This is a genomic window from Proteus sp. fly-1067, from assembly GCF_040139345.1.
GTDB classification, from domain to species: Bacteria; Pseudomonadota; Gammaproteobacteria; order Enterobacterales; family Enterobacteriaceae; genus Proteus; species Proteus vulgaris_B.
Map to the genome: position 1 here is coordinate 1 of NZ_JBEEUL010000012.1, position 57,671 is coordinate 57,671.

Annotated in this window: 47 protein-coding genes (1 of these 47 running past the window's edge); 38 read left to right on the forward strand and 9 right to left on the reverse strand. The window is 35.8% G+C overall.

The genetic code is table 11. From position 1 onward, the window contains the following. The first annotated feature begins 289 nt into the window (after window positions 1-289). From ABN217_RS14940 to ABN217_RS14955, 4 genes are all read left to right on the forward strand, one after another. The gene (locus ABN217_RS14940; protein WP_072070197.1) at window positions 290-1,075 is read left to right on the forward strand and encodes an endonuclease/exonuclease/phosphatase family protein; all 786 of its coding nucleotides are present in this window, start codon (window positions 290-292) and stop codon (window positions 1,073-1,075) included. A gap of 183 nt (window positions 1,076-1,258) precedes the next feature. Continuing rightward, entirely contained in the window at window positions 1,259-2,452 is a 1,194-nt protein-coding gene (locus tag ABN217_RS14945; protein WP_072070196.1) for an NAD(P)/FAD-dependent oxidoreductase, read from the forward strand. Window positions 2,453-2,463: 11 nt separating this feature from the next. Beyond that, on the forward strand, window positions 2,464-2,862 hold the full coding sequence (locus ABN217_RS14950) for a hypothetical protein (RefSeq protein ID WP_197269924.1): 399 nt from the start codon (window positions 2,464-2,466) through the stop codon (window positions 2,860-2,862). A gap of 19 nt (window positions 2,863-2,881) precedes the next feature. Next, window positions 2,882-4,063 carry a methionine gamma-lyase gene (locus ABN217_RS14955; protein WP_349459566.1) on the forward strand — a complete coding sequence of 394 codons (1,182 nt, stop codon included), beginning with the start codon at window positions 2,882-2,884 and terminating at the stop codon, window positions 4,061-4,063. Between the two features lie 94 nt (window positions 4,064-4,157). On the opposite strand, the gene ABN217_RS14960 is transcribed toward ABN217_RS14955, so the two are convergent. Continuing rightward, entirely contained in the window at window positions 4,158-5,525 is a 1,368-nt protein-coding gene (locus ABN217_RS14960) for an L-histidine transporter HutT (RefSeq protein ID WP_115350833.1), read from the reverse strand. Window positions 5,526-5,691: 166 nt separating this feature from the next. Here ABN217_RS14960 and queE point away from each other — a divergent pair, with 166 nt between their 5' ends. Next, on the forward strand, window positions 5,692-6,363 hold the full coding sequence (gene queE / locus ABN217_RS14965; RefSeq protein WP_072070192.1) for a 7-carboxy-7-deazaguanine synthase QueE: 672 nt from the start codon (window positions 5,692-5,694) through the stop codon (window positions 6,361-6,363). Between the two features lie 77 nt (window positions 6,364-6,440). Here queE and queD read toward each other — a convergent pair whose 3' ends face one another. Beyond that, on the reverse strand, window positions 6,441-6,806 hold the full coding sequence (queD, locus tag ABN217_RS14970) for a 6-carboxytetrahydropterin synthase QueD (protein ID WP_196553847.1): 366 nt from the start codon (window positions 6,804-6,806) through the stop codon (window positions 6,441-6,443). Window positions 6,807-7,104: 298 nt separating this feature from the next. Between queD and cysJ the strand changes: the two genes are divergently transcribed. The 17 genes from cysJ (at window position 7,105) to ABN217_RS15055 (ending at window position 25,822) form a co-directional block, all read left to right on the forward strand. Beyond that, window positions 7,105-8,916 (forward strand): NADPH-dependent assimilatory sulfite reductase flavoprotein subunit, encoded by a 1,812-nt coding sequence (gene cysJ, locus ABN217_RS14975; protein WP_349459567.1) that lies wholly within the window; start codon window positions 7,105-7,107, stop codon window positions 8,914-8,916. After that, window positions 8,917-10,647 (forward strand): assimilatory sulfite reductase (NADPH) hemoprotein subunit, encoded by a 1,731-nt coding sequence (gene cysI, locus ABN217_RS14980; protein WP_349459568.1) that lies wholly within the window; start codon window positions 8,917-8,919, stop codon window positions 10,645-10,647. It begins immediately after the preceding gene. Further along, on the forward strand, window positions 10,644-11,375 hold the full coding sequence (locus tag ABN217_RS14985; RefSeq protein ID WP_196553850.1) for a phosphoadenylyl-sulfate reductase: 732 nt from the start codon (window positions 10,644-10,646) through the stop codon (window positions 11,373-11,375). Before cysI ends, ABN217_RS14985 begins: the two co-directional genes overlap by 4 nt. A 205-nt stretch (window positions 11,376-11,580) precedes the next feature. Further along, complete coding sequence (gene cysG, locus ABN217_RS14990; RefSeq protein ID WP_349439744.1) at window positions 11,581-13,005, forward strand: siroheme synthase CysG; 1,425 nt, start codon at window positions 11,581-11,583, stop codon at window positions 13,003-13,005. Window positions 13,006-13,016: 11 nt separating this feature from the next. Then, the gene (cysD, locus tag ABN217_RS14995) at window positions 13,017-13,925 is read left to right on the forward strand and encodes a sulfate adenylyltransferase subunit CysD (protein ID WP_109409747.1); all 909 of its coding nucleotides are present in this window, start codon (window positions 13,017-13,019) and stop codon (window positions 13,923-13,925) included. Window positions 13,926-13,936: 11 nt separating this feature from the next. Further along, window positions 13,937-15,388, forward strand: coding sequence for a sulfate adenylyltransferase subunit CysN (cysN, locus tag ABN217_RS15000; RefSeq protein WP_349459569.1), 1,452 nt, complete (start codon window positions 13,937-13,939; stop codon window positions 15,386-15,388). A gap of 2 nt (window positions 15,389-15,390) precedes the next feature. Beyond that, entirely contained in the window at window positions 15,391-15,996 is a 606-nt protein-coding gene (cysC, locus tag ABN217_RS15005; protein ID WP_349459570.1) for an adenylyl-sulfate kinase, read from the forward strand. 332 nt (window positions 15,997-16,328) lie between these two features. Further along, window positions 16,329-16,619 carry a cell division protein FtsB gene (gene ftsB, locus ABN217_RS15010; RefSeq protein ID WP_072070183.1) on the forward strand — a complete coding sequence of 97 codons (291 nt, stop codon included), beginning with the start codon at window positions 16,329-16,331 and terminating at the stop codon, window positions 16,617-16,619. A gap of 39 nt (window positions 16,620-16,658) precedes the next feature. Then, window positions 16,659-17,408 (forward strand): 2-C-methyl-D-erythritol 4-phosphate cytidylyltransferase, encoded by a 750-nt coding sequence (gene ispD, locus ABN217_RS15015; RefSeq protein WP_197269931.1) that lies wholly within the window; start codon window positions 16,659-16,661, stop codon window positions 17,406-17,408. A gap of 1 nt (window position 17,409) precedes the next feature. Next, window positions 17,410-17,895 (forward strand): 2-C-methyl-D-erythritol 2,4-cyclodiphosphate synthase, encoded by a 486-nt coding sequence (gene ispF, locus ABN217_RS15020; protein ID WP_196553856.1) that lies wholly within the window; start codon window positions 17,410-17,412, stop codon window positions 17,893-17,895. Then, entirely contained in the window at window positions 17,892-18,944 is a 1,053-nt protein-coding gene (gene truD, locus ABN217_RS15025) for a tRNA pseudouridine(13) synthase TruD (protein WP_340893665.1), read from the forward strand. Before ispF ends, truD begins: the two co-directional genes overlap by 4 nt. Continuing rightward, complete coding sequence (surE, locus tag ABN217_RS15030) at window positions 18,922-19,686, forward strand: 5'/3'-nucleotidase SurE (protein ID WP_072070179.1); 765 nt, start codon at window positions 18,922-18,924, stop codon at window positions 19,684-19,686. Before truD ends, surE begins: the two co-directional genes overlap by 23 nt. Then, on the forward strand, window positions 19,680-20,306 hold the full coding sequence (locus ABN217_RS15035) for a protein-L-isoaspartate(D-aspartate) O-methyltransferase (RefSeq protein ID WP_072070178.1): 627 nt from the start codon (window positions 19,680-19,682) through the stop codon (window positions 20,304-20,306). The genes surE and ABN217_RS15035 overlap by 7 nt, the downstream gene beginning before the upstream one ends. Window positions 20,307-20,459: 153 nt before the next feature. Continuing rightward, entirely contained in the window at window positions 20,460-21,578 is a 1,119-nt protein-coding gene (nlpD, locus tag ABN217_RS15040; protein ID WP_349459571.1) for a murein hydrolase activator NlpD, read from the forward strand. A 685-nt stretch (window positions 21,579-22,263) separates the two neighbouring features. Beyond that, window positions 22,264-23,247, forward strand: a complete 984-nt coding sequence (gene rpoS, locus ABN217_RS15045) for an RNA polymerase sigma factor RpoS (protein WP_023582671.1) — start codon at window positions 22,264-22,266, stop codon at window positions 23,245-23,247. A 164-nt stretch (window positions 23,248-23,411) separates the two neighbouring features. Further along, window positions 23,412-24,671: a hypothetical protein gene (locus tag ABN217_RS15050; protein ID WP_196553859.1), complete on the forward strand. Its 1,260-nt coding sequence runs from the start codon at window positions 23,412-23,414 to the stop codon at window positions 24,669-24,671. Next, window positions 24,668-25,822 (forward strand): hypothetical protein, encoded by a 1,155-nt coding sequence (locus ABN217_RS15055; protein ID WP_349459572.1) that lies wholly within the window; start codon window positions 24,668-24,670, stop codon window positions 25,820-25,822. The genes ABN217_RS15050 and ABN217_RS15055 overlap by 4 nt, the downstream gene beginning before the upstream one ends. A gap of 202 nt (window positions 25,823-26,024) precedes the next feature. Here the strand turns inward: ABN217_RS15055 and mutS are convergent, their stop codons facing one another. After that, the gene (mutS, locus tag ABN217_RS15060; protein WP_072070173.1) at window positions 26,025-28,589 is read right to left on the reverse strand and encodes a DNA mismatch repair protein MutS; all 2,565 of its coding nucleotides are present in this window, start codon (window positions 28,587-28,589) and stop codon (window positions 26,025-26,027) included. Between the two features lie 811 nt (window positions 28,590-29,400). On the opposite strand from mutS, the gene ABN217_RS15065 reads away from it, so the two are divergent. The 5 genes from ABN217_RS15065 to ABN217_RS15085 all read left to right on the forward strand — a co-directional run bounded on the left by ABN217_RS15065 (window position 29,401) and on the right by ABN217_RS15085 (window position 41,000). Beyond that, window positions 29,401-30,531 (forward strand): YiiG family protein, encoded by a 1,131-nt coding sequence (locus ABN217_RS15065; protein ID WP_349459574.1) that lies wholly within the window; start codon window positions 29,401-29,403, stop codon window positions 30,529-30,531. Window positions 30,532-30,845: 314 nt separating this feature from the next. Then, on the forward strand, window positions 30,846-36,791 hold the full coding sequence (locus ABN217_RS15070) for an alpha-2-macroglobulin family protein (RefSeq protein ID WP_349459575.1): 5,946 nt from the start codon (window positions 30,846-30,848) through the stop codon (window positions 36,789-36,791). A gap of 42 nt (window positions 36,792-36,833) precedes the next feature. Next, a complete protein-coding gene (pbpC, locus tag ABN217_RS15075; protein ID WP_349459576.1) occupies window positions 36,834-39,212 on the forward strand; it encodes a penicillin-binding protein 1C in 2,379 nt (792 codons plus the stop codon). A 169-nt stretch (window positions 39,213-39,381) separates the two neighbouring features. Beyond that, window positions 39,382-39,729: a hypothetical protein gene (locus tag ABN217_RS15080; protein ID WP_072070169.1), complete on the forward strand. Its 348-nt coding sequence runs from the start codon at window positions 39,382-39,384 to the stop codon at window positions 39,727-39,729. Window positions 39,730-39,782: 53 nt separating this feature from the next. Continuing rightward, window positions 39,783-41,000 (forward strand): PDDEXK-like family protein, encoded by a 1,218-nt coding sequence (locus ABN217_RS15085; RefSeq protein ID WP_196553865.1) that lies wholly within the window; start codon window positions 39,783-39,785, stop codon window positions 40,998-41,000. Between the two features lie 39 nt (window positions 41,001-41,039). Here the strand turns inward: ABN217_RS15085 and ABN217_RS15090 are convergent, their stop codons facing one another. The 4 genes from ABN217_RS15090 to ABN217_RS15105 form a co-directional block, all read right to left on the reverse strand. Further along, window positions 41,040-41,969, reverse strand: a complete 930-nt coding sequence (locus tag ABN217_RS15090; RefSeq protein ID WP_349459577.1) for a Dyp-type peroxidase — start codon at window positions 41,967-41,969, stop codon at window positions 41,040-41,042. 177 nt (window positions 41,970-42,146) lie between these two features. After that, the gene (locus ABN217_RS15095; RefSeq protein WP_072070201.1) at window positions 42,147-42,728 is read right to left on the reverse strand and encodes a YebB family permuted papain-like enzyme; all 582 of its coding nucleotides are present in this window, start codon (window positions 42,726-42,728) and stop codon (window positions 42,147-42,149) included. Window positions 42,729-42,924: 196 nt separating this feature from the next. Further along, window positions 42,925-43,749, reverse strand: a complete 825-nt coding sequence (locus ABN217_RS15100; protein WP_349459578.1) for a VanW family protein — start codon at window positions 43,747-43,749, stop codon at window positions 42,925-42,927. A gap of 122 nt (window positions 43,750-43,871) precedes the next feature. Then, window positions 43,872-44,786: a LysR family transcriptional regulator gene (locus ABN217_RS15105; RefSeq protein WP_349459579.1), complete on the reverse strand. Its 915-nt coding sequence runs from the start codon at window positions 44,784-44,786 to the stop codon at window positions 43,872-43,874. Between the two features lie 109 nt (window positions 44,787-44,895). Between ABN217_RS15105 and ABN217_RS15110 the strand changes: the two genes are divergently transcribed. The 10 genes from ABN217_RS15110 to ABN217_RS15155 all read left to right on the forward strand — a co-directional run bounded on the left by ABN217_RS15110 (window position 44,896) and on the right by ABN217_RS15155 (window position 54,143). After that, a complete protein-coding gene (locus tag ABN217_RS15110; RefSeq protein ID WP_196553868.1) occupies window positions 44,896-46,389 on the forward strand; it encodes a DASS family sodium-coupled anion symporter in 1,494 nt (497 codons plus the stop codon). A gap of 22 nt (window positions 46,390-46,411) precedes the next feature. Further along, window positions 46,412-47,017: a histidine phosphatase family protein gene (locus ABN217_RS15115; protein WP_196553869.1), complete on the forward strand. Its 606-nt coding sequence runs from the start codon at window positions 46,412-46,414 to the stop codon at window positions 47,015-47,017. 606 nt (window positions 47,018-47,623) lie between these two features. Continuing rightward, on the forward strand, window positions 47,624-48,148 hold the full coding sequence (locus ABN217_RS15120) for a fimbrial protein (protein WP_072070161.1): 525 nt from the start codon (window positions 47,624-47,626) through the stop codon (window positions 48,146-48,148). A 67-nt stretch (window positions 48,149-48,215) separates the two neighbouring features. Beyond that, window positions 48,216-48,884, forward strand: a complete 669-nt coding sequence (locus ABN217_RS15125) for a fimbrial biogenesis chaperone (protein WP_196553870.1) — start codon at window positions 48,216-48,218, stop codon at window positions 48,882-48,884. 24 nt (window positions 48,885-48,908) lie between these two features. Next, a complete protein-coding gene (locus ABN217_RS15130; RefSeq protein WP_196553871.1) occupies window positions 48,909-51,419 on the forward strand; it encodes a fimbria/pilus outer membrane usher protein in 2,511 nt (836 codons plus the stop codon). 89 nt (window positions 51,420-51,508) lie between these two features. Further along, window positions 51,509-52,024 carry a fimbrial protein gene (locus ABN217_RS15135; RefSeq protein WP_072070158.1) on the forward strand — a complete coding sequence of 172 codons (516 nt, stop codon included), beginning with the start codon at window positions 51,509-51,511 and terminating at the stop codon, window positions 52,022-52,024. An 11-nt stretch (window positions 52,025-52,035) separates the two neighbouring features. After that, window positions 52,036-52,527, forward strand: a complete 492-nt coding sequence (locus ABN217_RS15140; RefSeq protein WP_072070157.1) for a fimbrial protein — start codon at window positions 52,036-52,038, stop codon at window positions 52,525-52,527. 25 nt (window positions 52,528-52,552) lie between these two features. Then, window positions 52,553-52,846, forward strand: a complete 294-nt coding sequence (locus ABN217_RS15145; RefSeq protein ID WP_115350812.1) for a helix-turn-helix domain-containing protein — start codon at window positions 52,553-52,555, stop codon at window positions 52,844-52,846. Next, window positions 52,827-53,801 carry a fimbrial protein gene (locus ABN217_RS15150; RefSeq protein ID WP_349459580.1) on the forward strand — a complete coding sequence of 325 codons (975 nt, stop codon included), beginning with the start codon at window positions 52,827-52,829 and terminating at the stop codon, window positions 53,799-53,801. Before ABN217_RS15145 ends, ABN217_RS15150 begins: the two co-directional genes overlap by 20 nt. Window positions 53,802-53,846: 45 nt before the next feature. Further along, complete coding sequence (locus tag ABN217_RS15155; RefSeq protein ID WP_196553873.1) at window positions 53,847-54,143, forward strand: helix-turn-helix domain-containing protein; 297 nt, start codon at window positions 53,847-53,849, stop codon at window positions 54,141-54,143. 119 nt (window positions 54,144-54,262) lie between these two features. Here ABN217_RS15155 and ABN217_RS15160 read toward each other — a convergent pair whose 3' ends face one another. Then, the gene (locus tag ABN217_RS15160) at window positions 54,263-55,735 is read right to left on the reverse strand and encodes an anion permease (RefSeq protein ID WP_196553874.1); all 1,473 of its coding nucleotides are present in this window, start codon (window positions 55,733-55,735) and stop codon (window positions 54,263-54,265) included. A 513-nt stretch (window positions 55,736-56,248) separates the two neighbouring features. Here ABN217_RS15160 and ABN217_RS15165 point away from each other — a divergent pair. Further along, entirely contained in the window at window positions 56,249-57,154 is a 906-nt protein-coding gene (locus ABN217_RS15165) for a LysR substrate-binding domain-containing protein (protein WP_349459581.1), read from the forward strand. 74 nt (window positions 57,155-57,228) lie between these two features. Here ABN217_RS15165 and ABN217_RS15170 read toward each other — a convergent pair whose 3' ends face one another. Next, window positions 57,229-57,671: the 3' portion of a pirin family protein gene (locus ABN217_RS15170; RefSeq protein ID WP_196553876.1), read on the reverse strand. Its footprint extends 430 nt past the window's final position; 443 of the gene's 873 nt are visible here — the last part of the coding sequence; its start codon lies off the right edge, out of view — the gene reads right to left on this strand; the stop codon is at window positions 57,229-57,231.

Genomic DNA, 57,671 nt, shown 5'->3' on the forward strand with positions numbered 1-57,671 from the left:
GGTAGTTCAGTTGGTTAGAATACCTGCCTGTCACGCAGGGGGTCGCGGGTTCGAGTCCCGTCCGTTCCGCCAACATTAAGAAACCTAAGTCTAACGACTTAGGTTTTTTTTTGCTTAAAATTTAAGAATAAATAGATATTAAATTTCTAAAATTAAGTAAAAATAACTAATTTATATAAAAATAATTACTTTTGTTGATTATGACGTCCTTTTAAAAGATGAGGGTAGCGCTAGGCTTTGGTATACTTAAGTCATAGCAAGAAATCTTGCTGCTTATCTGAGGTTGTGAATGGCGAAGAAACCGACTTATTCAGTACGTTTTGTGGCAGGTCAACCTGTAGAAAGGATTGAACCAAGCCCGCCTTTAAGTGAAAGAAAAGATACATTACCTATTGGAATGCCTCTTTATACAGAAGGCACACTAAAAATTGCGGTTTGGAATATCTATAAACAGCAACGACCCAATTGGCGTAATATGTTAGAGATTTTATCAACCGATACGCATTTACTTTTATTGCAAGAGGCTCAAACTACTCCTGAGCTTGTTCGTTTTGCAGGAACCCATCATTTAATTGCAGATCAAGTTCCCGCCTTAGCTTTTCAGCAACATCCTGCGGGTGTAATGACTTTATCAAGTTCTCATCCTATCTATTGTTGTCCTCTAAGAGAAAAAGAACCTTTTCTACGCTTATCAAAATCAGCATTAATTACGGTATATCCGTTGATTACGGGTGATCATTTAATGGTGATTAATGTACATGCAATTAATTTTAGTTTTGGTGTTGATGTGTATCAGCGTCAATTAAGTAATTTATCTGTTCATATCATGCACCATAAAGGCCCCATTATTCTTGCGGGTGATTTTAATGCATGGAGTCGTCCTAGAGTGAATGTATTAAAGCGTTTTGCTAGAAGGTTAAGACTTAAAGAGGTTATTTTTGATAATGATTGGCGTACTAAAGCATTTGGTAAACCGTTAGATTATATTTTCTATCGTGGATTATCGCTAAATAATGCAGAAGTGCTGATCACTGATGCTTCAGACCATCATCCTTTAATTGCAACATTTTATTAGTGAGTGATAATAACTATACTTAATATTAAATTTAAATATTTGAATTTGGTATGATTATATCTAGTATCAATTAGAATAATTATTTTAATGATAGTTTATCTATCTATTTAATCTATTTGTTATATCAATACCTTTTACTATACTTTTTTTGTCTATCTAATATCACTAGATATAGGAAATAAAATGCCAACAAAAAATATAGTTATTATTGGTGGTGGTACCGGCGGAACTATTCTTGCTAATATCCTGGCTAAAAAATTAAATGAAGAAATCTTTTCAAATAAAATCAAAATAACACTTATTTCAGATAATCCTCATCATTATTACAAGCCTGCATTTATGTATATTGCATTTAATCTTTTTTTAAAAGAAGAGTTAATGCGATCAGAAAGAAGTTTATTAAGGCCTGAAATTGAATTTGTTATAGATAAAGCTGAGCACTTTGACTTTAACAATAAAATTATCTATTGCGAGTCTAAGAAAAAATATAATTATGATTTCTTAGTTTTAGCAACGGGTTGTGTTCCTAGCCCTCATAGAATTGAAGGTTTAAAAGAAGCAGGAAGTCATTTTTATCAATATGAAGCAGCAAGAGCGCTTGCTGATAAACTTGCGACAATTGAAAAAGGGCGTGTATTTATTACAGTGAGTTTCCCTGAAACGCCGAATGTGCCTCATCAATGTGGTATTGCTCCTATGGAAACAACCTTGATGCTTGATGAACTATTACGTCAACGTCGAGTAAGAAGCAATATTGAAATTGTCTATACTTATCCTACAGTTGCTCAACTTTTAAGAAACTGTTTGTTTATGCAACAAGAGGTTTGTGAAGTCCTTCCTGCGGTATTTTCAGAGCGAGATATTAAAGCTAAACGTGGATTTACATTAAGCCATGTTGATCCAGATAAAAAGATAGCTTACTCAAAAGAAGGGGAAGCAGAGCCGTTTGATATTTTGATGAGCACTCCGCCAATTACTGCGGTTGAAGCTATTCGTAACACGGGGTTAAGTGAGCATAATAATGGTGAAGGTTGGTTACCGACAGATCCTGAAACATTGCAAGTTTATGGATTAAACCAAGTTTATGTTATTGGTGATACCGTTGATTTACCAATCAGTAAAGCCGGTGGCAGTTGCCATAACCAAGCAGGTGTGATTGCTAATAATATCTGTGGTGAACTTCGCTATGGCTATCCTGCCGCCATTTACGATGGTCGAGTACAAGCCGTTGCACAAATGGGGCTATCAGCAGGAATGCCATTACAATATGACTATAAGCACGACGTAATACCGACACCGCCAACAAAATTAGGGGGATTATTGCGTAATAGTTATAACAGAGGCTTATATTGGGCAACAGTTAGAGGATTATTATAGGGGATACAATAATGAGTGAAAATAATTTAAGCCCAGAAGATATTCAACTGTTAACGGATGAAGATAAATTACACCTTCAACATTTATTAGAAAAAGCAAGACCATTATTAGCATTAAAGCGGTTTGATAATATCGTCGATTTATTATCTTTAATATCAGATTCAATAGATATTATGGATAATGCGACAGTTGAAAAATTGTCAGTTGCATTCGAGGAAACATTAATTCCAGTATGGGAGTTAAGTACTGCTTATAATATGGCAAAGAAAGAATCTATTTATCAAGATAAAAAATATACTTTAGGATCAACTTTTTCGTTATTAAAAAACCCTGATACGCTTAAAGGAATTTCTATTATTCTAAGAACAGTTCAAATTATCGGGGAAAATAATCAACGAATAGAAAATTAATTAGTAATTAGGAGATATAATGATGCAAGATAATAAACATTTTAATACTCAAGCAATACATTATGGCTATTCTCCGTTAGATTCTCAGGGGGCATTAGTGCCTCCTGTTTTTCAAACGTCTACTTTTGTTTTTCCGACGGCTCAATATGGAGCTGATTGTTTTGCAGGACGGCGAAAAGGACATTTCTATTCACGGATTTCTAATCCCACATTAAATTTATTAGAAAAACGTTTAGCACAATTAGAAGGTGGCGAAGGTGCAGTTGTTTTTTCTTCAGGAATGGGTGCAATTACGTCAACTTGCTGGTCGTTACTTCAACCTGGTGATGAATTGATTGCTGATATGACGCTTTATGGATGCACTTTTACTTTTTTTAATCATGGGCTTGCTAAGTTTGGTGTTAAAATAAAGCACGTTGATTTAACTAATCTTGAAAAATTGAAAGAAGCGATTACTGAAAAAACAAAATTAATTTTTTTTGAAACGCCTGCTAACCCTAATATGCGCGTCAGTGATATAGAAAAAATATCAGAAATAGCTCATCAGCATAATATTTCAGTGATAGTGGATAACACTTACTGTTCACCTTATTTACAACAACCTTTAAAACTTGGTGCAGATATTATTGTACATTCAATGACCAAATATTTATCAGGCCATGGTGATGTAACTGCGGGCGCGATTATTACTACACATGAATTAGCCGATAAAATACGTGTTGAGGGTTTAAAGGATATGACAGGGGCTTGTTTATCTCCTCACGATGCCTCGTTAATATTACGAGGCATAAAAACGTTAGGTATAAGAATGGAGCAGATCTGCCAAAATGCACAACGTATAGCTCAATACCTTGAAGATAATCCTAAAGTCGAAACTATTTATTATCCTGGGCTGACTTCTTTTCCTCAATATGAACTAGCCAAACATCAAATGCGATTAGCTGGAGGTATGATAGCTATTGAGTTAAAAGGGGGCATTAAAGCCGGCAGAGAATTTCTCAATCGCTTAAATCTTTTTAGTCGAGCTGTGAGCTTAGGAGACTGTGAATCTTTAGCTCAACATCCAGCGACAATGACTCATGCTACTTATAGTGCAGAAGAACGGCAAAGGCATGGTATTAGTGACGGTTTGGTTCGTTTATCAATAGGTCTGGAAGATGTGGATGATTTAATTGCAGATCTAGAACAAGCACTGGCTTAGTAACAGTAGCTATTATGTAATAAAGAAAAAGGCTGTGAAATTATCCACAGCCTTTATTGTTCAACTTATATATTGGTTAATTCAGAAATATGATTTATTTCTGGTTCATTCTTGGTTTGATACCAACATAATAGCCGATAGTTAAAATCGCTACCCATATCATACCCACAATCAATGCCATTCTAGTTGATTCAAAATAACCTAAGATTGCGATAACAAACGCCATAAAGACGATAGTCAGCGCAGGTGCAACTGGCCATAGCGGTACTGGAAATTTAAGTGTTTTTACTTCTTCGGCGCTCATCTTACGGCGCATAGCGACTTGAGAAAGCAAAATCATTAACCAAACCCAAACTGTTGCAAATGTCGCAATAGAGGCAATTAAAACAAAGATTTGTTCTGGAATAAGGTAATTAAGCACGACGCCAAGTAACAGTACCACAGACATCACAAGTACTGTCATCCAAGGCACGCCATTACGGGTAAGCTTCATAAAGGATTTAGGTGCTTGTCCTTCTTGAGCCATGCCGTACATCATACGACCAGCCCCAAAGATATCACTATTAATTGCGGAAATAGCCGCTGTGATAACCACTAGGTTTAAAATGTTTGCCGCTGAATTGATCCCTAGATTCGAGAAAATCTGTACAAATGGGCTACCGTTATGGCCGATTTGTTGCCAAGGGAAAATACACATTAGAATGAATATCGTTAGAACATAGAATAATAAGATACGAAACGGTACGGCATTGATAGCTTTAGGAATGGTTTTCTCAGGATCTTTAGCTTCACTGGCAGTAATACCAATTACTTCAATTCCACCAAATGCAAACATCACAATGGCAAGCGAGGCGATAACCCCTTCAATACCATTTGGCATAAAACCACCAAACTCCCATAAGTTAGAGATACCAATAGGATGTTCAGTTTGTTGGCCAAAGCCATACATCATAATAACAACACCACCAATGATCATTGCGATAATAGCGGTGACTTTAACAATAGAAAGCCAAAACTCCATTTCACCAAATATCTTCACATGGCAAAGGTTTAAGGCACCAATAAAGCAAACTATGCCTAATACCCATATCCATTGATCGACATCTGGGAACCAAAGTTTCATATAAAAACCAAATGCTGTGACGTCAGCCAGACACACAATCAGCATTTCAAAAACGTAGTTCCAGCCGGTTAAGAAGCCTGCTAAAGGCCCCATATAATGGCTAGCATATTGTGAGAAAGAGCCCGCAACAGGATGATGAACGGCCATTTCCCCTAATGCACGCATAACCATAAATACCGCAGCACCACCAATAAGGTAAGCCAATAATACTGCTGGACCTGCTTTTTCAATGGCTGCAGCTGAGCCATAAAATAGACCAGTCCCGATCGCAGAGCCTAGCGCCATGAAACGAATGTGCCGCCCTGATAATCCTCGTGAAAGTTGATTCTCTTTTTGCATCTAAAGTATTCCCATCTCTGTCCAACGGAGGAACTCTATCCTCTTTTTCAGTGTCTTCTCGCACGTTAGCTATTCAAAACAAACCATGTACCTTATCATAAAGCCTCTTACGGTGAGATAGTTATCTGTAATAATCATCAGCATTCATTGGATATCAGAGTTTCTTATGCAATACCCCATTAATGAAGTGTTTCAAACCTTACAGGGTGAAGGTGTTTTTACTGGCGTTCCTGCGCTTTTTGTTCGATTACAAGGTTGCCCAGTTGGCTGTAGTTGGTGTGATACGAAGCATACTTGGGAAAAAGAGGACGAAAAAAAAGTTCCTCTCGGTGATATCCCGATTAAAACGCAAGAAAGCGATACTTGGGGCGAAGCCAGTGTTGCTGAAATTTTATCACTTTTTCAGCAACAAGGTTATAGTGCAAAACACGTTGTTATTACGGGAGGGGAGCCTTGTTTATATGATTTGCGTCCTTTAACGCAAGGGTTAGAGCAAGCCGGTTTTGCCTGCCAGATAGAAACCAGCGGTACTCATGACATTCTATGTAGTGAAAAAACATGGGTTACACTTTCACCTAAAGTAGGAATGCGAGGTGGTTTTCGTGTTTTATCAAGCGCTATCAATCGCGCTAATGAGATAAAACATCCAGTTGGACGTGAAAAAGATATTGAAGCTTTGGATACATTACTGGCATTACGCACAGAACAACCCGCACCTGTTGTTGCTTTACAACCCATTAGTTGTAAAGAAAGTGCAACGGCATTGTGTATTAAAACTTGTATTGAACGTAATTGGCGTTTCTCAATGCAAACGCATAAATATTTAAATATTGCGTGATCACATTTTAATATGAAAAAATCAGCCAATAAAAGGCTGATTTTTTTAGATGATAACGGTTTAATGTTAATACAAATCTACTCACCGTGATAAATACATCCTGCTGTACACGTCTCTTTCACCATTACTGCAGATAATAATGGTAATACCGGTTTTACTTGGTGCCAAATCCATTTTGCGAGCACTTCGCTGGTCGGATTTTCAAGGCCTTCAATTTCGTTAAGATAGTAGTGATCAAGGCGATCAAGAGTAGGTTTAAATGCGGCTTTAACATCAGCAAAATCAATAAGCCAACCTGACTGCGTATCAACTTCACCTGTTAGTTCTAATCTAACCAAAAAGGAGTGTCCGTGCAGGCGTCCACATTTGTGGCCTTCAGGAACATTCGGTAAATGGTGGGCGGCTTCAAACTGAAAATCTTTAAAGATGGTGGTTGTCATCAAAACTCTCTTGACTTAATTAGTAAAAAAAAGACACAAATAGAACGAAGTCTATCAGTGTAGCCGATTTAGCGTATCACGCCTAATCTCCCTTAATCTTAATGACTTGTTATGTTCCTTTTTGCTTATTAATTATATTGGTAAAGGAAACCGATAAATAAATTTAGCATTTAAGGTTATTAGATAGAGCCAACAGGTCTTTAATTCACCTTCTAGTCGTGAGATACCCTCTCAATATTAGAAATATTATCAAAGAACAATAAAGCACAGATAAGTGCTTCGCTTTTTTAAGGCAGGATAAATGAGCAATCAACCCCCATTATTATCAATGCTTCCATTAACATCGGAGCAATTGAATAAATTACAGGACGCAACAAAAGATCTCTCAACTGCGCAAATTGCATGGTTATCTGGGTATTTATGGGGGCAATTGGATCATGCTGCCGTATCCGTACCAACAGCAGTTGTTTCACCACAAGTTCCTGAACAAGAGACAATAACATTAATCTCTGCCTCCCAGACTGGTAATGCCCGCCATCTGGCAGAACAATTACGAGATAACCTAGTTGCTCATAAATTGAATGTTGAGTTGTACTCTGCCAGTGAATATAAATTTAAGCAGATCCATAAAGCGACAACTTTAATTATTATTGCATCTACACAAGGAGAGGGCGAACCTCCAGAGGAAGCGATTGCTTTCTATAAATACCTGCACTCTAAAAAAGCCGCTGAAATGAAAGAAACGGCTTATGCAGTTTTCAGTTTAGGCGATACCTCTTATGAGCATTTCTGCAAAGCAGGTAAAGACTTTGATGAAAGAATTACCCAGCTTGGTGCAACGCGTTTATTACCTAGAGTTGATGCTGATGTTGAATATCAATCTGTTGCGGATGGATGGATAAAACAGCTCACAGAAATATTAAAAGCGAGAGTTCCTGTACAAAGCACTCTTGTATTGCAACAAACTCAGGCAGGTACGACGGATACTATCAATGCCTCCGTTTATCATCGTAATGCGCCTTTTACTGCCACATTACTGACTAATCAAAAAATCACAGGCAGAAATTCAGATAGAGATATTCGCCATATTGAAATCAGTATTGAAGGTTCTGATTTACAATATCAACCCGGTGATGCGCTGGGAGTTTGGTTTAATAACTCATCTGAAAAAGTCGATGAACTTATTGCTTTGTTGTGGCTAAAGGGTGATGAACCTGTCACGTTAAAATCTCAAACATTCACCTTAAAAGAGGCCTTATTACATCATTGTGAACTGACTCAAAATAGCGCGCCTATCGTCAAGGCTTATGCACAACTTACACGACATGAAGATTTATTGTCATTGGTGGCTGATAAAACAAAGCTTCAGCAATATGCAGACAAACACCCTATTAATGAGATGGTGCGCCAATATTGCGCTCAACCAACGGCACAAGATTTTGTGGATATTTTACGCCCATTAACACCACGCCTTTATTCTATCGCTTCATCACAACAAGAAGTAGAAGACGAAGTACACCTTACTTTAGGGGTTGTACGTTACGACGTTAATTCGCGCGCTTATACCGGCGGCGCCTCTGGTTTTTTAGCTGATGGCTTAAAAGAAGGCGATAGTGTCAATGTTTTTATCGAGAAAAATGCACATTTTCGTCTCCCTGAAGATAACACTGCACCTGTCATTATGATTGGTCCAGGCACAGGCATTGCACCTTTTAGGGGCTTTATGCAGCAGCGCGAAAATGACGCGGCAACAGGTAAAAATTGGTTATTTTTTGGTAATCCTCATTTTGTAGAAGATTTTCTCTATCAAGTGGAATGGCAACGTTATGTCAAAAGCGGTCTGTTAACTCATATCGATTTAGCATGGTCACGAGATCAAGCACATAAAATTTATGTACAAGATAAATTGCGTGAACGTGGTAATGAGATTTGGCAATGGTTACAGCAAGGTGCTTATCTTTATGTCTGTGGTGATGCGTCACGAATGGCAAAAGATGTTGAACAGGCGTTGTTAGATATTGTGATGGAGTGTGGCAATAAAAATATTGAAGAAGCAGATGAATACTTAAGTGAGCTACGTCTAGAAAGGCGTTATCAGAGGGATGTCTATTAAATGAAATCACACACTCAAGCGCCCTTAGTGGTTGAAGGGAAACTGGCTGATAGTGAACGCATGAAAAAAGAGAGTCACTTTTTACGCGGTACTATTACAGAAGACTTACAAAATGGTTTAACCGGTGGCTTTGAAGGCGATAACTTTTTGTTAATTCGTTTTCATGGCATGTATCAACAAGATGACAGAGATATTCGAGCTGAACGTGCAGAGCAAATGCTAGAACCTCGCCATGCCATGATGCTACGTTGTCGTTTGCCCGGTGGCATTATTTCGCCTAAACAGTGGCTTAGCATTGATAAGTTTGCGACGGAAAATACGCTATATGGCAGTATTCGTATTACCAATCGTCAAACATTTCAATTTCATGGCATTTTAAAGGGCAATGTAAAACCCGCTCATCAAATGTTAGCCGCCACAGGATTGGATTCTCTAGCTACTGCGAATGATGTTAACCGTAATGTCCTATGTACTTCAAACCCAGTACAATCTTCATTACACCAAGAAGCGTATGAGTGGGCGAAAAAAATATCAGAACACTTATTACCTCGCACTCATGCTTATGCGGAAATCTGGTTAGATAAAGAGAAAGTTGCAACTACAGACGAAGAGCCTATTTTGGGGGAAACCTACTTACCACGGAAATTTAAAACCTCAGTGGTGATCCCGCCTCATAATGATGTTGATCTGCATGCGAATGACATGAATTTTATTGCGATTGCTGAAAATGGGCATCTTGTCGGATTTAATGTGCTGGTGGGTGGCGGTTTAGCCATGACACATGGCGATAAGAAAACCTTTCCTCGCTTAGCCAGTGAATTTGGTTATATCCCTATTGAAAAAACCTTAGCAATTGCTGAGGCGATTGTGACAACTCAGCGTGACTGGGGAAATCGAACTGAACGCAAAAATGCAAAAACAAAATACACATTAGAACGCGTTGGTGTAGAGACGTTTAAACAAGAGGTTGAACGCCGTTCAGGTGTCACTTTTGAGGCTATTCGACCTTATGAATTTACACATAGAGGCGATCAGATTGGTTGGTTAAAAGGTGTTGATGATAAATGGCATCTTACTTTATTTATTGAAAGTGGCCGGTTGATTGATACGCCTGATGCTCCATTAAAAACAGGTGTCGCTGAAATCGCTAAAATTCATCAAGGCGATTTTCGCCTTACGGCTAATCAGAATTTAATTGTGGCAGGTGTACCTGAGAATGAAAAAGCCAATATTGAGGCAATTGCTCGTCAATATGGTTTGATCAATTGCCAAGTTACACCACTGCGTGAACATGCGATGGCGTGTGTTTCTTTCCCAACATGCCCATTAGCGATGGCAGAAGCTGAGCGTTTTTTACCCTCATTCACCGACACACTTGATAGCTTAATGACAAAACATGGCATCAGTGATGAGCACATTGTTGTACGCGTAACTGGATGCCCAAATGGCTGTGGTCGAGCAATGCTTGCAGAAGTGGGGCTGGTGGGAAAAGCCCCTGATCGTTATAACCTACATTTAGGCGGTAATCGTATTGGTACACGCATACCTAGAATGTATCGTGAAAATATTACCTCACAAGAAATCATCGCAATACTTGATACGCTGATTGGTGAATGGGCATCTTCTCGTGATAATAATGAAGGTTTCGGCGATTTTCTTATTCGCACTGATGTTGTTAAACCTGTACTCAACTCTGCCGTGGATTTTTATGAAGTACAGGAGGCGGTATGAGTTTATTTCAGCTTGAACAATTAAGATTATTATCGATAGAAGAACAACAAAAAACGTTAGCTGAAATTAATCAACAACTTGAGCAACTCACCGCTATTGAACGTATTACTTGGGCTTTAGCTCATTTGCCTAAAGCTTATGTACTAAGCTCTAGTTTTGGTATTCAGTCCGCAGTCTGTTTGCATTTAATCACAAGGCAATATCCTGATATCCCCGTGATTTTGACAGATACGGGTTATTTGTTTCCTGAGACTTATCAGTTTATTGATACATTGACTCAACAGTTACAACTTAATTTAAAGGTGTATCGAGCTGAATTATCTTCATCTTGGCAAGAAGCCCGTTACGGTAAACTTTGGTTAAATGGCATAGACGGTATTGAGCGATATAACAACATCAATAAAGTTGAGCCGATGGAAAGAGCATTAAAAACGTTACAGGCTCAAACATGGTTTGCAGGTCTTCGCCGACAACAATCTAAAAGTCGTGAGCATTTGCCAGTGCTTTCAATCGCAAAAGGGATCTTTAAGTTTTTACCGATAGTAGATTGGGATAATAAGCAAATTCATCAATATCTTAAAGAAAATGATTTACCCTATCACCCCTTATGGGAGCAAGGTTATCTCTCTGTGGGTGATACTCATACAACCCGAAAATGGGAAGAGGGTATGAGTGAAGAAGAAACTCGTTTTTTTGGCTTAAAACGTGAGTGTGGGTTACACGAATAACGCCATTATTTATCAATAAAATAAATAGGGTAATAGTTCAATCTATTGCCCTATTTGTCGTTTTTAAAAAATTAACTTATTGAAATTATTTTATTTTTCCTTATTCCTTTCTGTTCCATCACATAGCTTTTTGTCATTTCATAAGCCCTAAAGCACCTTTTATAGTCATTACTCATAAAGTGAACAACGAAGGTGAGATACGCGTATGGATTACCTACCCTTATTTGTGGAATTAAAAGAACGCCCTGTGTTATTGGTGGGTGGTGGTCATGTCGCCGCGCGTAAAGCTTTGCTGTTATTAAGAGCAGGTGCTCGTTTAAGAGTGATTGCACCTCAGTTGTGTGATGAATTACATCTTGCTTATCAGCAAGATAAAATTGAATGGGTGTCAGCAAAATATCAATCTGAACATCTATTAGGAATGATGCTGGTTATTGTGGCTACGGATGACTATGTTCTTAATCAGCAAGTTTATCTTGATGCACAAGCACGACATATTTTTGTCAATGTTGTGGATTCACAACCTCAATGCTCATTTATCTTTCCTGCCATTATTGATAGAAATCCTATTTTGATCGCGATTTCATCTGCGGGAAAAGCGCCTGTTTTAGTTCGTATGATACGTGAAAAGTTAGAGGCCTTATTGCCAAGTTCATTAGGCACAATGGCGACAATAGCAGGAAAATGGCGCAATAAAGTGAAACAACACTTAGATACTTTTCAAGCGCGTTGTCGTTTTTGGGAGCAAGCCTTCGGTGGTAAATTTGCCACTTTAGTGGCGAGTGATCAATTGGTTCAAGCAGAAGCCCATCTTGAACAACAACTAAAACAAAAAGAGAGCCAACAAGGTGAACTTGCATTAGTTGGAGCAGGGCCAGGTGATGCAGGTTTATTAACACTGCGCGGTTTACAGGTTATTCAACAAGCTGAAGTTGTCCTTTATGACAGTTTAGTGAGTCCAGAGGTTTTAGAGCTTGTACGACGTGATGCTGACACTATTTGTGTGGGCAAAAGAGCTGGACATCACAGTGTTTCTCAAGAGGAAACGAATGCACTGATTGTGAAATATGCGCAATTAGGTAAACGAGTTGTTCGGTTAAAAGGGGGAGATCCCTTTATTTTTGGACGTGGTGGCGAAGAAATTGAAATTGCTATCGCGCATGGGATTGCGTTTCAGGTTGTACCTGGAGTCACAGCTGCCAGCGGAGCAAGCGCTTATGCGGGGATACCATTAACTCATCGACAATACGCTCAAAGCGTTACTTTTATGACGGGTCACTGTAAAGCTGATGGTATTGAACCTGATTGGGGATCATTGGCACAAGCTAATCACACTCTCGCTATTTATATGGGAACGGCAAAAGCAGAACTGATTAGTCAGCGTTTAATTAAACTCGGACGTTCTCCATTAACGCCTATCGCTGTTATCAGTTGTGGCACACGCCGTGATCAGCAAGTTTTCACGGGTAACCTAACGCAATTAGCACAATTGGCAGAAAAAGCACCAACTCCGGCTCTCCTGATTGTAGGAGAGGTTGCTGCATTGCACCATCAACTTGCGTGGTTTGGCGATAGACACGCTTATCCGTCTTTACCTTCGCACCATTCATCTTTGGTTCATTTTGCCTAAACGAGGTTGTTATGAATGAAACACAGTTAACGCACCTTCAGCAATTAGAAGCAGAAAGTATTTATATCCTGCGTGAAGTTGTCGCTGAATTTGCAAATCCCGTCATGCTTTATTCAATAGGCAAAGATTCCTCGGTGATGTTGCATTTAGCACGCAAGGCGTTCTATCCCGCTAAATTACCTTTTCCTTTGTTACATGTTGATACTGGCTGGAAATTTCGAGAAATGTATGATTTTCGAGATAAAACAGCTAAAGAATATGGTTTTGATCTTAAGGTTTATCGCAATCCGCAAGGTGAAGAGCTTGGAATTAATCCGTTTATTCATGGTAGTGCAAAACATACGGATATCATGAAAACAGAAGGGTTAAAGCAAGCCTTAGACAAATATGGCTTTGATGCGGCATTTGGTGGTGCTCGTCGTGATGAAGAAAAATCACGAGCCAAAGAACGTATTTATTCATTTAGAGATAGATCTCATCGTTGGGATCCGAAAAATCAACGACCTGAATTATGGAAAAACTATAACGGTCAAATTAATAAAGGCGAAAGTATTCGAGTATTTCCATTATCTAACTGGACTGAACTCGATATTTGGCAATATATCTATTTAGAAAATATCGATATTGTTCCTCTTTATTTTGCAAAAAATAGACCTGTTATTGAGCGTGATGGCACATTAATTATGGTTGATGACGACAGAATTGATCTTAAGCCGGGTGAAGTTATCACTCAGCAACAAGTGAGATTTAGAACTTTAGGATGCTGGCCATTAACTGGAGCCATTCCTTCACAAGCCGAAACGCTACCCGCCATTATTGAGGAAATGCTGATTTCCACCAGCAGTGAACGACAAGGACGTTTAATTGACAGTGATCAGTCCGCTTCAATGGAGCTGAAAAAACGCCAAGGTTACTTTTAATTGGAGGATATATGGGACTTGCAGCCGTGAAAACAAATCAATTTATTGCTGGCGAAATTGCACATTTTGGTGGTGTGGAAAGCTATCTTAAAATGCAACAAAACAAAGGATTATTACGATTTTTAACTTGTGGTGATGTTGATGATGGTAAAAGCACATTAATTGGACGTTTGCTTCATGATACAAGGCAGATCTATGAAGATCAGCTTTCTACATTACAAACGGAAAGTAAAAAAATAGGTACTCAAGGTGAAAAGCTCGATCTTGCTTTGCTGGTGGATGGATTAGCGGCAGAGAGGGAGCAAGGGATCACTATTGATGTTGCTTACCGTTATTTCTCAACGGCAAAACGCAAGTTTATTATTGCTGATACACCCGGACATGCGCAATATACCCGTAATATGGCGACAGGCGCATCAACCAGTACGCTTTCTATTCTGCTGATCGATTCTCGTAAAGGTGTACAAGAGCAAACACGACGTCACAGTTTTATCAGCACACTTTTGGGGATACGCCATCTGATTGTGGCAATTAACAAAATGGATCTAGTGGATCACCAACAAGCTATTTTTAATTCGATCCAACAAGATTATCTTAAATTTGCCGATCAACTTCCGACAGATCTAACCATTGAATTTGTACCTATCTCTGCGCTTGATGGTGATAATGTTGTTTCACCTTCCTTGAATATGCCTTGGTATCAAGGGAAAACGTTGCTTTCATTATTAGAAGATGCGCCAGTTAAATTGGGAGCATCTACACAATCGCTACGTTTTCCTGTGCAATATGTAAATCGCCCTGATCTAGATTTTAGAGGATATAGTGGCACGATTTCTTCTGGTGTTCTTTACCAAGGACAACAAATCAAAGTATTACCTTCGGGGCACCGTTCTACTATCAAACGTATTGTTACTTTTGATGGTGATTTAACACAAGCGAGTGCAGGACAAGCTATTACACTTGTTTTAACTGATGAAATTGATATTAGTCGTGGCGATATTATTGTTGATAGTAGTGATATAACTGCCAATATTAGCACTCATGCATTGATAGATGTGGTATGGATGTCAGAGCAACCCTTAGTTCAAGGGCACATACTTGATATCAAGATTGCAGGTAAAAAGAGTCGAGCAAAAATAGAGAATATTCATTATCAAGTGGATGTGAATAAGCTTACTCAACAAGTTACAGATAACTTAAGTTTAAATGCAATAGGTAATGTTGAAGTCTCATTTGAAGAGCCTTTGGTGCTTGATAACTATCAAGCCAATGCCGATATGGGGGGGCTTATTTTTATTGATAGGTTAAGCAATGTCACGGTAGGGGCTGGACTTATCCGAGAAACTCGCAATACGCCTATACAAACTACGACACAATACGATGCGTTTGAAGTTGAGCTTAATCAGCTTATTCGTCGTCATTTTCCTCATTGGGGAGCAAGAGATCTTCTTGGAGGAAAATAAAGATGATAAGCGAAGATATTATCTGGCATTCGCATAAAATTGGATTAAACGAACGTGAATCACAGCAGGCACACAAAGGATGTGTGCTTTGGTTTACTGGGCTATCAGGATCGGGTAAATCCACGCTGGCTGATGCATTAGAGCAAGCACTTTATCAACACGCCGATTCGCCAATTCACACCTATTTATTAGATGGCGATAATTTACGTCATGGATTATGCCGTGATCTTGGATTTAGCGAAGAGGATCGGCATGAAAATATCCGTCGTGTGGGTGAAGTAGCTAAATTGATGGTAGATGCGGGGCTTATTGTTTTAACCGCTTTTATCTCACCTTATCGAGAAGATAGGCAACAAGTTAGGAGCCATTTTGAGCAAGGTCGATTTATTGAGATCTTTGTCGATACCCCCCTTCATATTTGTGAGGCTCGTGATCCGAAAGGGCTTTATCAAAAGGCAAGACGTGGTGAAATAAAACAATTTTCAGGAATTGATTCACCTTATGAACGCCCTGTTGACCCTGAATTACATTTAGATGGTACACTCTCTATTAATAAACTTACTCAGCAAATCCTCATTTATCTACAGCAAAATCAAATCTACCGTTAATTTTGAAGTGAAATTTAATTATCTCTACACAAATATCGCATAAAAAGGATAAATGTGTAGAGATATCAATACATTAATTTTGTGAGGCACATTTATCATCACCCCCTGTTTAAATATCATTAAGTCTTTTCATCTAAAATGGATTTATTTATCAATTAACTCTATTCTGGCTTATCTTAATAAGAAAAAATTAAGCCTTTATCTGAATATTACAAAAGAGCCTCACGTTTATAGTGAGCTGAATACAAATAATAATGTAATATATTCCAGTGCTTTTGTGGCGTCTGTGGTTGAGTTGTGGGATGATTAGCCCATTAATCTTGGGGGTGGTAATGGGGAAATTAACAGTCTTACTTCTGATTTTACTTGGTTGGCTACAATATTCATTGTGGTTAGGTAAAAATGGTATCCATGATTACAACAAAGTAAGTCAAGAAGTTGAATCTGCATTGGCGCAAAATACGCAGTTAAAAGAGCGTAATGATCGTCTATTTGCAGAGATTGATGACCTCAATGGCGGGCAAGAAGCGTTAGAAGAGCGCGCTCGTAGTGAATTAGGGATGATTAAGCCTAATGAGACCTTCTTCCGTATTGTGAATGATAAGTCTCAACCACGTCGTTAATTTATTGAATTAATAGTGTGTCCTGATACAAATACCATAATGAATATAACAAACTCTACTCTTCCTATTGTTGCCGTTATTCCAGCAGCTGGTATCGGAAGTCGAATGCAATCAATCTGCCCAAAACAATATTTGAAGATTGGTGGATTGACTATTCTTGAACATACCATTAATGCTTTATTAAAACACCCACGCATAATGAAAATTATTGTGGCAATTAGCCCAGATGATCATTATTTTCAAGCCTTACCTTTAGCACAAGATGAAAGGATCATTACAGTTAATGGTGGAGGAGAGCGAGCGGACTCTGTATTATCGGGTTTAGAGTACGTCACTCAGCATTTTTCTGAAAAGACTTGGGCTCTTGTCCATGATGCAGCGAGGCCTTGCTTGCACTTTGGCGACCTTGATCATCTTATTAAATTAATTGATGAAAACTTCTCAGATCCACAGTTTTGCGGTGGTATTCTTGCAACTCCTGTACGTGATACGATGAAACGTAGCCATCAACAAGATAATCATATTGAACAAACAGTAGAAAGAACAACACTATGGCATGCTTTAACGCCACAGTTCTTTCCTGCCTCGTTATTAAAACAAAATATAGAAATGGCACTCTCAGAAAATGCAACTATTACTGATGAAGCATCAGCGATGGAATTTGCTGGATATGAACCTCTATTAGTGAAAGGGCGTGCAGACAATATTAAAGTAACTCAGCCAGAAGATTTGGCGCTTGCAGAGTTTTTTCTTTCACGCCAAATCACCAATATAAGGAACACACAATAAAATGAGAATTGGACACGGTTACGACGTACATAAATTTGGTGGTGAAGGTCCTATTATTATTGGCGGCGTCAGAGTTCCTTATGAACAAGGCTTATTAGCTCACTCTGATGGCGATGTTGTATTGCATGCGGTGACTGACGCTATTTTAGGCGCAGTGGCAATGGGGGATATTGGTACGTTGTTCCCTGATACTGATCCGGCGTATAAAGGTGCTGATAGCCGTGTATTACTTCGAGAAGCATTTTCACGCGTAAAAGCCAAAGGTTACCGAATTGGTAACTTAGATGTCACTATTATTGCTCAAGCTCCTAAAATGTTACCTCATACACCACAAATGCGTGTCAATATTGCAGAAGATCTTCATTGTCATATTGATGATATCAATGTAAAAGCGACAACAACTGAAAAACTTGGATTTGTGGGTAGAAAAGAAGGTATTGCTTGTGAAGCTGTTGTTTTATTAATAAAAGAGTCATTACCTGAATGAGTGAATTACCAGAACTCCATTGGTTACATGGAAAACCACAAGCAACAGGTTTATTGAAGTCAATTCCTGAAGATTTTATTGTCCGTGAAGATCTTGGTTTCACCCTCGATGGTGAAGGTGAGCATGTCATGGTGAAAGTCAGGAAAACTGGATGTAACACCGCTTTTGTTGCTGAAAAACTGGCAAAATTTGTGGGTATTCACCCTAGAGATGCAAGCTATGCTGGACTAAAAGACAGAAATGCTGTTACCGAACAATGGTTTTGTCTGCGTATGCCGGGTAAAGAGATGCCCGACTTCAGTCAGTTTGTTTTAGAAGGTTGTGAAATTTTAGAAACAACTCGCCAACAACGTAAATTACGTATAGGAACATTAAAAGGTAATCACTTTACATTGGTATTGAGAGAAATCTCAGACCGTACATTTGTTGATGTACGATTAGCTCAAATTAATGCTAAAGGTATTCCTAACTATTTTGGTGCTCAACGATTTGGGCGTAATGGTGAAAACTTACGCCAAGCGATGCGTTGGGCAACCGATGAAATTCGTGTTAAAGAGCGTGGTAAACGCAGTTTTTATCTTTCAGCAGCACGCAGTGCCATGTTCAATCATCTTGTCAGTAAAAGATTAGAGTGTGATTTATACTCAAAAGTGATACTCGGTGATGCAATGCAACTTCATGGACGAGGCAGCTGGTTTATTGTCGATGAAGCTGAACTCACTTCAACACAAACTCGCTATGAAGAACATGATGTTCATATAACTGCACCTTTACCGGGCAAGGGTGATTTAGGTACACAAGCACAAGCATTGGATTTTGAAACTGAAAATCTGGCAGAATATGAAACATTATGGACATTGGCTCGACAAGAGCGAGTTGATAATACAAGACGTGCTATCAATGTGTTACCAGAAAATATGTCATGGAATTGGGTAGACGACACCACTGTTTCTCTGTCATTCTTTTTACCTGCAGGAAGCTTTGCAACTAGCGTTGTACGTGAATTAATTTTATTAGGGAATGATGATGCTGAAAATATTGGTGAGTAATGACGATGGTGTGATGGCGAAAGGAATACAGACCCTCGCTAAAGCATTACGCCAGCGCTATGATATACAAATTGTTGCACCTGATCGTAATCGTAGTGCCGCCTCTAACTCTTTAACAATTGACCGGCCATTACGCAAGCAAGAGCTGGAAAATGGCGATATCGCGATTGTTGAAGGAACACCAACAGATTGTGTTTATCTTGGTGTTAATCATTTAGTGCGCCCTCGTCCTGATATTGTGGTTTCCGGTATTAATCATGGCCCTAATTTAGGTGATGATGTTATTTATTCAGGTACAGTGGCAGCGGCAACGGAAGGGCGTTTTTTAGGTTTACCTGCGATTGCCGTCTCATTAGATGGTGAAACGCACTTTGAGACAGCGGCTCAAGTAACTTGTGATGTGTTGGCAATGTTACAACAAGTACCTTTAAGAGCCGGGAATATTCTCAATATTAATGTGCCAGATATTCCACTAAATGAAGTAAAAGGGTTTCGTATCACACGTTGTGGGAGTCGTCATGCTTCACAGCACGTTTATACTCACACCGATCCTAGAGGAAATAGCCTTTATTGGATTGGGCCTCCAGGCGAAAAAAACGATGTAGGCCCTGATACAGATTTTGCTGCTGTTGATGAAGGTTATGTGTCGATTACACCCTTACATGTCGATTTAACAGCATACAAAGCACTAGATTTACTACAAAATTGGTTAAATAAAGCAGAGGTCAAAAAAACATGTTAAGTCGGTCAATGAAAGACTTACTGACAATGTTAAAACAGCATGGTATCAAGGATGAAAGCCTGCTGGAAGCAATGAGTAAAGTACCCAGAGAGCTCTTTATTGATGAAGCGCTTTCTCATAAGGCTTATGAAAATACAGCTTTACCTATTGGTAATGGCCAAACTATTTCACAACCTTATATTGTTGCTAAAATGACAACGCTACTAGAATTACAAAGTACGGATTCTGTTTTAGAAATTGGAACAGGATCTGGGTATCAAACGGCTGTTTTAGCAAATTTAGTCCATCATGTCAGCTCTGTTGAGCGTATAAAGATATTACAATGGCAAGCTAAACGACGTTTTAAGCATCTTGATTTACATAATATTTCTACACGCCATGGTGATGGATGGGAAGGGTGGTCATCAAAAGCGCCTTTTAATGCCATAATAGTGACAGCATGTGCAACAGAAGTACCACAACAGTTATTGATGCAATTAGCTGATGGTGGCAGGATGATAATACCTGTAGGCGAACAGCAACAAATACTGAAGTTTATCCGACGTTTAGGTAATGATTTTCACTATCAATCTATAGAAGCTGTTAGGTTTGTTCCTTTAATTTCAGGTGAGTTAGCATAACTTCCAGATAAATCTGACCGCTTTTTATTACTGCTTTTTAATAGCTTGTCGTAATCTGCACTAATAAATGAAACATTTTCAAAAAATTGCAGTCTTTTTGTTTAACTCGACAAATTGCTAGATGCTAATGCCTTTTTAAAGGGAGAAGGAAGTATGAATTCAGAAAGCCCAATTAAGCATGTCCGCTGGGCAATCATGTGTTCGGTAATTGGATTTGCATTAACAGGCTGTGCAGATACACCTTATCGTCCTGCACCCATTACCTCTGTAAATGATAGCTCTTCAAATAACACGGTCTCAACCGCGCCTGTGATGACTAACAGTAATGCGACACCGGTTGAAAGAACGACCCCTTTACAATCGTCACCTCCTCCTTCAATTAAGGTGAATAGTGCTTCATCTAATGGGGGCACATATCAGCCTCAAAACCAACCTCGTCCACAAACATCAGTAGCGACTCAAAATGTGGGTACAGATGGTTCTGGCCGTATTGTGTATAACCGCAATTATGACAGTATTCCTAAAGGGAATTACAGCGGCAATACCTATACAGTAAAACGGGGTGATACCATGTTCTATATCGCGTGGATAACAGATAGCGATGTAAAAGAGCTGGCATCAATGAATAATATTCCAGAACCTTACAGTTTAAATGTGGGACAGGTGCTGAATATTGGTAACCGTCAAGTCAATACGGGAACCAATACGAATGTGAATACATCCGTTATCAATCAACCAAGTAGTGCTGGTGTTCAAACGGCTCAAACGAAACCGACAAATAACACATCAATGGGGCCATTGATCACTAAACCGGCAACAACACCGCCGAAAACAACGACTCCGCCACCAACAACCAACACGAATACCACTACGGCAGCAACACCAGCACCAACAGCGGTTTCTGGTAAGTGGATTTGGCCAGCACAAGGTAAGATAATCGAAAGTTATTCAAGTGCTCCAGGAGGCAATAAAGGTATCGATATTGGTGGTACTAAAGGTTCCCCAATAGTTGCAACGGCGGCAGGTAAAGTGGTTTATGCCGGTAGCGCATTACGTGGTTATGGTAACCTTGTTATCATTAAGCATAATGATGAATACCTTAGTGCATATGCGCATAACGACACCATCTTGGTACGTGAGCAACAAAATGTGAATGTAGGTCAGCAAATTGCGACGATGGGTAGCTCAGGAACAAGCTCTGTCCGACTGCACTTTGAGATCCGTTATAAAGAAAAATCACTTAATCCAATGAGCTATTTACCTAAAAAATAAATAAGTGATTTTTAACTCGTATAGTGAATAATCCTAAAATTAAGCCCTCTCTTTTATAAAAAGGAGAGGGCTTTTTGTTATCTGTAATTAATTAAAATATTGAAAAAAAATACATTTTAACTAAGTAAAACTGCTTAATTAATGATAAGTAAAAATGAGAGGTCGATATAAAATTATAGATAACGTTAAATTAGACGGTTGATTCTCAACCAATGAATGCGTATGCTAAAAAATGTTATATAAAAAATGAATAAAGATTCGTTATTACTAAAGGATGAGCTATAAAATAACCTCTTGTTTAAAAGGGTATTTTCTTTATTAGATTATCTTTTTAATAATAGTAAATAATAAAAATTATTTGGTATTATTTTATTATTCTGGGTTTTTATTTATTTTTTTAGATACAAATAGTTACAGCTAGCGCATTAAGTGAAGTAATTTTACGTATAGATAAACATACGTAAATATAATAAAAAAACTGTTAATAACCTGCACTCAATAGTTAAGTTATTTATTGAATAAAGAAAGATAAAATTAACAGTAAAATAGATTATGTTATCTTTTATTTTGTAATTCGTTACAAGGGAAAATCAGTAAACCCGTTGTGTCGTGACACAGCGATAAACTGGTAAACAGACTTTAATCAAACGTCGTTTACCTAAATTATCAAGGGTAGGAGCAGCTGATGAGCCAAAGTACGCTAAGAGTAGACGAGTTATATACAGATGAAATTGAAGAGAACATGGAAGAGTTCGATGAAGTTGCTGCAAAAGAGGCAGAAAATGAGTCTGATGCTCAAGACGAAATTGAACTAATTGAAGGAGTCAATCAGCGTGCGCTTGATGCAACTCAGCTTTATTTAGGAGAAATTGGTTATTCTCCGTTGCTGACCGCTGAGGAAGAAGTTTTTTTTGCCCGTAGAGCGTTACGTGGTGACATTCCTTCAAGACAACGAATGATAGAAAGTAACCTTCGTTTAGTTGTTAAGATATCTCGTCGTTATACAAACAGAGGTCTTGCCCTGCTTGATTTGATTGAAGAAGGGAATTTAGGACTGATCCGTGCAGTTGAAAAATTCGATCCTGAAAAAGGTTTTCGTTTTTCAACTTATGCGACATGGTGGATACGTCAAACCATAGAACGTGCCATTATGAATCAAACTCGTACCATTCGTCTGCCCATTCATATCGTTAAAGAGCTGAATGTTTATTTAAGAACTGCAAGAGAACTAGCACATAAGCTTGATCATGAGCCTAGTGTTGAAGAAATTGCACAAACGCTTGATAAACCAGTTGAAGATGTAAGTAAGATGTTGCGTTTAAATGAACGTATTACTTCTGTTGATACCCCAATTGGGGGGGATTCAGATAAAGCCTTACTCGATATTATCTCTGACGAAAATGAAGAAGGGCCTGAGGCGACAATTCAAAATAATAACCTCAAGGAAAATATCATAAAGTGGTTATTTGAATTAAATCCTAAGCAACGTGAAGTATTGGCGCGCCGTTTTGGATTATTAGGCTACGAGGCTGAAACTTTAGAAGATGTTGGTAGAGAAATTGGTCTGACAAGAGAAAGAGTTCGTCAAATCCAAGTTGAAGGATTACGCCGACTAAAAGACATTCTGCAAAGTCAGGGGTTATGTATTGAAGCTCTTTTCAAAGCATAACTAGCCTTTATTTCTGTCTACAGCTTCCAATATATTGTTATTGCCAAAGCCGATTAGTAAGTTGCTAATCGGCTTTTCTTTATCTTGTATTATGTGATTTAACAAGATAAAACAAGAGCGTGGTGTTGCATCTCGTTAATCTGGTAAAAGAGATAAAGGAAGATATGAAAGATTATTTTTTAAACGTCAAATTAGAGAGTTGCCATTTTGACCAAAATAAAACCTCACCGAAAGGAATGGTGAGATTAATAGCATCAGGTAAAGTGTTTTATCTTAATGAAGATGATTTCACTCACTCTCAAGATTTTCTGAAACGTTTAAAACAAGGCGATGAGCTTAAAATTTGTGCTGAATTGCTTAATGACGGCAGTTTATGGGTGCAATGGATTTATCATGACAGCAAAGGAAGGCTTGAGCCAGAAAGAACTTTTACACTTACCACTAAACAGAAAAAATGGTTATTACTTGCTTTTGTTCTTACTGTAATTGGGAGTGGATGGAGCTATTATTCTTTACTTTATCTAGAGACTAATTTCTTCATCATCGTTTCCATGGTTATTTCATTTGGTGCTGTAATGGTTGGAGTGAGTTATATCGGAGAAAAAGCCTATCGTTTTTTTCAGCGTATTAGACCTAAGCATAAAAAAAGAATTAAAGCGTTGGATAAAATAATGGCTAAACAAGATATTACTGCTCCAGATGGTGAACAACTGATTATTCCTGAAATAAAAACAATACCACTGTTAAAGCATATAACACGCAAAAAACCAACCTTTCACATCAAACAAAGTAAAGTACAGCAAGTACGAGGGAAAATAAAACTTCATCATGTTGATAGAATTAAAATACACTCCCGCAACGCAGAGAGTGTGGTGATGCAAATATCCTGTCAGATTGATAAACATCCATTTATATTTAGTTATAAAGAACGTTTATTTTATTCTGATCATAATTTATTTTTGACTGATGGTGATGATGTTGAATTATTCTTTTGGCAAGAAGAAGATAAAAACTCTGGGCCAGTTGTCTTAGGTATTTATAATCATACTGATAATGGTGCTTATTCAATTTCAGGGCAGATGTATCTTGGACATCAGCGAACTAAAAGATTATCGTTGTTAATTACAGGATTAATCAGCGCCTTTATTTTCTCGTTGTTCGCTATTTTTTCTATTTCAGATGTTTACGATAATGGTAATTATTGGGATAAATGGGACTGGTTTTTTGTTGGTGATACTTTTTTAGGTATGGGGATCATCTACGGTTCAATAATGACAGGATTTGCTTTTTTAATTGCCTTATTTTCGAATCTTTATATTTTACTATCACAAAAGGGTAACTGTAGTTATCAAACCTATTTTTTGCTCCAACAGCGATGTGTTGAAAATAAAAAGCTGCTTTATGTTACGGAGTTAAGCCAATGAATCCTTTTTTCCGTAAACCCTTTATTATCATCACTGGTTTATTTATTTTAAGCTTGCTCCTTTTTTATGGCGTGCTTTTTCACGGTTTTGCTGCTAAGTGGCAATGGAAAAATGAAAAAGATGCGGATTTATCTTCCTATCATTATTCTCGTTATGATTGGCGTAATACATTTAATGCACCAAGTGGTATCTTAATTAAAACAGAATCGGATCAAGGGCGATATGATGTTGATCTTTATGGCCGACTCTATCGCCAAGATAACCAGAGAAAATATACACTCTATTTTTCTGACAAAGAAGGTACTCGTTTTGTGTCACAGGGGCAAGGTAGCTTTTATAACGCCTATTGTATTCCTGAAAAGTGTATTCTATTTACAGAGCAGGGACGGCAAGTAATGAACTTAACTAAGTTTATGCTTGATGATTTAATTCCTTGGCAAGAGAGTAATAATGGCTATTACCGTTTTCCTTTAGCGCTTATTGGAGGGAAATTATTATATTCAGAGGCTACATCGCAATTAGTGTTAGTTGACAATAAAACAATAATGACAAGTTTAGATGAGGGAGAGAGTTGGGAATATTCCATTAATACAGAAGATCTTGTTAAGCAGTATTATGCAGAGGACTTTGGTGAATTTACACAATTCCATTATACCTTATCGGGTGATTCTCTCGTTATTTTTTATAATCATCATTACACAACAAACACATTAGAAATCACATTAAATTTAGTTAATAAAGAAGTGACAAAAACACGTTGGCTTCCTTTGCGTGTTAAAGAAGTTGCTCAAAATGATAAAGGTGATATCTATTTTATTGCTCAACATGCTTCTCGTGAGCTCTATTCTGTTGTTCAGCGCCAAGCTGATGGAAATGTAGAAACTTTCTATGAAAGTGGTTATAAATATCTAAATGATTTGATGATAAGTAGTAACGATTTGATTTTAAATAAAGGCCGTAATGATGATAAAGTTACGCTGATTTTTTCATTAAAAACAAAAAATTATACTTCTTATGAGAAAATCACTGACGATATGATGTTTAATCCCGCGTTATCTTCATTTATTCGTTTATTTGACAACTATGGTGATGATGACACTTTATTGTTATTGGGTGAGCGACTGAAATATAGTCATGCATCAATCAATTGACGTGGGATTTATCTCTGATTATTTTAGCTTAAAAATGCAGTCTCAAAAGATAATGACAAAATAAAAAACGAGATAACAGCGAGTTGCATAAGTGAAACAGTGTAATTATCAGTGATAAAAATAGAAAACTGTTATAAAAATGGCGCAATGAAGATAAACACTGCGCCATTTTTTATCATTTATTTATTTGATTTTTTATGTCTTATTTGGACATTTCTTTTAATCGATAAAGTTGTTCTAAAGCTTGTCGTGGTGTTAGAGCATCAGGATCGATTTTATCTAAAGCTAATTCAATCGCAGAAGGTTCAGCCTCTGTTAACAACATCAGTTGTGACGTTTCAACGTGACCGGAACCAGAGTGGCCAGATAGCATTTCAAGCTCTTTTAATTTCTGTTTAGCCCGGCGAATAACCTCTTTAGGAACACCCGCTAATGCGGCTACAGCCAAACCATAACTTTTACTTGCGGCACCTTCTTGAACGCTATGCATAAAGGCAATGGTGTCACCATGTTCGACAGCATCTAAGTGAATGTTTGCAGTACCCTCAAGTTTTTCAGGTAACGTGGTTAATTCAAAATAGTGGGTCGCAAAGAGTGTCATTGCTTTAATACGATTAGCTAAGTTTTCAGCACAAGCCCAAGCCAAAGATAATCCGTCATAAGTTGATGTACCCCGACCAATTTCATCCATTAAGACCAAGCTGTTTTCAGTCGCATTGTGCAAAATATTGGCTGTTTCGGTCATTTCCACCATAAAGGTAGAGCGGCCAGAAGCAAGGTCATCAGAAGCTCCCACACGAGTAAATATACGGTCAACAGGGCCAATTAATGCTTTTTCTGCAGGAACAAAGCTACCTATATAGGCAAGTAAAGTAATTAAAGCAGCTTGTCGCATGTAAGTACTTTTACCCCCCATATTCGGGCCTGTAATGATTAATAAGCGACGTTGAGGTGCCAATTGTAATGGGTTAGAAATAAAAGGTTCACTAAGGACTTGTTCAACAACAGGGTGGCGTCCTCCTGAGATTTGAATACCTGTTTTCTCACTTAATTCTGGGCGAGTATAATTTAATGATTCAGCGCGCTCTGCAAGGTTAGAGAGAACGTCTGTTTCTGCTAAAGCCTCTGCACTGAGTTGTAATGCAGTAAGGTGTGGCAATAATTTTTCAAAAATCTCTTCATAGAGCATTTTTTCAATCGCCAGCGCCTTACCTTTCGAGGTCAGGACTTTATCTTCATACTCTTTTAGCTCAGGAATAATATAACGTTCAGCATTTTTCAATGTTTGACGGCGAACATAGTGCATAGGTACTAAATTGCTTTGCCCGCGACTTACTTGAATGTAATAGCCATGTACACCATTAAAGCCAACTTTAAGTGTATCAATACCCCATTTTTCACGTTCACGAATTTCAAGTTTATCAAGGTAATCACTTGCTCCATCGGCTAATGCTCTCCATTCATCTAATTCAGCATTATAACCTGATGCAATAACACCTCCGTCACGTACTAATACCGGCGGTGTTTCAACAATAGCTTGTTCAAGTAGTTCACATAATTCATCGAACTGGCTAATACGCTTTTGTAATTCTTTAATGTAAGGCATATCCGCTTGTTCAAGCACTTGGTGAATATCATGATATTGCTGAAAAGCGTGACGCATACGAGATAGATCACGAGGGCGTGCTGAACGTAACGCTAAACGTGCTAATACACGTTCTAAATCGCCGATTTGGCGTAAAAAAGGCTGTAACTCAAAATAGAGAGGCTGCAATGCACTAATTGCATCTTGACGTTTAATGAGTTGTTCACGTTGGCGTAATGGTGTGTGTATCCAACGTTTTAGCATACGGCTTCCCATAGGGGTAACACAAAGGTCAAGTACAGATGCCAGTGTGTTATCAGTGCCGCCCGCAAGATTTTGTGTTAATTCAAGGTTGCGACGAGTTGCCGCATCTAAAATAATCGAATCTTGAGGGCGTTCCATGGTAATGCTACGGATATGAGGTAAAGAGGTGCGTTGCGTATCTTTCACATATTGTAATAAACAGCCAGCAGCACAGAGCGCGAGATGTGCATTCTCAACACCAAAACCTGTTAAATCACGAGTGCCAAATTGTAGATTGAGCTGTTGTTTTGCTGTCTCAGGTTCAAACTCCCAAATAGGGCGACGACGCAAGCCTTGTTGGCGCTCAATCAATGCCATTGATTCAAAGGTTTCTGGATAAAGTAATTCTGCTGGATGGGTACGTTGTAATTCAGCCATCATGCTTTCACTATCAGGCATTTCAGTAACTCGAAAACGCCCGGATGTGATATCTAATGTAGCATAACCAAATGCGCCATTTTTATCTTGCCAAATAGCGGCTAAAAGGTTGTCTTGGCGTTCTTCAAGTAAGGCCTCATCTGTGACGGTACCGGGGGTCACAATACGAATAACTTTGCGTTCAACGGGGCCTTTGCTTGTTGCAGGATCACCAATTTGCTCACAAATAGCGACAGATTCACCTAATTGTACTAATTTAGCGAGATAATTCTCAACAGCGTGATGAGGAACTCCTGCCATAGGAATAGGTTGCCCCGCAGACTGACCTCGTTTTGTTAATGAAATATCTAATAAGCGAGAGGCTTTTTTAGCATCGTCAAAAAACAGTTCATAAAAATCACCCATACGGTAAAACAACAAGATTTCAGGATGCTCTGCTTTAATTTTCAGATATTGCTGCATCATTGGTGTGTGGGAGTCTAAATGTTGAATGTCAGTCATGTTGTTGTCTGTCTTAACGTATTGAATTTTAAGTTATTTGTGAAAATCTATTGTTACACTGAATGTTGCTTTATTTCACAAGCTTTGTTCGATCATATCACAAGGTTTCAGTCTGTTGTTTTAATGATACAAATATCTTTTTAGACCAAGAGTGGAATAATTTTATTCACTATAATATCGTTGATTAACCGTTAATAGCAATCTGCACTTTTCTGAAAATTCATTGTTTTTAATTTATTACATATTGATTTGAAAGATATTTAATTACATTAATAAACAAAATGGGATATCTTTTACACAATAAATACGCAAATTAAAAAGTAAGGTAAATATTTAAATATTAAACATCAGAAAATCATCTCTTTCGCGGTACAACCCGCATAAAAAGAGTTTGTTAACTATTCTTCAATTTTTAATAGATGTAAAAAACCAGAGTCTATAAGAGTAATAGGGTATCTTATGGATAATTAAACAAAAAATAAATATAAAGAGTCACATTATGAGTCGTAAATTCTGATGGAAATGGTCGAATGGGACGATTATGGTGATTTGTTATTTTAAGTAAATCGCCTACAGAGTTAATTAAGTTGCCAGTTGAAACACTTATATAGGATATATATAAACGCTTAAAAAATATTTATAAAGATATAACAACGCACTTAAGTATATATACGTTATTAATCGTCTTAAAATACTCTTATAAAGAGTGTTGCTGTGATGTTTGAAATAAATGTAATAAATAATAGTCATTAATTATTAAACTCATTATAGTTTATAGCAAGTAAATTACTTAATAATATAATGAGGGGTTATGAAAAAGAGCATATTAGCATCGATAATAAGTATTTTATTAATATCAGCAGTAGGTTGTGATAATTCAAATGAAAATTCGAATACAGGAACATCCTCGCAAGATAAAAATAAAACAGAGCAAACAACACAATCTAAGCCTGATTCAAAAAATACTCAATCTGATGAAGTTCAGTTTAGTCAGAAAATTGAAAAAGGTAATTTGTGGCTAGCAACGTTTAACGAAGATTTTGGCACCATTATACAGAAAAAAACGGGCAGAATTTCAGGCACAATTAACGTTAATCTTTTAGATAATACGAAAACAGTTTTAACAAGTTTAAGTTCTGATAATGGTGAAAGCATTGATTTAACACCTTTCAAAGTATTTGAAACAGAAACAGACCAAATAAAAAAAATGAAAGCGAGTAGTGCGATAATGCCTGTTAGGAGTGCTTTCTCTATGTATTTGAGTGTTTCAGGAGCAGAGCGAGCTAAAGAATCTTTTGAATTTATGAAAACGCTTTCCCCTACACTTCCAGAATTAGATGCTGTAGGTAATGCTTATGGTGAAAGTTATGTTGATTTATATGAAAAATTGCTAAAGCTTGGGGATTATCTGGTTGTAAAGGAGACTTATCGTTTAGATGATTTTGCACAAGCCAGTAATTTGTATGAAGATGTGAAAAATGCTTATGCCAAACTAATCGATGAGAAAGAAAAAGCTGCTGACGCATATGAAAACTATTATCAAGCAATGCATATTGAAGAGCTTGAATTAGTGAAAAAAGAAGGTTTGGTTGTTCGCTATCAAATTATGCAATCACTGGATACAGTAACCAACACACTTGATTCAATGAACCCAGATAAAATAGATGTGGCTACACTTTCTGCGGCAATTACCAAAATTGAAGCGCAATCAATTGAATTAGAAAAAGTATTTGGTAATGAAGCATTGCTAAATAAAGAAAATATGAAAAGTACTGATTATTCAGTTAAAAAGTATTTAGAATTATATCAACAACTTGTCATTGAGTTAAAAGTATTAGAGAAAAAACTCAATGAGAAGAAAGATATATCAAGTAGCATAAATACTATTTCAAATGAGTATAAATATTTGATAGAGAATTATAATTCTTTAATAGCGAAGTAATATTTATACTGTAAAAATGTAAATCGCACTTTAATAGTGCGATTCTTCTCGCAAAATTTGTCTTTTATTCTGTGTTTTATTAAACATGAAATGATTATTAGAAAAAGATGACTCAAACTAAAGTTCAGAAGAATCTTGAAATAGAATTGAATGCTAGGAAAAAAATATTAAGAATGTAATCTGTCTTTATAGATATTATTTATTAATAGGTATTAATGCTTATTCACTTACAGCAACCCTATTTATTTCGATTTTGACTTAATTTTATTGATAAAAATAACATATTTTTATCAGGGCAATCTAGGACTACCTATATGGATGTATTGCGCTTTTTACTTAGTCTTCCGTTTAAACTGATCCGTTTATTTGGCTGGATTATTGTTTTTTGTATTCGTCTTCTTGAGAAAATACTTAGCCCGTTTATAGGACAAATACAATGGAGTACACCTATATGGGTTAGTTTTGTTGCTCGGCATTTGAGAAATATTGAAAAGGGTATGGTGAACCACCCGAAAACGGTATTAGGTTCTATTATTTTTCTTCTAGTCATGTCTTTTGGTAGTTACTACGGTTACCACAGTTATCTTAATCGCCCTGTTCCTATTGATGTTGCTCCCATTGTTGTACAAAAAGTTGATATAAAACTGACTGCCCCTGCGCCAATTAATTATGCCAGCGACAATCCTCAATCACAGAGAATAACGTTATCTTTTTCACGTTCTGCTGCACCTATTACACTTATTGATAAAGAAGTCACTGAAGGCGTGACATTAACGCCAGCTATTGAAGGGAATTGGCATTGGCAAAATGGTTCGACTCTTGTTTTTACAGCGAAAAAACCATTTGCAATGGGAAGCAAATATCAAATAGAACTTGATGAAGCTAAGTTATTAGCGCCCCAGTTTTCACTTAAATTAAAAAAATATGAATTTAAAACGTCTATTTTTGATTATCGTTTAGGAAATAGTGAGTTTTATCAAGATCCTCAAAATCCTGCTCAAAAGCATGCCATTATTAAAATTTCATTTAATGCCCCTGTTGATATTCAGAGCTTTGAAAAACGGCTTTCAATGAAATATGGTGATAATGAGAAGCTAAAATACGTTATTAATTATGATAATAAAAAATTAACGGCATGGGTTCATTCTGAACAGTTAGCGCTAAAAGATATTAGTAGCAAAGTGTTCCTTAAGATTGCACCAGGTGTTGCGAGTACAGTGACAGCAAACTCAACATCAAAAGAAAAAACCTATGGTGTGGATGTTCCAAGTTTATATAGCCTTAGTGTTTCCAATATAGAAAGTGAGCTTGTTGAGTCTGAAAATGGTAAAGATGCGCGTGTGCTTATTGTTTCTTTAAATGATGCGTTGAATGAGAAAGAGATAAAAAATGAAGTTAGTGCATGGTTATTACCTCAACACAATTTAGAAATACAAAATGCTGACCTTAACCAAGGTGAAGATGATTATTACGATTGGAATTTGAATGATGTTAGTAAAACTATTCTTGCTCAGTCAGAAAAATTAACACTTGAGATAAGTGATAATGAGCAAGAAAATCAGGCTACCTTTGCTTTTAAATATAATGCACCTGCTTATCGCTATCTATTGGTTAAAATCTCAAGTGGAATAACTTCTGTTGGAGGATACCAATTAAAAGAAGATCGTTATCAAATCGTCAGCGTCCCTGATTACCCACAAATGCTGAGTTTTGTATCTGAAGGTGCTTTACTTTCTATGACAGGAGATAAACGGATCACCGTTTCTGCTCGTAATCTTCCGGGGTTACAATTAGATATTAAGCGAGTTATTCCAAATCAGTTACAGCATATTGTTTCTTTTAAAGATAAATATTTTACTTCAACGAATTTTAACCGTCTAAATGATGAATATTTTACAGAGCATTTTACTTATCAAACAGCACTGAACAACGAAAATAAAGGTGAAACTCAATACAAGGGAATTGATTTAAGTCGCTATTTATCTGCTGATCCTAATGCTAAGCGTGGCATATTTTTATTAAAACTGACTTCTTGGGATCCGAATAAAGCATCAAGAACAGATGATGAAAACGAAGAGTATTATGAAGAGGGCGATGATGAAGTGGTTTTTGATGCTCGCTTTGTTGTTGTCACTGATTTAGGCATTATCGCGAAATCCTCGATTAACGGTTCAAGAGATGTTTTTGTACAATCTATTTATAGTGGTGAACCTGTTAGTAATGCGAAAGTCTCTGTCATTGCTAAAAATGGAACAACGTTACTTAGCAAAATAACTAATGCTGATGGACATGTTGCTTTTCCAACGCTTAAAGACTTTAGAAATGAACAAACTGCGGTTCTCTTTTTAGTTGAAAAAGAAGGGGATATTTCATTTTTACCGACAAATGCTTATTACGATAGACAATTAAACCTTTCTCGCTTTGATGTTTATGGCGATGATACGCCCAAAGATCCCCGCACTCTTGATAGTTTTCTTTTTTCTGATAGAGGTGTTTATAGGCCTGGTGAAACTTTCAATATAGGGCTAATTACACGGACATTTGACTGGAAAACGGCTATTGATGGAGTACCTCTACGTGTTGAAATTCGTGATCCTCGTAATACATTAATGTTAAATAAGTCCATGACATTAAACGAATTTGGTTTTAATGAATTGAGTTATACCACTTCAGAAAACTCGCCTACTGGAGATTGGAATATTTATCTTTACTTGGTGGGTAAGAATAACGAAGATGCCAGTTTATTAGGCAGTACGAGTATTGTCGTTAAAGAATTTGAACCTGACTTACTTAAAGTTGCACTTAATCTGAAACCTAATAGGCAACAAGGGTGGGTTAAACCTTCTGAATTAAAAGCATCAATTGACGTACAAAATTTATTTGGTACGCCTGCACAAAATAGACGTGTTGTGTCCAAATTAACGTTACGACCAATTTATCCTAATTTCTCACGCTATTCTGATTATCGTTTTTATGAAAACCGCCGTAATCACGATAGTTTTGAAACAGAGTTAGAAGAGACGACAACAAATGATGAAGGGATAGCTGATATTGATTTAGGGCTAGAGTCCTATGATGATGCAACTTATCAATTACAACTTATCTCTGAAGCTTTTGATGCAGGAAGTGGTCGCTCAGTCACTGCGGCGGCCCGTGTAATGGTATCTCCTCATGATTATCTCGTTGGGGTAAAAGCAGATGGAACACTTGACTATATCAATCAAAATGCACAACGTAATCTCAATTTTATCGCCATTGATCCAACATTAAAACAAGTTACTCAAGAGGCACTCACACTAGAACGTTATGAGCAAAAATACCTTTCTGTTTTAACTCGTCAAAATTCGGGTGTTTATAAATATCAGTCTAAATTAAAAGAAGTTTTTATTAATGAAGTCCCATTTTCTATTGATGAAAAAGGTAGCCACTTTTTATTAGAGACGCAAACACCAGGTAATTTTGTATTATTAGTCAAAAATAAAGCAGGTAATGTACTCAACCGCATCAATTATACGGTCGCAGGAAACGCGAATGTTACGCGATCCCTTGATCGCGAAGCTGAGCTACAACTTACTTTAAACAAAGACACATACAAAGCTGGTGAAGAAATAGAAATTGCCATTAATGCGCCTTATATCGGCAGTGGCATTATCACTATAGAAAAAGATAAGGTTTATCATTGGCAGTGGTTTACATCATCAACAACAAGTTCAGTACAAAAGATCCGTGTTCCAGATGATTTACAAGGTAATGGTTATATCAATGTCCAATTTGTTCGAGATATTAACTCTGACGAAATATTTATGAGTCCACTTAGCTATGGTGTTATACCGTTTAAAGTGAGTCGTGAAAATTTTCAAGCTAATATTGAATTGCAATCACCTGAGATTATCAAGCCAGGCGAGACTTTGCCGATCACCGTAAAAACAGAGACTCCACAACAAGTTGCTGTATTTGCTGTTGACGAAGGCATTTTACAAGTTGCACGATATAAATTAAAAGATCCATTGGATTACTTCTTCCGTAAACGATCATTAGAAGTTGAAAGCACACAAATACTCGATCTTATCTTGCCTGAGTTTAGCAAAATGATGTCACTGACTTCGGCACCGGGTGGAGATGCAGGAGAAGGTGTTGATCTCTATTTAAATCCATTCAAACGTAAAAAAGAAGAACCTGTGGCCTATTGGTCTGGTATTACGGAAGTAGAGGGTGAAGCGGTCTTTAATTATAAAGTGCCTGAATATTTTAATGGCAAGATCCGCATAATGGCAGTATCTGTTACCCCAAACCGTATAGGGAATGCACAACGTTATACTACAGTGCGTGATGATTTTGTATTAAGCCCACATATACCGACGACTGTTGCACCAAATGATGAATTTGATGTGACTTTAGGTATTGCAAATAATCTCACTGATCTTAATGGCGTTGAAACAAAACTAGATGTCATGATAACACCAGAGCCTCAATTAGAGGTGATAGGACAAAAGAGTTATCAATTGGAATTAGGTGAGAAAAAAGAAACGGTGGTTTCCTTTAGACTAAAAGCGAAATCGCAATTGGGTAATGGCGCTATCACTTTCTCAGTGAATACAGAAGGTAAAGTAACTCAACGGACGGTGGCTCTCTCTATTCGCCCTGCTTCAGCTTATCGAACTCAATCAAGCTTAGGCCGTATGGATGGAAAAGAGCAGAGTGTCACGTATATTCGCCAAATGTATGATGAATATGCCAATAGAGATGCGCGTGTTTCTTACTCTCCTTTGGTGCTCAGTAGTGCATTAGCACAATACCTTGCTAATTATCCTTATAATTGTTCAGAGCAAATAACCAGTCAGGCAGTACCGTTATTATTCCATCAACGTAATCCTGAAATGAAGGCTATCTATTCACAAGGTAAAATTCGTTCTCAACTTGAACAAACAATGGCGACATTACTCACTCGTCAAAATGGGCAAGGAGCAATAGGAACATGGCGCTCTACACCATCGACAGATCCCTTTGTCACCTTATATGTGGTTCAATTTTTACTAGAGGCACAAGAAGCAAATTACCCTGTATCTGATACGCTATTGCGATCATCCAATGAATATTTAACTAAGCTTGCCGTCAATGTAGGGTTAAATAATCAAGATGAACTTAGAATGCGTGCTTTTGCAGTCTATTTGTTAACGCGTCAAGGCAAAGTCACTACCAGTGAAATAGCAGCTATTCAAACGCGTATGCAAAAGAATTATCCAAAAACATGGCAGAGTGATTTAGGTGCTTTATATTTAGCAGCTTCTTATAAAATGTTGAAAATGGATAAACAAGCTGACGAGTTGTTAAAACCCACATGGCAAGAGCTAAGCAAGGCTTATAGTAAGGCGTGGTGGTCGAAAAACTATTTAGATCCACTGGTTTTAGACAGTACAAGATTATATTTGATTGTGAAACATTTCCCTGAAAAAGCCGCTGATATTCCACCGCAGCTCTTAGAGAATATGGTATTGAGCTTTAAAGAAGAGCGCTATACCACACAATCATCAGCGATGAGTATTTTGGCGTTAGAGCATTACACTAAACAGATCCAAAACACCACAGCATCAGCACAACCATTAACTGTGAGTGCTAAAAAAGGTGAAAATCCGCCAATAGTGATCTCATCGATGACAAATGCAACTGCGATTGGCCAGTTTGGTGCAGGTATTAACGAAGTTTTGTTTAATAACCCAACAAATAATCCTGCTTGGTATGTTGTCACACAGTCTGGTTTTGATAGCGAGCAACCTAAAGAAGCGCTTTCACAAGGATTAGAAATTTCTCGTGATTACGTGAATGAAAAGGGTGAGTCTGTAAATAGTGCAACATTAGGCGAAAAGCTTTATGTACATATAAAAGTCAGAGCCAATGCAAAGCAGGGCGTTGATAATGTTGTGCTGGTGGACTTACTTCCGGGAGGATTTGAGGTTGTACAACAATCAATGGATGATGTTGATAACCCTGAAGTGGAATGGTTGTCACCAACCAGATCAAAAGGAACACGCTGGTCACCAGAATACAGTGATATTCGAGAAGATAGAGTCATTATTTATGGTACAGCTAGTCAACAGGTACAAGAATTCGTTTATCAAATTAAAGCGACTAATTCTGGGGTATTTACAATACCGCCAGCATTTGCAGAAGCGATGTATGATAGAGAAATACAAGCATTAGCGGTTGGTAAAGGAGTTATGACTGTTAATAAACCGACGCAAAATAATGGCAATGTAAAATGAAATTAAATTGGATTTCAAACGCCGGTTTTTGGTTATTTTAAAATGGTCAGGAGTCGGCGTATTTTACAAAATATTTTGATGGGTGGCTTCTTAGTCGTCCTCTTTTGTGTAGTGTTCCGATTATTTCCTCATCCCGCACTTTCAGAGGGTTTTTTATCTTCAACGGCTTATTATGATAGCAATGGCAACCTACTTCGCTTAACACTTGCTAATGATGAACGCTATCGATTATGGACAGATTTAGACGACATTTCGCCTTTAATGGTTGAGAGTGCCATGCGATATGAAGATCGCTGGTTTTATTATCATACAGGTTTTAACCCTTACAGTTTAATTCGTGGTTTTTTTGTCAGTTATATTTATGGTGAACGATTACAAGGTGGCTCTACTATTACAATGCAATTAGCGCGTATGCATTGGCAATTAAATACGCGAAATGTAGGGGGAAAACTGGTTCAAGTATTACGCGCTATCCAATTAGAACTCAGTTATTCAAAACATGATATTTTGGAAGCGTATTTTAACTATGCACCTTATGGGCGAAATATAGAGAGTGTTGGGGCAGCAAGCCTGATTTACTTTAATAAAAATCCTAAAGAATTAACATTACCCGAAGCGTTAACACTTGCCGTATTACCTCAATCACCCAGTTACCGGATAGAACCAAATACCGATGGTATTAGTCTCTCTTTAATGAAAACACGTAACCAGCTTTATGATTATTGGTTAAAAGAGCACCCTAAAGATGCCAATTTATCTGCACTCTTCCAATTGCCTCTTCAGTTACGTCAACCAGAAAAAATGCCTTATATTGCCCCTCATTTAGTGGAACAAATAGAAAAACAAGAAAAATTTAATCCAAGAAAACCCACAACTATAGTGACAACGCTTGATCTTTCATTACAGAGATTAGTTGAAAAGCAGGTTGATGCCTTTATTGAGCGAAATAAACATCTTGGTGTTAAAAATGCTTCGGTGATCCTCGTTGATACGCGAGATATGGGGGTTAAAGCGTTAGTCGGTTCGGCAGATTATTATAATGTGGATATTCATGGGCAAGTTAATGGAACTAATGCCAAGCGTTCACCGGGTTCAACATTAAAGCCTTTTATCTATGCATTAGGATTAGAGCAAGGCATTTTACATCCCCGAACAATTTTAAAAGATGTACCCTCTACCTTTGGCAGTTATGCGCCAGAGAACTTTGACTTACGCTTTTTAGGGCCTATTTCTGCCACTCAAGCTCTCAATTATAGTCGAAATATTCCCGCGGTAGCTATTGCTTCACAATTGAAACAGCCTACGCTTTATCAGTTTTTACAAATGTCGGGTGTCAGTAATATGGCCAGTGAAAAACATTATGGTTTATCGCTGGTGCTTGGAGGTGGCGAAATTACGGTACAAGAGTTAGCAAAGCTTTATGGAATATTAGCTAATCGGGGAGAGCTTAAACCATTAAGAATGCAAAGTACGGATACTATTGCTAAACCTATCCGATTGCTAAGTGAAGAGGCAAGCTTTATCACGCTAGATATGCTAGGGCAACATCGAAGACCCGATGATACTCTTGCTCAAAAATCTATGACTTTACCCATTTATTGGAAAACAGGCACCTCTTGGGGATTTCGTGATGCATGGAGTAGTGGGATCTTTGGCCCCTATGTTTTAGTGGTTTGGATCGGTAACTTTGATGGTAAAGGAAATAGCGCATTAATTGGCGCAGAAGCTGCTGCACCTCTATTTTTTAATATTATAGATAATATAGTTGCAGACTATCCGAAACTAAAAGAGCCTCGATTTAAACTGCCTGAAAATATTAAACAAGTCGATATTTGTTTGGCGAGTGGTAATTTACCTACACCATGGTGTCAACGTAAGGGTAAAACATGGTTTATTCCAGGAAAATCACCGATTAAAGTGGATACTATTTATCGGCCTTTAGCAATTGATAAAATAACAGGAGAGGTTGTCTGTCCACCATATAATGAAGATCAGGTAAATATCGAAATTTTTGAATATTGGCCTTCTGATTTAGCCAAAGTATTTGCTCAAGCAGGGCTACCAAAGCGAACACCTCCTTCTACCGCTCATTGTAAAAATGGAGATATGGCCGTGACAGGGACACCTCCTCGCATATTATCGCCATTACGAAATACAACCTATACCTTAAGACGAGCATCAGTGCCAAATACGTCCATTGTATTTAATGCAACAGCAGATAATGACAGTAATATTATTTACTGGTTTGTTGATGATGCTTATTTGGGAAACAGTACCAATCAACGTTCAATAGAGTGGCAGCCAAAAGAAAGTGGCCGCTACCGCATACGTGCCGTTGATGATAAAGGTCGAGCAGACACTCGTAATATTCGAGTTGATATTATTGGTGTGATGAGAACACAAGTGGCAGAAGTAGATTAATATTAGTGTTAAAAACCACTGATTTTACTTAATGATTGTCTTGAAATTTTAATATTAATTTCTATCGTGATCTTATTCTAACTATTATAACTCGATATTGTTGCAAGATAATTATTAGGTAAAATATTAAAAAATATTTTATCTTGTCAGCAAGGAAGAAATAATCAGTATGAAAACTCGAATTCTAAAATTAGCATTATTAGGCGCATTAACGTTACCTTTAGTTGGATGTGGTGATGGAACACCTAATTGTGATAGCACTGAAGCAAAGAACTTAGTGGTCGATATTACGAAAGATGAATTACGTGATCAAAAAATGGCCGCAGTGATAGATCAAATTAAGATAAAAGTGGAAAGCGTGCGTACTCGTGAACATGACGAAAAAAGAGATACTTATTCGTGTGCGGCTGAACTTTCTTTTGAAGGTAAAGGCGGTAAGAACTCGATTCCAATTACTTATACCATCGAAAGTACGGATGATGGCAAAGAATTTTACGTCAATGTATTTGGTTTATAATTGATTCAGATAAAAAACCATCGTTATGATGGTTTTTTATTTTAAGAGGGCATATGACTGATTTTAATAAACAGGAAGATTTTTGTGATGAATCGGTAAAAAAGAAATACTCAGCCATTATAAATTTAGCAAGAAATACAGCTCTAAAACATGATGAATTAGAAGATAATCTTTTATGCTCTACTAACTTAGTTGATGTGCTTAATATTAATGAAAATAAACATAGTATTATTTTAAAGAAAATATTAAACAATAAAAAAGGTAATGAATATAAATTTATTCCTTCTTTTTTAAAACGGGTTTTAAAGAAAGAAATTATATTTAATTATAATGAATTAAAAATTAAAACAGAAATTAATAGAGTTGATATTAGTATTGAAGATGGATTTAATGCAATTATAATAGAAAGTAAAGTTTGTAATGCACTAGATCAAGAACGACAATTGGAAAGATATATTGAGAAATTTATCTCTAATGGATATCAAGAAGAGAAGATTTTTATTTTATATTTAACGGGGCATAAAAAAGAAAGTTACCGACCTGAGAGTCTTGGTAAGTATAAAGAAAGTAATAAGGTTTATTTTAAACTTTCTTCATTTGAAAGTGAAATATTAACATGGTTAGAAAAGGATGTTTATCCTCATATAAATAAAAACAATAAAGCTTTTGATTCTTTTGTTTATCAATATAAAGATAGTTTGAAAATTAAATTTCTAAATCAGCATGAAGAAGAAAAAAACAAAATGAATGATGAAATAAATGACTATATTCTTAATGAAATAAATATATCTGAAAATTACATTGATGACAGCATTGATGAGATAAAGAAAATCATTAATGATACAGAATCATTAAGAAAAAATTTAAATACTCTCTTAATAAGAGAAGTAGAGAGAGTTTTTACTTTATGGGGTAATAAAATAAAAAATGATTATCCTCAGTTAGCGTTTTCAGATGATAACTGCGAAATAAATGAAAAGCATGTTGGTGTTTTAATCAATTATAACAAAAATAAATTTTCGGTTGCTATCGAAAAAGATAGCTCGAATATTTATATTGGTGTAAAAGTTCATTCTTATAAAGAACCAGGGCTTAATGACGAAATAGCTAAATTATTAAATAACGTATTTGATACCTCTTATAAAATAGGAGTAAATTATTGGTATGGATGGAAATATATCAATAATTATGGCCAGGTTTACTCTAATTTTGAATTATTATTGGATAAGATAAATCAAGAGATAGAACTGCTATCTGAGAATAAAAAGTAGATATATAAATACTAACCCTATATATCTACTTGTAATAAATTACACTAGATCATCCAGAAACTCGGGTGATGGAACAAAGAATAATGTACCTGTTATAGGAGTGCTGAATTTAAGTAATTTATCAGTATGACCTTCAGGTGTGCCTGCAAACATATTTTCTAACATGCGACGGGTTGTTGAAAAATAACGTGCATAACCAATAAAATAAGTACCATATTCATTTTTTGATGGATTGGAAAAAGGCATATTGGCTCTGACAATTTTTAAATCATCACCGTTTTCATCTTGAATATTGGTGACAACATTATGAGAACCGGGCTCTTTTTCTTCATCGGTTAATTCAACATCGTTGAATTTATGTCTACCAATGACTTTTTCTTGTTCGATAAGAGACTGCTTTTCCCATGCTTCCATATCGTGAATATACTTTTGTACAAAGGCGTAGCTACCTCCTGAAAACTCAGGATCTTCATCACCAATAACAGCATAAGAAGCACGCTCATCTTCATATTCAGGGTTTTCAGTTCCATCGACAAAACCAATAATAGAACGCCCATCAAAATATCTAAATCCATGCACTTCATCGACAGGTGTAACAATATTCTTTAGCTTTTGGCTGATGATAGAAGCTAATTCGTAACAGGCAGAAACTTTGAGAGCTCGAATATGGAAAAAAAGATCGCCCGAAGTAGAAACCGCAGTATAAGTATCACCTTTAATTTCTTTAAAGGTATTTAGCTCTTTGGGTTTTGCTTGATTGGGAAATAATGTAGCCCATGCATTTGTACCGAAGCCCATTACACAGCTTGTTTCCAATTCAGGAAAACGTGTTCTCATACTACGTATTAGACCAGAAAAATTATTACAAAGATCGATCAGAATTTCGCGGTTTTCAGGTGAGTGGATGAGGTTAAAAACTAAAAAATAGGCATTCTCACAGGGTGATTTCGTAACATCTTGGTATTTCATGGTGATCCCTAAATGACGAATAATAATTAAGTCATATTTACAAAATATTGTTTTTTAGTTTTACACCAAAACTCTCCCTATTACAAAGAAAGGGAGAGGTTTTTATCCTGATTTTTATAAAAAAAGAATGGAAGGCTATGTTATTCTTTTTATTTTGTAGCATATTAATGTGATGTGTTAATTAATACTTTCATGACTACGATAAATTAAAGATAAATGAGGATGTTGCCATAAACTTGCTGGAGTGACGGTTGTTCTTTCCCAAGGAATTTGCCCAATAAACCATAATTTCCAAAATTGTAATTTAGCATTAGGATTTTTACTTAATAATTCTTGGAAGGTTTCGATTTCACCTACACGAATAGAAAGCGCTGATTTATAAATATCGAAAACAAATTTAGAGCAAAATTGACGGGAAGAATCGTATTTGAATCCTGTATGGTAAAGCTTATTTAATCTTTCTGGGACTTGTGCGATAAGTGCATTTTTTTGTTCATTGGATAATTGTGTTGATAAACGGCGTATTGCATAGCGTTTATCAGCTGAACGATTAATAAAGCGAGTTAATGTCGTTGTTGTTGAGAGTGGAACACGGCTTTCTGCTACTAAATAATCTTTACCATTATGGCCAATAATAATGCCAACATGGTTGCTCCAGCATAAAGAAGCTGAGGAAATTTGACGAAATAAAGAGGTACCAATACATGTAAATACGATATCACCAACTTCTAATTCTTGTGGATAATCAAGTTTTATCATCATTATATTACCTATTAAATAGAAGCATAATTATCATTCTTTGACTCTAATAAATAGATATGGTTTCTATTTTATAACTCAATGACTTTAAAATAAAAAGTAGACCGCAACTTAATAAAATCTTAATTTTAAGAACAATGTAATTTTTTATTGATAATAAGATGCTTAATTTAGAATATTTTAAAAAACATTGTGATTAATCCAATTGTTCATCTGGAATATCATATTTTACGACAACACTATTTTTATAAAGTAATTCAGATTTCAGTAATTTAGGGAAAGCGCCTACATTATTCTTAGTATAAATATCTCGCCAAATTTCATTGCAACGATACACATGCTCTCCTTTTTTAATAAAAGCAGAGGATTTTTCGTAGATATGATAGCGATACTCCCTCGCTTTGTTACAGAGCAATTCTCCTTCTAGTTGATGCTCTGCTACATGTAATTTAATTTGATAATCATAAGGTGTTGGATTATATAAAATTAAATCCACATAATTATAGAAAATAGCAGCGCCAGATCCAAAAGGAAGAACTCTTCCCTCATCAGGAAAAGGATCAAAACTATGATTAGCTTTTTCAATCACTTTTAACTCAGAATGTAGTGCTAGCCAATGAATTAAATTACTTGCCTGACAAATTCCGCCACCGACACCTTTTCTAGCCTCACCGTAAGAAAGTTGCATGCCATCAATAAAGCCTCGTTTATAACTAGGTTTTCCAACTAGATAGCAAAAAGAGAAATACTCACCAGGATGGATAATGATGCCATCAAGTGCTTTTTCAACTAATTTAAGATTTGTAATTTTATTGTATTGTAATTGAATATCACTTTCGCCACGGCGACTAATTAATTTAGATGTGTGTTTTAGATAACGGTATAAAAGTCGTTGTTCTGGTTGAACATCTCTACTGTATTTTCGGCCTGAAAATCGCCAGCTTAGCGAACGAAACAAACGACGTTGCGCCACTCTCAAAGTATAAAGAATAGGGTGATAGGATGAGAGTGTTTTACGCATAAAATCCTTTTAAACGATATTAGAGAAAGGTAGAGAATAGGGAATGTATCATAACGATTTAGCAGAGATATTGATACGCGAATATCCCTAAAATAAGGTAACTAAGAGATTAAATAATCAATTTACTTATTGATATCTTTAGTTAAAATCTGAGCTTGAGATTGTAAGACTGATAAGAAGTTCTTAGTAGCAGGAGAGATATACTTTTCTTTATGATGAAAATAACGAATACCTCGACTAAATTGAATATCATCAAAAGAAACTTCACATAAAAGGCCTGATTTTAATTCTTGTAAAATAGATAAGCGAGATAAAACGGAAATTCCTAATCCATGAATAACACCTTGCTTGATCCCCTCTAAACTATTTATTTCCATTACATTTTTGATCTCTTTATTACTTTCTTTGATCCTGTCTAATAAAAAATCACGAGTGGCAGAGTGCTCTGGCTTGATCAGAAAAACTTCAGATGTAATATCAGAAAATCTACAATGTTTCTTTTTGGCTAACCAATGTTTTGGAGAACAAATCAGCACGAGAGGATCGATAAGAAACGTATCAAGGTGATATTCAGTCGGATCTAAATAGATATGATCTGACATGATTAAAAACTCTAATTCTTGGGTATCAAGTTTATGGATAAGTTGTGTTGAACTTGAAATATCCATGCTGAGTTTTACGTCAGGATACTGTTCTCTAAATTGAGCCATAATTTGTGGCAACAGGTAAACACCAACAAAATGACTAGCGCCAAACTTAATTTCGCCTTTAGAGGGATCATCAAATTGTCGCATATGTTCAGAAGAGGATTTTACTAAATTAATAATCTGAGTTGCATATTGTTGATATACCTTACCTTGAGGCGTTAAATAAAGCCGATTGTTGATCCTTTCAAACAATGTTGTTTGTAACTCTTCTTCCAATTTTCGGATTTTTATACTGACACTGGGCTGAGTGCAAAATAGACGCTCCGCAGTTTCAGTCACATTAAAACCGTTAGCAAGTAATAGAAAGGCATCTAATTGGCTTAAGTTCATATCAATACCATAAATTATTTTTATAGTGATAATATATTAATACAATTATCTTTATACCTCAATATTTCTATACTGGACTTCCTACCCTACATATTAAGAGGAACCGGTTATGGAAAAGACTGCGAAGCGAGATGATATCGCTAAACCAGCGCCATCATCACCAGAACAAAACAGCAAAAAAATAACATTAAAAACAATAGGAATACCTTTAGCTTTATTGGTATTACTCACTCTGTTCTTTATGCCAACACCAGATGGATTAAGCATTGAAGGACAAAAAGCGATTGCTATTTTTTGTGCGGCATTAATTTTATGGGTGTGTGGATCGTTGCCCATTTATTTAACGTCAATGTTAGTGATTGTGTTACTCCCATTAACAGGCACTGTAGCAAAAGAAAAAGTTGTTTTTGGTACATTAGGCTATGACGTTATTTGGTTGATGGTGTCAGCATTTGTTTTAACCTCGGCAATGATCAAATCAAATATTGCCAGACGTTTTGCCTTGTGGATGATCACAAATTTTGGTCAGACTCCCAAAAAAGCACTCTTTGTTCTTATTCTTATTAACTTCTGTTTAGTTTTCTTTGTTCCATCAACAACTGCTCGTGCAACATTAATGGTGCCGATATGTATGATCTTATTAGAAATACATAAGGCTATTCCTGGAAAAAGTAATTACGGAAAATTAATGATGTTGCAAGGTGTGCAAGCCGATGCATTAGCAACATCAGGAGTGATGACAGGAACGGCGGCTAATATTATTGCGGTTGGGTTTATCAACTCACAAGCCGGTGGCTCTATTGGTTATATGGATTGGCTAATTGCTTCTTTCCCATTGGCAATTGTGGGAATGACTATCTCCTTTTTTATTGGATTAAAACTTTTCTCTTTTAAAGGAGAGGTCGATTTCGAAGGTTCTTTAGAGAAATTAAAAAAAGAACGCTCACAACTTGGTTTATTAACCAAGAATGAGAAAAAAGCCATGTATATCTTTTTAATGGCGGTCTTTTTATGGGCAACAGAAAGTTATCACCAAGATATGTTTGGTTTTAAAATTAGCGTCTATATGACAGCTGTCATTGCTGCCATTCTCTGTTTGATGCCACGTATTGGTTTATTAACGTGGAATGAAGCCAATATCAAATGGGATCTAATGATATTTGCAGCAGGTGCTTATGCGGCTGGTAACACCTTAGAATCTACAGAAGGTGCGCAATGGTTAATTGGTAAAATGGTTTATGGGCTTGGGCTAGAAAATATGAGCACTACAATGGTCTATATTGTGGTTGTTTTTATCTGTATGTATAGCCATTTAATTTTTACGAGTAAAACAGTAAAAACAACCATATTAATTCCAGCCATTATTGCACTTGCTAAAACATTGGGCATGGATCCGGTTACATTGGCATTAGCTGCGTCATTTACACTGACTTATACCATTACCCTACCACCACATTCAAAAGTAAATACTATCTATTTCTCAAGTGGCTACTTTAGTGTATTAGAGCAAATGAAATATGGATTAATTACTTGTTTTGTTGGGGCGTCGGTAATTTCTATCGCGATATTTACTTGGTTCCAAATTCTTGGATATGGCCTATAAACCATTAAATTAAGGAATAATAATGAGACTAATTTTATTAAGACACGGTGAAACCTTATGGAATATGGAATCGCGCTTACAAGGACATGCTAATTCATGTTTATCACCAAAAGGAATTAATCAAGCAATGGCGATAAAAGAGAGTATTAAATTATTATCGCCAGCTCGGATTATCACGTCAGATTTAGGTAGAACAGTACAAACAGCAGAAATTGTTGGTCATCCAAAAGCTATAAAAGAGCCATTATTGCGAGAACTAAATATGGGTGAATGGACAGGACAAAGAAAACCAGAACTGATAAGACACCATGCAGATAAATATAAAAATTGGCGAGCTGGAACTTATACACCACCTAAAGGCGAAAATTGGTTTGATTTTTGTGATCGCATAGGGGCTGCATTACAAGGATGGGTACGTAAAGAAGATAGTGATTTATTAGCTGTTGTACATAGTGGGGTTATTCGAGCAGCTTGCAAAGTTTTTTTAAATCTATCTCCAGAGTTTTTATTACCTGCAACACCAGGAACAATAACAATATTAAATTTTGACTTGAATTCTGATAAAGCACCAAAATTAGAAGCTTATAATATTGGTTCCTATATGCCAGATAAGAATGTCGCTGATTAAGATTAATAAGAAGTGGTTTTAAAATTAATCGTTGTAATTTAATTTATATAGCTATCTAAAAAACACTCCGATATTAAATCAGAGCAAGGGAAACCTTGCTCTTTTTTTGCTTATGGAAATGAAAAAAAATCATATATTTTATATGCAATATTTTTTTATTCTTTTTTTATTCAAATTGTAACTGATAAGTTAAATCGAATTTTGTTCAAAAATAGCAAGTTAAGGATTTAATTTAATCAAAAAAGAATAAAAAGTAGATTTTATTGTTAAGAGAAAATAATACTTTTCTTTATTCACACTATATGCGTTATAAAACGAAATAAAAAACACATTTATTAATAAGAAATAGTATTTAACTTTTATTTTGATTTAACAATGTTGTATCAATATATGAAAATTTAAAATAATTAAAAATAAACTTCATTAATTAACTAATGAAGAGTTTACTTGGTTTTAAATTCTGATTTAAATCAAAAAAGTGAATATTATACCGCTATAACCAAAACTTGTTTATTATAAAAAACAATTAGATAATACTCATATTCTGAGTTAATTAAGTATTTTTAATTAATTTGGTTTTATTAATAAAAATTAATCGGAGTAAAAATGAGAAAAAACTTACTTGCAACATTAATTGCTGCTACCACTATCTTTGTCGCTAATAATACATTAGCCGCGGATGGCACTATTGATTTTACAGGGGAAATCATCGATAACGCGTGTGAATTAGCGGCTGGTTCAGATGCATTAAAAGTGAATCTTGGTAAAGTTTCTAAAACAGCATTACCAAGTACAGGAAGTACAGCAGCAGCAACGAAATTTACAATTAAATTAATTAATTGCCCTGCAACTATTAATAGTGCAACCGTAAAATTTGATGCTGACTCTTACTTAGGTGACGACACTGTTATTGCATTAAGAAAGGATACAGGGGTAGCGACAGGAGTTGGTATTCAAATTACAGATGATACAAATACGGTAGTTCCATTATTTACAGCATCTAAAGCGTATGCATTAAAAACAGGGGTGGAAAATAATTTAGATTTTCGTGCTCGTTATATTGCAAAATCTGACACAGTGACTGTAGGTCCTGCAAATGGTAATGCAACATTTACAATTAATTATAATTAAAAATAATTAAGTAGTAACAAAAGGATTAAAGGGATTTGATCCTTTATTTTAAAATTATGGTGATAATATGAAATATATTCTGTATGTTTTAATTTTTATTTTACCTCTGATAAATACTGCGAATGCTGGTGTCATTATCGGTGGTACTCGGGTTATTTATGACGAGGGAAAAAAAGACGTTAGTATTGGTGTTGAAAACCCTGATGCTATTCCTTATTTAATCCAGTCTTGGATTGATGATATTAATGAAAATGAACAACCTTTTTTTACTATAACTCCTCCATTATTTAGGTTAAATAGTGAGAATACTAATGCGTTAAGGATATTCTTGACTGAAAATAAATTACCTAAAGATAGAGAATCACTTTTTTGGTTAAATATAAAAACAATTCCAGCAACAGAAAAAACGGAAAACTCATTACAAATTGCCTTTAAAACACAAATTAAATTAATTTTTCGCCCTGAAGGTTTGAAAGGTGTTAATTTTATAGAAGAACAGAAAAAACTAGAGTGGTCAAAAAATGGGAATAAAATAAATGTAAAAAACCCGACCCCTTACTTTATTAATTTTCAAATAGTCAAATTTAATGGTTTTTCTGTTAATGATGTTTCATATGTCGAACCTTATTCAACAAAATCTTTTGATATTAATAATAATGAAAATCATGGCATTATAAGTTGGGAGATTATTAATGACTATGGTGCAACCACTGAACTATCGGAAGTTAAAATATAATATCTAATAAATTTAGGTTTTAATATGAAATTAAATAAAGTATGTATTAGCCTATTTTTATATTTAGGCTATATAGCCTCATTATATGCAGAAGAGATAAACTCAAAAAATACCTACTTCGATCCGGATTTTTTAGAGTTACCCAATAAAGGCTCTATTGATCTATCTCAATTCGATAATGATGAACAGTTAGCAGGTATTTATTATGTTGATATTTATGTTAACACTAACTTAATTGGTACTAAGAAAGTCAAATTTGATAAGAAAGATAATGGTGAATTAATCCCATGTTTATCAATAAAAGATCTTGATAGTTTTGGTATTAAAACAAAAGAATACCAAGAGCAATTAAAATCGAATGATCAATGTGTGGACTTATCGATTATTCCTAATAGTAAAAGCGAATTTGATTTTAATTCTCAACGCTTGTATTTAAGTATTCCCCAAATTGCGTTAGATAATAAACCGAGAGGATTTGTTAATTTAGATAATGTTGATAATGGGATAGCCGCATTGCTCTTAAATTACAGTTACAGTGGCTCAAAAAATTATGATAGGAAGAGCAATGGTTCAAATATAACATCAAATTATCTTAATTTAAGACCCGGTATAAATCTGGGACCTTGGCGCTTGAGAAATTATACAACTTGGTCAAATAGTAGTGACAGCTCAAGCCAATGGGATACCGTTTATACGTATTTATCTCGTAGTATTAACCAAATTAAAAGCCAATTAATTCTAGGTGATGGTGTTTCTCCCTCATCTGTCTTTGATAGTGTGCCGTTTAGGGGAATACAACTCGCTACAGATGATGATATGCATCCTGAAAGCTTACGTGGATATGCTCCAGTTGTACGTGGGATTGCCCGTAGTAATGCTCAAATTACGATCAGACAGAATGGTTATACAATTTATCAAACTGAGGTTGCCGCTGGGCCTTTTGAAATCGATGATTTATATCCAACGGGAAGTAGTGGTGATTTGTATGTAACAATTAAAGAGTCTAATGGCAGTGAACAACATCAAATAATCCCTTTTGCCTCTTTACCTGTTTTACAACGAGAAGGGTATTTATCTTATAGTATTACTGGGGGAGAATATCGCTCTTATGATAAAGATATTGAAAAAAAGAAATTTGGACAGGCGACTTTAATTTATGGTTTACCTTATGGAGCGACTGCTTATGGTGGTAGCCAAATAAGTAATAAATATCAATCATACTCTCTTGGTTTAGGGCAAAATTTAGGCGCTTTAGGCGCGATATCAATTGATGTCACTCAGGCTAATTCAACCTTGAATAACGGTAGCACAGAGCGTGGACAGTCTTATCGTTTTAGATATAACAAGAATTTAAATACGTTAGGAACAAATATTGCGTTAGCAGGATATCGTTATTCTACTGGTGGATATTACAGTTTATCTGAGGTTTTTGATGAATATCGTAGTGGAATGAATGCACCAGAGATTGAACGACGTCGTAATCGTGCTGAAATTACGATCAATCAAAATTTAGGTGAAAGTTATGGTTCACTTTCTGTAGGTTATGTTAGAGAAAATTATTGGAATAGTGAGAGAAAAACACAATCAGCGACAGTCGGTTATAACAATAGTTGGCAGGGGATAAGCTATGGGCTGAACTATATTTATAATAAAAATACGAATCGCTATTCTTATAAATCAGATAGTTATTCTAAGAATGAAGATGATCATCAATTAGCATTTTCGGTTAGTGTGCCATTTAGTTTCTTTGAAGATACCTTTTATTATAACTTTAATACGAATAGCAGTAGTAATAGTCCGAGCACAGGAAGTGTGGGCATCTCCGCATCTCAGTTAAATAATCGGTTAAATTGGAATCTTCAACAAGCTTTTACGAATCAAGATCAAGGATCTTCTGGAAATTTAAACGCATCTTATAAGGGAAAATACGGGGAGTTGTCAGGAGGAAGTGGGTATAGCAAGGATAATTATAATTTATATTATGGCGCAAATGGAAGTTTAGTTGTTCACTCTGGCGGGATTGTTTTAGGGCAACAGCTTGGAGAAACGGCGGCTATTGTTGATATTCCAGATGCCGCAGATGTTGCTATTTTAAATCAGGCGGGAGTTAAAACGAATGATAATGGCTATGCTTTAGTACCTTATATTACGCCATATCGTAAAAATACAATTGATGTTGATACTTCGGCATTACCAGAAGATACCGAAATGGCGCTGACAAGTCAGACCGTTTCACCAAGCCGAGGTGCTTTAGTTAAAGCAAAATTTGCAGCTAATGTCGGATATAGAGCATTAGTAAAATTAACATTTGAAAACGGTGAACCACTTCCATTTGGGGCACAGGTTATTTTTAATAATAATTTACAATTAAACAGTATTGTTGGAAAAGATGGAGAAGTGTATTTATCAGGGCTTAATGAATCGGGGAAATTTATTGTTAAATATAACGATGCTCAATGTAGTGTAAATTATAATTTATCAGGAGTGTCTAATTATTTAGGGCTTTATAAAATCACTGCTATTTGTCAAAAATAAACTGACATAAGTTTACATATTAATAAGATAATCTCTTTTTGGCTAATTTAAATATAGCTAAGGGTGTTCTCTGCGCGTAGGTAAATAAAATGAAAAAAAGAGTCAGTAGTTTTATATTAATAAATATATTTTTAATAAGTTTTTGGTCTAAAGCATCAGATAATATTACCTTGAATTTCTCTGGGAATATAAGGGTTTCAACTTGTAATATATCTAATGGAAGTAATATTAATGTTGATTTGAAAAATATTCCTGCGGCTAAATTTGAGAAAGCGAATACCTCATCTGAATGGAATAACTTTTATATTAATTTTACAAATTGTTCTACAGCTATTAATCAAATACACCTGACATTTTCAGGTGTTGCTGATACTGCAGATGCGAATAGCCTATATAAAAACCAAGGAAGTGCTAAAAATATCGCTGTGCAATTAGAGAATGGAACGGGTACGGTGAAGCTAGGAAATAAACAATCATTAGTTCTCACATTAAATGGGAAAACAGACGTTAATTTATGGTTACGAACACGTGCTTTTAGTCCATCAGGAAAAGGAATGCCGGGGACAATATCAGCGAAAGTAACTGCCAATATTGTTTATTTATAAAAGAGAAAAACATGAGAAATTTAATATTTTTATTGTATTTTTTTTCATTTTTTACAATGGCAAATACTGTCAATATCAATATTTATGGTTCAGTGACAGTATCACCTTGCGAAGTTGTTAGTAAAGATTATTTAATCGATTTTAAAAAGGTAAATATCAGAGAGTTAAAAAGTACACAATATACTGATTGGATTAATTTCTCAGTAAAATTAAAAAATTGTCCTATAAGTACCCAGAAAGCAATAATGACAATAACAGGTGTTGCAGATCCTAATAATGGAAATTATTTTATTAATAATGGGACAGCGAAAAATATTTCATTAAATTTGATAGAAAACATTAATAAAACAAATGTAAAAAATGGGACTAAATTAGAAACTACGATTAATAGCGGAACAAAAACAGCAGAATATCTCTTTGCTGCTAGATTAATTAGAACAAGTAATGAAATAACTACAGGCTCATTTAAAAGTCACCTTGAATTTACATTACTTTATAATTAAAAAATATTTAATTTAGGAGATAAATGTGACAAATAAATATCCAGTATCAAAAGCAATAGGTAAAAAAATTGCATACTACAGAAAAATGTATGGGATTTCATTGGATGAATTAGCGGAAAAAATTGGTGTTAGCCAGCAACAACAATCAAGATATGAAAGAGGTATTAATAGAATTAATATAGATAGATTAAATCAATATGCAGAAATATTTGGTGTTCACTTAAAGGATTTTTTTATTCTCGATGAAAAAGACGATAGTGAAATTAAAAAAATTCTATTGAAAAAAAATGAGATGAAAAATGAAAGATACAATAACTAAATCATTGTTATTAAGTGGTTTTTTGTTTTATTCCACTTATTCGGTTGCGGCTTGCATTCAAAATCCAAACTTTAATAACATTATTGTTAATGTGCCTAATCGAGAGTTTAATATTCAATATGACGACACCACAACACGAACACTTGCTGAGCTTAAAATTACGTATAAACAAAATTTTATTAATACATTCTCAGGAAAAGATGGTAAATGCGGAAATTCTGTTATTTCAGGTGATTATATTAATGGATGGGTAACTAATTCAAATAAAATAGCAGCAACCAATATTCCGGGTATAGGGATCCGAGTCAAGATGACAGAAATTGGTTATATAAATACCACGTTTAGTCGATTCGCAGATAATCTTAAGTATGAAATTAGAAATCCTTATTGGACTGTGGAAATAATAAAAACAGGTAGAGTAACTCAATCAAACTCTTTAACCGCAGGAAATTTAGCACGAATGGTACAAACGAATACATTACCAAATAATAGCCGATGGATTTTATCGACATTAAGAATACCTATCGGTGCGATAAAGGTAAATTCATTAAAATGCACCACTAAAGCGGATAGCTATAATATCAATTTAGGCACATGGTATGATACCCAGTTTAAAAACATTGGAGATGTTAGTCAAAATGTTGATATTCCGATCACCTTAAATTGTGCAGCAGGAACAAATATAAAGGCAACTGTAACAAGTAGTGCTGGATATATTGACGTGAATACAGGAAAGTTAAATTTGTCGGGTTCAAACAGAGCTACGGGAATAGGGATACAACTAGTTGACCGTAATAATAATCCGATTAGGTTAAATACAAAGCTTAGTTTACAAAATAACGTCTCATCTGGAGATTATATTTTTAACTGGAAAGCACGTTATATTAAAACGGGTAGTAAGATAACAGCTGGTTCGGCTAATTCAACCGCAACAGTAAATATTTTATATGAATAAATTTATAAAAATAAGTACATATTAATTTATTTTTAAGGATATATTGTGAACAAGAGAATATCGAAGATAGTTGGAAAAAAAATTAGATGTTTGAGAGAGCGATACTCTATGAGTGGTAATGATTTTGGTGCTTTACTCGGCATTAGCCAGCAGCATCAATCTCGTTATGAAAATGGAGTAACTAATATTCATGCTGATACTCTTTATAATTTATCTTACCTTTTTGATGTTGATCCAGAGTATTTTCTAAGCGATTTACAGATTGAGGATAATAAATTAGATAAGGATAGGATTGAATGTAATAAAAATCACTATATTGCTGAATCATTATTTTTAAAATGAAGTTAAATATAAATAATGCCTAAGAGCTGAATAAACATTTATAAAAATGAAATAATCGCTGATACTTAGGCATTTAAGTTTAAATTAATTAAATAGTAAAGATAAAATTCTTGTCTTTTTTACCAATACCCTAATACTTTCCACCATAAGCTTCCGAGTGTTAACCAAATAACTAAATTCACTACACTCATAACAAAACCGGCTTTCCACCACTCTCCTAAAGAGGCATAACCTGAGCCGAAAATAATCGGTGCTGTACCTGTGCCATAATGGGTAAGAGACATCATTAATGATGAGGAAAAAGCTAAAATTAACCCTAATAACATCGGTGGCGCGCCGAGTGCTAAACCTGCGGCATAGAAAGCGGCAAACATTGCAGTAATATGCGCGGTAGTGCTGGCAAAGAAATAGTGAGAATACACATAAATTAACACCAGTAATATCATGCCACTGACCCAACTAATTCCCATACTATCAATACTTGCCCCTACGCTGAGTGATAACCACTTAATTAATCCTAATTTTCCTAAGAAGGATGCCATCATCACTAAAGCTGAGAACCAAACGACGGTATCCCAAGCACCTTTATTTTTTAAAATATCATCCCAGTTTAAAACACCCGTACATAATAAAATAGATAAACCAATAAAAGCCGCAGTGGTGGCATTTACGCTAAATCCATCACCAAATAACAATGCAGGTACACCTGCCCACATAATTAATAATAAGGCGAATACTGCAAGGGTTATTTTTTCAGGTAATGAAATAGGTCCTAATTGTGCTAAACGCTCTTTAGCAAAATGTGGCGCATTCGGGGTGCTGGTTATTTCAGGTTTATAAAGAAGGTAGATAACAATGGGCATTAATATTAATGAAACGATAGCGGGCACAAACGCAGCAATTGCCCACATAGACCAACTAAGTTCATGTGTAGGATCAGTTTCACTGATAATTAAACTCACTATAAGTGGGTTAGGCGCTGTTGCCGTAATAAACATGGCAGAAGTAATTGGATTTATATTGTAGTTCACTAAAGAGAGGTAACGACCTATTTTACCACTTGTACCGTCTTCTGCTTTAGAGTTAAAACTGTCTGAAATTGAACGCATAATCGGGTGAATAATACCTCCACCACGAGCAGTATTACTTGGTGTTACTGGGGCTAATATTGTTTCGGCAATGGCTAATGAGTAAGCTATTCCAATCGTTTTTTTACCAAATAGTGAAATAAAATAGTAACCAATTCTCGCACCAAGCCCAGTCTTATTTAGGCTCATTGAAACCATAATAGAAATACCAATTAACCAAATAAGATCATTAGAAAAACCACTTAATGCATCACCAATAGCGGCTTTAGTTGAATTAGGGTTAGTGACACCAGTAACAGCCACTAAGGCAATAGCAATTATAGAAACAGCACCGATAGGAAGTGCTTTACCAATAATAGCAGCGATAGTCCCAACAAAAAGAGCTAATAAATGCCAAGCATTGGGATCAACGCCTTCTGGAACGGGAATCAAAAACCAGATAATAAGGGTAATAGAAACAGCGATTAAAGTAGGTATGGGTCGTAATGGAGTTAATTTGTTCATCAGGTTATTCCATTAAGTTGCAGGTTAAATAAATAATCAGAAGTAAAAATGAAACTAATAAGTATTTTTATTGCTAGTAATCTTATTAACATATTATTAAACATTCATTGACTGATGTCATAAAAATAAAATTATTTGTTAATTCGTTTTTTAATAATGGTTTTTATGTAACTCGATGTTGTTAAAATAAAAACCAATTCTTTATCTTTTTGTTTTTTATATTGTTTTTGCGGTTTTTAATGATTGATGTTAAAATTCAATAATAGGTGGAAATAAAATATAGTTGTGATAAGTGAAGTGATTTGATATCACATTTATCATATTTCATACATTTAACAAAGATAGATTGTGTTATTATTTCTAATCGCCTTTGTTCTATTAATCTACGAAAATAAAAATGCTTTTAACAATAATTGAATAATAGAAAAGAAAAATAATATCTTTTTTTGCTATAATATTGTTGCCTGAAACAATTCAGCTCAATATTGAAAATAACCTAATAGGTGATACGCAATGAAGTATGATTTAAACGACCTCTACTATTTTGTGAAAGTTGTTGAGTTCGGCGGTTTTTCTCAAGCGGCAGAAACACTCGGAATACCTAAATCTAAACTCAGTCGTCGTATCGCAGATTTAGAAGAGAAACTCAATGTCTCTTTAATTTATCGCTCTACTCGTCAATTTCATGTCACCAAAATTGGGCAAACTTTTTATCAACAATGTAAAAATGTGGTTGCAGAAGCTGAAATTGCGGAGGAGGTTATTTGCTCAGCACAAGGGCACCCTCATGGAACAATTAAGCTCTCTTGTCCTGTTGCATTATTACAAATATATATTCAAGATATTTTGGTCGATTTTATGGAAAAATATCCGGATATTAATATTCAGATATTAGCCATTAATCGTCCAGTTGATGTGATTAGTGAAGGCCTTGATCTTGCATTACGAGTCAGAGCATTGCCACTAGATGATTCAGGTTTAACAATGAAAATTCTAGGTTATTCTCGACGTGTATTAGTCGCTAGTCCCTTGCTTTTTAAAGGACGTGAGGTCCCTGAGTCACCAGAACAACTTGCAGATTATCCTATTTTGGCAAATAGCGAACACTCACAACAATATACACTAACGCTGACACATGAAACGGGTTCTGTTTCCACTCAGCATGTTACCCCTAAATTAGCCACAACCGATGTTTTGACTCTTTATAAAGCAACATTAAAGGGATTGGGTATAACAAGATTACCCTTGAGTGTGGTTGAAAAAGAGTTACAAGATGGCAAGTTAATTGAGGTATTGCCAAGTTGGCGTTTTCCTAAAGATGTGATCCATGCCGTTTATCCATCAAGAAAAGGGCTATTACCTGCAATCCAAGTATTATTGGAATACCTTGCTGAAAATATGTCACCAATGAAAGAGTAAAATTGATATAAAAACGGCTCCAAATAGAATAAGGAGCCGTTTGATTTCTATTGTTTTTGTATGAAATAACAACGTTATTCGTTAGGTATACGGCCAAATTTACCTTGGTTAAAATCATCAATGGCTTGTCTGATTTGCGCTTCACTATTCATTACAAAAGGGCCATAACCTACGACAGGCTCATTAATAGGCTCACCACTGAGATATAAGACAACGGCATCTTCAATTGCTTCAAGATTAACAGAGCCTCCTTCATTATCTAAAATAACCAAATCTCCAGTTTGTAATTGGGTTTGATTATCAAGATAAACACTACCATGTAATACGACTAAGCCAACATAACGCCCTTTTTTCGTTGGCAGTGTGGCTGATTTTGCATTCTTTAATTGCAGATCCCACACATCCACAGGCGAAAAGGTTTTAGCAGCACCTTTAGTTTCATGGTAATCACCTGCGATAATACGAAGTTGTCCTGCATGATCAGGCAATGGGAGTACTGGGATCGCACTTTCTTTCA

Excerpts from the sequence above, each read along its gene's own strand:
- queE (WP_072070192.1), top strand. The coding sequence starts at position 5,692 with ATGCAATACCCCATTAATGAAGTGTTTCAAACCTTACAGGGTGAAGGT.
- cysI (WP_349459568.1), top strand. The coding sequence starts at position 8,917 with ATGAAATCACACACTCAAGCGCCCTTAGTGGTTGAAGGGAAACTGGCT.
- ABN217_RS15140 (WP_072070157.1), top strand. The coding sequence starts at position 52,036 with ATGAGAAATTTAATATTTTTATTGTATTTTTTTTCATTTTTTACAATG.
- cysN (WP_349459569.1), top strand. The coding sequence starts at position 13,937 with ATGGGACTTGCAGCCGTGAAAACAAATCAATTTATTGCTGGCGAAATT.
- ABN217_RS15110 (WP_196553868.1), top strand. The coding sequence starts at position 44,896 with ATGGAAAAGACTGCGAAGCGAGATGATATCGCTAAACCAGCGCCATCA.
- surE (WP_072070179.1), top strand. The coding sequence starts at position 18,922 with ATGCTGAAAATATTGGTGAGTAATGACGATGGTGTGATGGCGAAAGGA.
- ABN217_RS14940 (WP_072070197.1), top strand. The coding sequence starts at position 290 with ATGGCGAAGAAACCGACTTATTCAGTACGTTTTGTGGCAGGTCAACCT.
- ABN217_RS15050 (WP_196553859.1), top strand. The coding sequence starts at position 23,412 with ATGAAAGATTATTTTTTAAACGTCAAATTAGAGAGTTGCCATTTTGAC.
- ABN217_RS15105 (WP_349459579.1), bottom strand. The coding sequence starts at position 44,786 with ATGAACTTAAGCCAATTAGATGCCTTTCTATTACTTGCTAACGGTTTT.
- ABN217_RS14950 (WP_197269924.1), top strand. The coding sequence starts at position 2,464 with ATGAGTGAAAATAATTTAAGCCCAGAAGATATTCAACTGTTAACGGAT.
- ABN217_RS15115 (WP_196553869.1), top strand. The coding sequence starts at position 46,412 with ATGAGACTAATTTTATTAAGACACGGTGAAACCTTATGGAATATGGAA.
- ABN217_RS14985 (WP_196553850.1), top strand. The coding sequence starts at position 10,644 with ATGAGTTTATTTCAGCTTGAACAATTAAGATTATTATCGATAGAAGAA.
- rpoS (WP_023582671.1), top strand. The coding sequence starts at position 22,264 with ATGAGCCAAAGTACGCTAAGAGTAGACGAGTTATATACAGATGAAATT.
- ABN217_RS15055 (WP_349459572.1), top strand. The coding sequence starts at position 24,668 with ATGAATCCTTTTTTCCGTAAACCCTTTATTATCATCACTGGTTTATTT.
- ftsB (WP_072070183.1), top strand. The coding sequence starts at position 16,329 with ATGGGGAAATTAACAGTCTTACTTCTGATTTTACTTGGTTGGCTACAA.
- ABN217_RS15120 (WP_072070161.1), top strand. The coding sequence starts at position 47,624 with ATGAGAAAAAACTTACTTGCAACATTAATTGCTGCTACCACTATCTTT.
- ABN217_RS15165 (WP_349459581.1), top strand. The coding sequence starts at position 56,249 with ATGAAGTATGATTTAAACGACCTCTACTATTTTGTGAAAGTTGTTGAG.
- ABN217_RS15095 (WP_072070201.1), bottom strand. The coding sequence starts at position 42,728 with ATGATAAAACTTGATTATCCACAAGAATTAGAAGTTGGTGATATCGTA.
- ABN217_RS14945 (WP_072070196.1), top strand. The coding sequence starts at position 1,259 with ATGCCAACAAAAAATATAGTTATTATTGGTGGTGGTACCGGCGGAACT.
- ABN217_RS14960 (WP_115350833.1), bottom strand. The coding sequence starts at position 5,525 with ATGCAAAAAGAGAATCAACTTTCACGAGGATTATCAGGGCGGCACATT.
- ABN217_RS15125 (WP_196553870.1), top strand. The coding sequence starts at position 48,216 with ATGAAATATATTCTGTATGTTTTAATTTTTATTTTACCTCTGATAAAT.
- ABN217_RS15090 (WP_349459577.1), bottom strand. The coding sequence starts at position 41,969 with ATGAAATACCAAGATGTTACGAAATCACCCTGTGAGAATGCCTATTTT.
- ABN217_RS15135 (WP_072070158.1), top strand. The coding sequence starts at position 51,509 with ATGAAAAAAAGAGTCAGTAGTTTTATATTAATAAATATATTTTTAATA.
- ABN217_RS15035 (WP_072070178.1), top strand. The coding sequence starts at position 19,680 with ATGTTAAGTCGGTCAATGAAAGACTTACTGACAATGTTAAAACAGCAT.
- ABN217_RS15085 (WP_196553865.1), top strand. The coding sequence starts at position 39,783 with ATGACTGATTTTAATAAACAGGAAGATTTTTGTGATGAATCGGTAAAA.
- ABN217_RS15070 (WP_349459575.1), top strand. The coding sequence starts at position 30,846 with ATGGATGTATTGCGCTTTTTACTTAGTCTTCCGTTTAAACTGATCCGT.
- truD (WP_340893665.1), top strand. The coding sequence starts at position 17,892 with ATGAGTGAATTACCAGAACTCCATTGGTTACATGGAAAACCACAAGCA.
- ABN217_RS15065 (WP_349459574.1), top strand. The coding sequence starts at position 29,401 with ATGAAAAAGAGCATATTAGCATCGATAATAAGTATTTTATTAATATCA.
- ispF (WP_196553856.1), top strand. The coding sequence starts at position 17,410 with ATGAGAATTGGACACGGTTACGACGTACATAAATTTGGTGGTGAAGGT.
- nlpD (WP_349459571.1), top strand. The coding sequence starts at position 20,460 with ATGAATTCAGAAAGCCCAATTAAGCATGTCCGCTGGGCAATCATGTGT.
- ABN217_RS15160 (WP_196553874.1), bottom strand. The coding sequence starts at position 55,735 with ATGAACAAATTAACTCCATTACGACCCATACCTACTTTAATCGCTGTT.
- ABN217_RS15080 (WP_072070169.1), top strand. The coding sequence starts at position 39,382 with ATGAAAACTCGAATTCTAAAATTAGCATTATTAGGCGCATTAACGTTA.
- cysD (WP_109409747.1), top strand. The coding sequence starts at position 13,017 with ATGAATGAAACACAGTTAACGCACCTTCAGCAATTAGAAGCAGAAAGT.
- ispD (WP_197269931.1), top strand. The coding sequence starts at position 16,659 with ATGAATATAACAAACTCTACTCTTCCTATTGTTGCCGTTATTCCAGCA.
- ABN217_RS15150 (WP_349459580.1), top strand. The coding sequence starts at position 52,827 with ATGAAAGATACAATAACTAAATCATTGTTATTAAGTGGTTTTTTGTTT.
- ABN217_RS15130 (WP_196553871.1), top strand. The coding sequence starts at position 48,909 with ATGAAATTAAATAAAGTATGTATTAGCCTATTTTTATATTTAGGCTAT.
- mutS (WP_072070173.1), bottom strand. The coding sequence starts at position 28,589 with ATGACTGACATTCAACATTTAGACTCCCACACACCAATGATGCAGCAA.
- ABN217_RS14955 (WP_349459566.1), top strand. The coding sequence starts at position 2,882 with ATGATGCAAGATAATAAACATTTTAATACTCAAGCAATACATTATGGC.
- ABN217_RS15100 (WP_349459578.1), bottom strand. The coding sequence starts at position 43,749 with ATGCGTAAAACACTCTCATCCTATCACCCTATTCTTTATACTTTGAGA.
- cysJ (WP_349459567.1), top strand. The coding sequence starts at position 7,105 with ATGAGCAATCAACCCCCATTATTATCAATGCTTCCATTAACATCGGAG.
- pbpC (WP_349459576.1), top strand. The coding sequence starts at position 36,834 with ATGGTCAGGAGTCGGCGTATTTTACAAAATATTTTGATGGGTGGCTTC.
- cysG (WP_349439744.1), top strand. The coding sequence starts at position 11,581 with ATGGATTACCTACCCTTATTTGTGGAATTAAAAGAACGCCCTGTGTTA.
- cysC (WP_349459570.1), top strand. The coding sequence starts at position 15,391 with ATGATAAGCGAAGATATTATCTGGCATTCGCATAAAATTGGATTAAAC.